The sequence below is a fragment of the Vagococcus sp. 211 genome (assembly GCF_056322705.1).
Window position 1 is genome coordinate 461,372 of the sequence record NZ_CM150475.1, and the last position, 57,671, is coordinate 519,042.

A 57,671-nucleotide genomic window follows, 5' to 3' on the forward strand; every position below is an offset into this window, starting at 1 on the left:
CAGATAAAAAAGATTTGAGTAGCGAATTACCGCCAAACGTACAATTAATTTATGCAAAACCTTTTGTAAGTAAGTTTATAAAATATAAAGAGAAGAAAAAAAAAGATATAAAAAATTTCCAAGATTTAATTATCAAAATATCTATCAAAGTATATGAAAAATGTAAATTAGAAAAATATTTTTATAAATACTATTTTAATAAAAAAATGGATTGTAAATCAGATATATTAATAAATTTTTCTGGCTATCCTGGTATTTGGGATTATTTTAGTGAAAAGTATGACTCTGATGTTAAGTTCTGCTGGATTCATAATGATCCATATGAGTTGGGGATGACAGAATCTTATGTAATAAATCTAAATAATATATATAATAATTTAATTGTTGTGTCAGAGGGGTCAAGAGATAGTATGTTAAGTTTATTAAATAACTCTATGGAAAGTAAAGTAAAAATTATACATAATTTAATAGATGAAGAGAGAATTAAGAAGTTGTCTCAAAAAACTATAGACATAGATGTTTGCGATGAGAAATATAGAATTGTAACAGTAATCAGATTACAAAATGACTCTAAACGGATTGATAGGTTACTATTAACTGCACTAAAACTTAAAAATAATGGTCATATTTTTGAGTGGTTAGTTATTGGAGATGGACCTGATCTGGATTTGATTAAAGGTTGGATTAGTGAATATAAATTAGATGATGTAGTGATATTAGTTGGTAAAAAAGAGAATCCATATAATTATATATACTCATCAGATGTTTTTGTTTTAACATCCGACTATGAAGGGCTTCCAATTGTACTAATGGAAGCCGAATACCTTAAGATACCAATTGTAACAACATGCTTTAATTCTGCGAGAGAAATAATTAATGATGGAAAAAATGGTTTTGTTGTTGATAAGGATGAATTAGCTTTAGCCTCAATAATAGAAAAGTTGATGTTAGGTAAAGTAACATTAGATTTAGGAACAATAGAGACATCTTATCATCGGAATGAAGGAAGTTATAATGAATTACTATCAATAGTTGGGAAGTCATGAAATGAGAAGTAGAAATGTATTATTATCATTAATAAGCTCTATAACATATCAAATCGTATTAATTATTACAAATTTTATCATGCTGCGGTTAATTCTTAAAAACTATGGATCTGAGATCAATGGTTTAACTATGACTATACAACAGTTGATAAATTATTTAAACATAGTTGAAGCTGGGATTGGTTTGACAGCAATAAAAAATTTGTATAGACCACTGTCAGATAATAATTGGGAAAAGATTAACGAAATTTTAAGTGGAGCTAAAACTTTGTATTTTAGATCAGGTAGTATATTTATGATACTAACTTTAATTATCGCTATCATATTCCCATTTATGCTCAAAAGCACGTTAAGGTACAATGATATATTTTTACTTATTATTGTAATGACAGGAGCTAGCCTAATAGAGTTTTTTTTGAACGGGAAAATTAGAGTTTTATTAGCAGGAGATCAAAAAAATTATGTGATTAATTTATTTCAAATTATTGGTATAATTTGTACTTTTTTCTTGAAAATTTATTTAGTATTATTAGGAGCTAATATTATTTTAATCCAGTTAATATCTTCATTATCTGCGTTAATAAGATACTTTTTGTCTCTAATGTATGTAAGGAAGAAGTATAAAAATGCTAGCTGGAGTAAGAACGCAAATACTAATTACAGACTTTTATTTAACGATCGTTGGTCAGTGTTATTGCATCAAATTGCAGGATTAGCAATTTTTAATAGTCCAACAATTATCATATCTATTTTTATTGGTTTGAAAGAAGCTAGTGTATATTCAATATATAATTTAGTTTTTGGATCAATTATAATGATAATTACTATGTTTTCTAAGTCTACAGTTTCTAGTTTTGGTAATTTATTAGTGACTAGTTCAGAAGACAAAATTAGGGAAGTTTTTAATGAATATAAATTTATTTTTTATTCATTTGGATTTTGGTTATATAGTGTTACCTATGTAATGATATTACCATTCATAAAATTATTTACTAAAAATATTAATGACGTTGAATATTATGACACAAAATTAGTTTTATTATTTACAGTTATAGGATTGTTTAACATGGTTAGAGTCCCTCATAATTCGATAATAGAAGCTTCGGGTCATTATAATCAGACTAAAAATAGGGCTCTTTTAGAAGCTATTATTAATCTGTCAGTCTCTTTTGTATTTGTACATTATATTGGTATATATGGTGTTTTAATAGGGTCAGTAGCATCGTTTACGTATAGAAGTACAGATATAATTATATACACTAATAAGAGGATTTTGAAAATGTCTTTTATTTCGGATTTTATTACTATATTAAAATTTTTAACAACATTTATTTTTTCAATAATATTTTCAAAAGTTATTGTGAAGTACTTTATCATTAATAATTGGTTTGAATGGATTTTAGTGTCTTCAATAGTCAGTTTTATTTGTTTAATAATCTATGTAATAAATTTAAGATTTAATTCTGAGACAGTGTACTTGTCTATAAAAAAAAGGTTTCTTAATTTATTGCAATATAGGAAGGAAATTGATTCATGATTAACGTAGTAGGTTTAGGATATATAGGACTACCAACGGCTTTAATGTTGGCAGCAAGTAACAACGAGGTAGTTGGTACGGATTATAATAAAAAATTAGTAGAAACATTGAATGCTGGAAGAACAACCTTTGAAGAAGAAGGATTGGATGAATTATTTAATAAGGCTATAAGTAAAGGGATTAAGTTTAGTAATGATTATATCTCTACAGATAAATATATCATCACTGTTCCAACACCTTATGATAAAGACAATAAAAAAATTGATCCTTCTTATATTATCAGTGCAACTAAAAGTGTATTAGAGGTATGTAAAACAGGAACATTATTGGTTATTGAGTCAACGGTATCACCGGGGACAATAGATAAATACGTGAGACCAGTAATTGAGGATAGCGAGTTCATCTTAGGTGAAACGATACATTTAATTCATGCACCTGAACGTATTTTACCAGGTAATATGATTTATGAATTGGAACATAACTCAAGAACTATTGGTGCTGATGATATTGAAAAGGGAAATGAAATTAAAGCAATCTATGAATCTTTTTGTAAAGCTGATATTGCAGTGACAGATATTAAGACAGCTGAGATGAGTAAAGTTATTGAAAATACCTTTAGAGATATTAATATTGCGTTTGCTAATGAGCTAGCTAAAATTTGTCGATTTGATGATATGGATGTTTATGAAATTATAAAAGTAGCTAATATGCACCCACGTGTTAATATTTTAAACCCTGGTCCTGGTGTTGGAGGTCATTGTATTTCTGTGGATCCTTGGTTCTTAGTAGGCGATTATCCAGAATTAACCAATATAATAACTACCGCAAGACATATCAATGATTCTATGCCAGATTTTGTATTAAATAGAATTTCTGAAATTATGGCTGATAAAAATATTACAGATTTTAGTCGCGTAGGTGTTTACGGATTAACGTATAAACAAGATGTAGACGATGTAAGAGAAAGTCCAACATTGCAATTATTTGAATCGATGAAACGTCATTTGGCACCACCTTTGAAGTCATTTGACCCAATGCTAAAAGACAAAATAGTTGATAATCAAGTGATGGATTTTGATGAGTTTCTTGAAGATTTAGACTTAGTTGTTGTGATGGTTAGTCACTCACATTTGAAGAAAAACGTGAATAAATTAAGTTCCAAAGTTGTCTTTGATACTCAAAATATTGTAGAAAATGCTATTAAACTGTGAGGGTATAAAAATGAAAAAGATTAAAGTTATGTCGGTGTTTGGTACGAGGCCAGAAGCCATAAAGATGGCTCCTTTGGTTTTAGAGTTAGAGAAACAATCAGATGTCTTTGACTCTACGGTAGTTGTAACAGCTCAACATAGAGAGATGTTGGATCAAGTGCTAGAAATCTTTGATATTGTTCCTGATTATGATTTAGATATCATGAAAAAAAATCAAAGTTTAGCAGACATTACTAGTAATGCTTTACAAAAGCTAGACCCTGTAATGAAAGAAGTTAATCCGGATATTGTTTTAGTTCATGGAGATACGACAACGGCTTATGTAGCGAGTTTAGCTGGTTTTTATAACCAAATTAAGGTGGGGCATGTTGAAGCAGGTCTTAGAACGTGGAATATCTATTCTCCATTTCCTGAAGAAGCTAACCGTCAAATGATTGATGTTGTATCAGAATTATATTTTGCTCCAACTAAGATGAGTCAAGAAAATTTATTGGCGGAGAAGAAAAAATCAGAAGCTATTTTTGTGACAGGTAATACGGTCATTGATGCATTAAAAGAAACGGTTAAATCTGACTATCATCATGAGACATTAGATAAAATCGGTTCGGATGAAAAATTTGTTTTGATGACCATGCATAGACGAGAAAATTTAGGGCAACCAATGAGAGATGTATTTAAAGCAGCAAGAGAAGTTGTTGATATGCACTCTGATTTACATTTAATTTATCCTGTTCATTTAAACCCATTAGTGCAAGAAGCCGCGTCTGATGTATTAGGAAATCATGATAGAATTCATCTGATTCAACCATTAGATGTGATTGATTTTCATAACTTTGCTTCACGTAGTTACTTTATTATGAGTGATTCAGGTGGGATACAAGAGGAAGCACCATCATTTAATGTTCCTGTCTTAGTATTGAGAGATACCACAGAACGTCCAGAAGGTGTTGAAGCAGGGACACTAAAATTAGTTGGAACAGATTATGATACTGTAAAAACTGAGATGCTGAATTTATTAAATGACACATCAGTGTATAAAGTAATGTCAGAAGCTAAAAATCCTTATGGTGATGGATTAGCGAGTGAGCGAATTGCTTATGAAATAGCTAATTATTTTGGTGTTTCAACTGAAGAAGTTGTACCATTTATTTAATTTACCATTTCCATTTTTAGTCTGCTTATGATACCTTATACTTATATACTAACGAGGTGAAAAACATGAGAAAAGTGATTACATACGGAACATTTGATTTACTGCATTACGGCCATATCAACTTATTACGTCGTGCCAAAGAGCAAGGGGATTATCTGATTGTTGTTTTATCTTCTGATGAATTTAATTGGGAAGAGAAGCAAAAGAAATGCTATTTCTCTTACGAAAAACGCAAGATGTTACTTGAAGCGATTCGCTATGTGGACTTGGTTATCCCTGAAACAAACTGGGATCAAAAGATGACAGATATCGATGAGTACAAGGTGGATGTGTTCGTCATGGGGGATGACTGGAAAGGTCAGTTTGACTTTGTGAAGGAAACAGGGGCTGAGGTTGTTTATTTAGAGCGTACGCCTGAGATTTCAACCAGCCAAATCAAGCGTGATTTAAATGCGAAGAATCTCGCACAAAAAGCAGAAGAGACGAAGTAATTCGTTTCTTCTGCTTTTCTTTTTGTCTTATTGAGGTCTGGTTGTCTGTTTAAGGGGTGTTACTTGTTTTTCTTGGCATAGGCCTTCCAGGCGGTTAAGTCGCCGTAGAAGTAACTTTTGTCCACAGGAGAGCTAGTGTATTGCCACATGGCATAATGTGGCCAGTAGCGTAGGTTGGGAACTTGTGCGCTGTATTTGGCTACCCATAAGCCGTAGTTGTCTGCGATGACGTAGCGCCAATCGACTTCGTTGGCGTCGCTTTCGTTCATGTAGATTAAGGGTCTGACTCCTGTTTCTTTGTAGATGGTTTCTAGGAAGAGTTTGGCTTTTGCCACGCCTTGTTTGCCGTAGCCTTCGTAATCTAGAACGAGGATGGCTTCTCCGATGTAGCCTTTGATGTTCTGTAAGAAGAAGTGGGCCTGATCCACCACGTCTGATTGGTCTAAGAAATGATAGATGCCGTAAGGTTTGCCTAGTTTTTTGGCTTGTTGGACAAAAGGATCACAGGCTTTGTCCACAAAATAAGTGCCTTCTGTGGCTTTGAAGATGTAGGCATCCGCTGGGACTTGGGTAAGGGATGTTCCGGCTTGGTGATTGGATAGGTCGATAACGTGTAGCATAGGGATGTCCTCCTTTAGATGAGACAAAAGAGAGAGGAAATGGCCCTCTCTTTGTCTAGTGGCTAGAATAAGTCTGTGACCGTTGTTTCTGTGTATTTGGCAGAGTGTGCTTTGACGTATAAGGGTTCGTCTTCTTTGGAGAAGATGTTGATTTCTGTGATTTTTTCCATGACCTCTTTGACTTCTGTGCCTGTTAGGTCTTGGCGGGCTACTTTGGGTTTGATTGAGGCTTTTTTTCCGTTATCGCTTAAGAATGTCATTGTCAATTGTTTCATGGTGTGTTCCTCCTTTTAGTTGTGTAGGGCTTTTTAGTCTAAGATATAGGTATTGCGTTCGATGGTTGTCGCTGTGATAAGGGATTCGTTCTTAGGTGCGATTGTTGCCATTAATTGACTGAAAGTAACAATGTCTTCGTCAGAGGCGTCGTGGTCCATGTTAGCAAGTAATTGCTTACGAGGAGATGCGTCACCTACTGCTGCGTAGCATAGTTCTAATTTTCGGTTTTCAAAGATGGGTTCCATGTTGAGTCACGTCCTTTATTTTATTTGGTAAGTTGCGCGCCTTACACTACTAGTAACGAAATGAGAGGCTATTTTGACAACCTGTTTGTTAACATTTGTTGGTATTTTTTTTGAATCTGTTGTCGCCACCTTGCTACGGCTTGTTTGGAGACGTGGCATCTTGTGGCAATGGTGGTGAGATTGTCTCCATAAGAGAAGGCATAATACAGACAGGCGGTCTCTTGTGGTGTGAGTAAGGGTAAGAGTTCTTCTATTTCTAGTGCCACATCCATCTCTTCGCTAAAATCTGTTGCGACGGGTAATTGGCTAATGAGGGTGTCTTCTTCTGTGTCTGGTATGGCCCGTTCCCTTTGTTTGTATTCTTTTCTCAGTTCATCTGTGATGGTCCAACAGATTTTTTGGAAGACAAAGGGTGGGAAGGTATCCATGTCTTTGTCTTGTGAGGTGAAGTCTCGGTGGGTTTCTAGTAAGACAATCCGGCTAATTTGTAAGTAGTCTTCAAAGAAAGGATGATAAGCTGAGACGTGGCACTTCTTGAGTGCGCCGAGTATCAGTGTGTGATGGGTGGTTATGAGTGTGTCTTCCATTAGGTATGTGCTCCTCTAAGTTGTATTAGCCGGCCAGCTACATAGAGCATACAGAGAAGGGGTGACACTCACCCGTACCAAAGAAGCACTGAGGTGTTCAAATACGACATGTTATGTATTGAAAACGCTTTTAAAATAACGGAAATTGTGATAACCTGTTGTTTATGAAACCTAGGTATATTACTTTACTAATTTGAGGGAGAGATGAATCATGGCATTTATGATAAAACAAACGGAGCAATTCGAAACACTAATAAGAGAACAGGCGTTAACGTTGGAAGCTTTAGCGCTGGCGTGTCTGGATTGCAGTGTTCACAAACGTAATGCCGAGATTACCTCTGACGTGTATTTGGTGATTGATTTGTCCAGATACGACACAGAGCATAAGACGCTCATCCTATCTCGAGGTCACTTGCCTGTTGTCACGGACAAAACAACGCTTGAACTAAAAAAAGCAAGTCTCGCTCCTTACGAAGAAGTCAATAAGATTGCGCAAGACACCTTTACCGATTACTATGGCAATCACAAAAAAGCCCCAAGCTTCAATGCTGATAATCTATTCCTCCCTCTAGAAGGCGACATCAGAAAAACCTCTTCTTATCTTAATTTGGCTATGATCGACACTGTGGGTCAAACCAAACAACATGACCCCATCATCTCTTTTTGTAATGGCTTAGAAGTCATCCTCCCGTTTACTTACCGCTGCATCAAGGACAACTGCGAAAATGCCTTGACCTTCTATCTTCAATACCATGTCACCTTATCTCATAAAACCCCTCTTTCCGTGCATCACATACCAGGCATTGCTAATTGGTCGGGGAAATATGCCCGCCAACACCCAGAAATATTGCAGTTTGTCTTGAAACATCACGACAGTGTTCGCTCGACGCGGATTAGACATAAGACCATTTTGACCATTCGTCTGCGTGGCAGTCACATAGAGATGAGTCAAGAAGAGGTGGATGAGTACATGGATATCATGGTCTAGGTGGATATTTAGAGTTGATTCCTTGAATGTGTTATAGTGAGATAACGTAAAAGAGGGTGAAACCAATGGAAAAAATAAAAAGCATACGAAAATTAAAGAACAATCAATATAATATTACGACAGAGTCTGGGATTAAGTTTAGAGCGTCAGAGGATTCTTTGGTGAAGCATCGCTTACTCAAAGGGCAAGAGGTGACAGAGGCGTTACTAGAGGAAGTGAGACGTGAGTCGGAGCTTCATATTGGTTATCAGCTGGCACTTAATTATTTGAATTACCAGTTGCGCTCTGAAAAAGAAATTAAAGATCATTTGAAGAAAAAAGAGATATCTGAGGAGAGCATTCAGTACACCATGGAGCGTTTAGTGAGCTTAGGTTTGGTGAATGACCGGGTCTATGCGGAGAGTTATGTGCGAACCATGATTAGAACTTCTGACAAAGGGCCTAGCGTAGTGAAACAGCAACTAAAAAAACGAGGCATTGAGGAAGAAGATATTCTGGCCGCCTTGACTTTATACAGTGTGGAAGACCAAGAAGAGCTTGCTTTAAAACAAGCCGAAAAAGCCATTAGAAAGTATCGACAACAAAGCCATCATGAGCAATTGTCTAAGACCAGACAGCTGTTGTTTACGAAAGGCTATTCTTCTGAGGTGATTCAGTTAGTCATGGGTCAACTAGAAGTGGAGAAGGATCAGGAAGAAGAAGAGGACTTATTAGCCAAGCAAGGGGATAAGTTATGGCAACGTCATAGACGCCTAGAGCCCTTCAAGCGCAAACAAAAAATCAAGCAATCCCTGTACCAAAAAGGGTTTAACTTTGATGATATCAATCACTATTTAGAAGAGAAAGAGTTAGAAGAGAATGAGTAAGAGAGACAAAAAAGAAGCCTTAGCTCCCGCTTTACTGGACTGGTATGACAAAGAAAAGCGGTTGTTGCCTTGGCGTGAGAACACAGACCCCTATAGAATTTGGGTCTCTGAGATTATGTTGCAACAAACTCAAGTGGTCACCGTGATTCCCTACTTTCACCGGTTCATGGACTGGTTCCCAACCATTCAAGACTTGGCTGACGCTGAGGAAGATAAGTTACTAAAGGCTTGGGAGGGCTTGGGGTATTATTCCCGTGTACGGAACATGCAGATAGCTGCTCAAGACATTGTGGCTCGTTTTGATGGGCAGATGCCTGGAAATTTGGCGGACATCATGAGTCTAAAAGGAATTGGGCCTTATACAGGTGGAGCGATTGGAAGCATTGCTTTTGAGTTACCTGTGCCTGCGGTGGACGGCAATGTGATGCGTGTCTATAGTAGACTGTACCAAATAACTGACGACATAGGTAAGGCCAAGACGCGGAAAGTCTTTGAAGAGAAAGTCACAGAAACCATCTCAAAACCCCGTCCTGGGGATTACAATCAAGCGTTGATGGATCTCGGTTCTCGTATTTGTACGCCTACCTCACCTGACTGTGCTCAGTGTCCTTTGGCGAAGTATTGCGATAGTTACGAGGCTGGAGACATGACGAGTTACCCTGTGAAAGCCAAAAAAGTGAAAAGCGTTCCTTTGTATTATGTTGGTATGGCCATTCAAAATGCTGAGGGGGCTTATTTGATTGAGAAGCGTCCAGATAAAGGGTTGTTGGCTAAGATGTGGACGTTCCCTATGTTTGAAGTGAGCTCTAAGGAGTACGAGAAGATGAAACAGGAGTGGGTGGCCTATGAGTCAGATAAGGCAGAAGCCAATCTGTTTGCCGTGGCAGAGAGCCCAGAGGTGTTTTCAGAGACGGCCTTTGTTGACCGTTTGTCTGTGGAACAAGAGGCTCCTATTTGGCAAAAACAACCCTTAGGAGAAATCACGCATGTTTTTAGTCACCGAAAATGGCATTTATTGCTTGCTTACGGTAGAGAGGGAGACGCTCGAGTTATGGAGACAGATGAGAACCGTGAATGGGTGCTACCAAAAGACTTCAAAGACTATGTGTTCCCTAAACCGCAACAAAAGATGGTAGAAGTATTACTGAAAGATAATAAGAAATAGTGCTCATAAAAGGTTATTTATGATATAATATTCTTGGATATCGGTGTAATGAAACACCCTAGTAAATAATTGGTTTTAAGAGAACCAAAGAAAGTAGGGTCAGGATGCGTGTACCAAAAGAGGGAGAGTTTATAACAATCCAAAGTTACAAGCATGACGGCAGTTTACATCGTACTTGGCGAGATACTATGGTCTTGAAGACAAGTGAGTGCTCGATTATTGGTATCAATGATCACACCTTAGTCACTGAGTCTGACGGAAGACGATGGGTCACGCGAGAACCAGCTATTGTGTATTTTCATACAAAATACTGGTTCAATATAATTGCTATGATACGGGAAAAAGGGGTTTCCTATTATTGTAACCTGGCATCACCTTTTATTCTTGACGAGGAGGCTCTAAAGTATATTGATTATGATTTGGATATCAAGGTTTTTCCTGATGGGGAGAAACGGTTACTAGACGTGGACGAGTACGAAGACCACCGACAAGCAATGGCATACCCAAATGAGATTGATATTGTATTAAAAGAGCATGTCAAAATATTGGTAGACTGGATCAATAATGGTAAAGGACCTTTTTCTGATGAGTATGTTCAGATTTGGTATGAGCGTTATCGACAATTATCAAGGAACTAAGACTACTGCTGTTGTGTCATCGTATAATAAAAAACACGTTACTCGTTTTATGAGTGACGTGTTTTTTGTTTAGATGGTTTTAAGCATGTCGTAGTGCCAAATACCAGCGTCTAGGTATTCTTCACCAAAGGCTTTGTATCCTAGTTGTTCATAGAAGCCTAAAGCGTGAGTTTGCGCGCCAAGCTTTAGTTCGCTAAAGCCCATCTCTTTGGCTGCGGTTTCCATGTGGGTAATGAGTTGTTGTCCGATATGTTGACCGCGGTAGTCTTTTAAGACGGCGACACGTTGTACGTAGGCACGTTTGTCTGTTTTTGGGAACAGTCGGGCTGTCGCTATCGGTGTCTTTTGTTGGTATACTATGAAGTGAGTACAGGGCTCTTCGTCTAGGACTTCTTCTTCAATGCTTACCTGTTGTTCTTGGACGAAGACCGTCATGCGAATATCAAGTGAGTCCTTGTAAGTATCGCTAGCTAAATCTGTTGTCTGTTGGATAGTAAGGGTCATACTGCTCCTCCTTTAGTCTGATTTTTGTGTAAATAATAAAAAATAAAAGCTATTTTAAATTAAATATATTATACTATAGGTTGAAAAAAATAAAAAATAAAGTCATAGATGAGAGTCAGAAAAAGGAGGAAAACACATGTTTGAGAAGATGCGACAGTCTAAGTTGATGTTTTGGTCTGTGGAGTTACTAGTGATTGCTACGCTGTTTTTGGTAGGAACAAAAATTAATTTCTTATTCAAGCCGATAGGGACGTTGTTTACAACTCTTTTTGCCCCGGTGATTATTTCAGGGTTTTTGTTTTATAGTGTGAACCCTGTGGTAAAGTTCTTGGAGAAAAAAGGGGTCAATAAAACCTTAGCAGTGAGTTTGGTCATGCTGTTATTAGTGGGTGTGATTGTGGTGGCAGTAGTATCAGTTATCCCGACGATGGTAGATCAAATTGCCGTATTAATGAAGAAAGCACCTAGCTTCATGAAGGACTTGGAGAACTGGGCGAATGAGTTATCGAAGCACCCGTCGTTACAAAACATAGATTTCCAGAGTTACTTGGATAAGTGGAATGTGTCCATGGGAGGTTTGGCTAAGTCAACCTTGAATGGATTAGGTTCGGGGATTGGTTCGGTGATGAGTTCTGTTGCTGGGATTGCGATGATTGTGGTTACTGTGCCTTTCATGTTGTTCTATATGTTAAAGGACGGTCACCGTTTCATTCCAGCGATTGAGCGCTATTTCCCTGAGAACCATAAAGAAGAGATGGTGTCAGGTCTTAGTAAAATGAGTCGCACGATTTCTAAATACATTAGTGGTCAGATGATTGAGTGTCTCTTTGTTGCTGTTGGGACTTCTGTTGGGTACATGATTATTGGTGTGGATTATGCCGTGTTGTTCGGTGTGATTGCTGGATTAACTAACATGATTCCTTATATTGGGCCTTATATCGGGTTAGCTCCGGCTGTGATCGTGACGGTCTTTACAGATCCTTGGAAAGCCGTACTTGCTTGTGTGGTGGTACTTATTGTGCAACAAATTGATGGCAACATTGTCTATCCAAACGTGATTGGTAAGAGTCTGGATATCCACCCATTAACGATTATTATTATCTTGTTAGTGGCAGGGAACATTGCAGGGCTTTTAGGGATGATTCTTGGTGTCCCATTCTATGCGGTGTGTAAAACGATCTTCACGCATATTTTTGAGATTGTGCAGTCAAAGAAGAAAAAGGAACAAGGGCAGTTGCCTCCTACACTAGAGGAGACCTCTGAGTAATATATATTGAAAACGACGGTTATTTGTGATAACATAAATGCCGTAATTGTAAAAAAAGAAACATACTATGTTAGGAGAGAACAAGCTTATGAACGCTGACCCCGAGAGTCAGTCTTTACTTATTAATATCATTGTGTTGGTTGTGTTAACGTTATTGAATGCCTTTTTTGCTTCGGCAGAAATTGCTGTGGTATCGGTGAACCGAAATCGGTTAGAAACAAAGGCGGAAGATGGGGACAAAACCTCAGTCAAACTGCTAAATCTTATTGCAGATTCAAGTAACTTTTTATCAACGATTCAAATTGGTATTACATTAGTTAATATTTTAGCCGGTGCGTCTTTGGCCAATTCTTTTGCTAAAAAATTAGCACCATTGTTTGGAGATGTGGCTTGGGCGAAACAAGCGTCCCAGGTGATTATTTTAATTTTATTAACGTACATTTCCATTGTATTTGGGGAATTATACCCGAAACGTATTGCTTTAAACAAACCGGAAGAAGTGGCTAAATTTGTAATGGGACCGATTAAAGTGCTTGGTTTTGTGATGAAACCTTTTGTGTGGTTACTATCTAGTTCCACCAATTTACTTAGTCGATTAACCCCGATGACTTTTGATGATGAGACAGAAAAGATGACTCGTGAAGAGATGGCTTACATGTTAACGAATGAAGGTGTTTTAGATTCTGATGAACTGGAGATGGTTCAGGGGATTTTTGATTTAGATACAACCCTTGCTCGTGAAGTGATGGTGCCTCGTACGGAAGCTTTTATGATAGACATTCATGATTCTGCGATTGAAAACGTGGATAAGGTGTTGTCTAATAATTTCTCTAGAATACCTGTGTATGATGACGATAAAGACCGCATCATTGGGATTCTACATTTAAAAAACTTGTTAAAAGAAGCCAGAGTTAAAGGCTTTGATAACCTTAATTTATTAGAGGTGATTCATGAACCCTTGTTTGTTCCTGAAACCATCTTTATTGATGATTTATTATTAGAATTAAAGAAATCACAAAACCATATGGCGATTTTGTTAGATGAGTATGGTGGTGTGGTTGGTCTAGTAACCTTTGAGGATTTACTGGAAGAAATTGTTGGTGAGATTGATGATGAGTCCGATGAGACCTCGTTGGATGAGTTGTACACCAAAGTTGGTGAGAATGAATACATTATTCAAGCTCGTATGGCCATAGATGATTTTAACGCAAAATTTGGTAAGTCTTTGGATATGAGTGATGTGGACACGATGGCTGGGTATTTGATTACGGCTCTTGGTGTCATTCCTGAAGAGGAAGAAGAGTTATCCATTGATGTGGATAACATGACACTGACGACCTTCAAAGCAGAAGGCACGCGTTTACTTGAAATTAAAGTAACCATTCACCCAGTAGAAGATGAACCAGAAGATGAAAAATATCACCGTTTACGTAATTTAACGGACAGAGATGAAGAAAAGTAGATAAACAGGATAGTTATAATAAAAAAGAGTAGAGAAATCTACTCTTTTTTATTATATATAAATCATTCCTTTTATTAAGAGAGAGTGATGTCTGTATTTATTAAAAATTATCTCGTAAATCATTAGCATATCTTTTCTAATTATGTATAGAATATTAAGATACAAACGAGTATAATTAATAATATTATGATTTAAAATAGGAAAGGAATGTAAGTAGTTGAAACCAAACATTATAAAAAAGGTATACAAAAAAATAAGGAAAAGCCAATATTATTTTCCTACCATGAAACGTTTATATACATTGATGAGAATTATTTTGCCAATAAATCCTAAACTTATAGTCTTTGAAAGTAACGTCGGCAAGAGTATAGGGGATAGCCCTAAAAATATCTACGATCAGTTGCAATTACTAGAGGCAGATTATAAATATGTTTGGATATGTAATAATTCTAATATTGATTTGGGGAAAAATACAAAAGTAGTTAGTCGATTGGGAATAAAATATTATTATTATTTATCTCGATCTAGGTATTGGGTAAATAATCAAAATTTTCCTTCTTATTTGGTCAAACCAAAAGGAACTACTTATCTTCAGACATGGCATGGGACGCCGCTAAAGAGAATGCAAAATGACCTAGATGTAGTCATAGGGAGAAATGCTACTTATTTAGACCGTGTTAATTTTGCTTCATCTCAGTGGGATTACTTAGTATCTCCTAGTAGTTATGCGAGTGAAAAATTCAAAACAGCATTTAATTTTAACAATCAGATGTTAGAAGTAGGGTACCCAAGGAATGATGTTTTTTATAGTGATGATGATTATCAGGAAGCGATAAAAAAAATAACGAGACATCGTTTGGGATTAAAAGATGATCCTAGAAAAATCATATTATATGCACCAACGTTCAGAGATGATTCGTTAAATAATTTTGATTTGACATTAGACTTGGCTCAATTTGTAAATGAGTTATCAGATGACTATGTATTATTGATACGAGGGCATTTGGCTACTAGCCCTAAAATGTCTAACTTAAATGAGTTTAAAAAAGATATCATTGATGTTTCTAACTATCCAGACATTCAAGAATTATTTTTGATATCAGATGCTTGTATTACAGATTATTCTTCTGTGATGTTTGATTTTGCTCATACAAGAAGACCTTTGCTATTTTTTGTCTATGATTTAGATCATTACAAAGATAACTTGAGAGGTTTTTATATTGATTTTATATCAGAGGCACCAGGACCGTTATCTAAAACGACGGAAGAATTGATTCAACATATTAAAGACTTAGGTAATGCGTCATATGATGCTAAGTACCAAGATTTTTATGACAAATATTGTTACTTAGAAGATGGTACATCTGCTAAGAAAGTAGTAGAAGAAGTATTTAGTCTTGTGACACAAGAAGATACAAGAAGACAACCGGATTACGTTACTACTAAAATAGCCAATGACCTTCGTGTTATCATCAACGAAAAGAGTATTGAAATGACAGAGGCTGATCAAGGGTGTTATCTTAAATTTCATGACAATACTGATGTTATCTATCTAGGTAACAGTTTAGAAAAGGTGAAAATAAATGCTCAAAATGGCGTATTTTTTATTTCTGAGACAATATTTCAAGATTGGTTGGAATTGCCAGAGAGCTTTTTGTTATATGATGAGTCAAATAACCCCCTTCAAATTTTTAAATTAACCGGTTCAGGGCTTTGTTTGTTAACGATTCATGACCAACCCTATGTTTTATACAAGAATGAACTTAATCAGCTTGTAATTGAAAAAAGAGAAAACATAAATGCTAAAGGGTATTACTATAATGATAAAATAAAATCTATGACCGTCCATGACTATAAGGTAACGTTGGAGCTCGAGATATCTAGTACCGTAGTACCACTAGCTGATGGTGAGTTAGTAATAACAACAGAAGATGATGCTAGAGTGATGTCCATCCAAGGTGAGGTACTAAAAAAAGAAACAACCAAAAGAGGGATATATAAAGCTACTTACTACTTTGAATTCGATTTGGAAGAGGTGAGCACCAATGCCAAGGAGCGTAGTGTCACCGTTTTTAAATTAAGATTTGAAGGTTCTTTAAACGAAAGAATAAATGTGTCCTTTAGTATCCCAGTAAATTACGTGGAAGAGCCAAAGTCTTTTAAAATAGATAAAGCGGATAATAGGTTAGGATTTATTCAATATTATTGTAAGAAACAACAATTTTATTTTAAAACAGTTACCATAACACGAGAAGATTACATCGCTAATATAGTAACACCTTCTTTTAATAGTAAGAGTTATCTAGCCAACAAAAAAATAGAGGATATGGATAGTCTATCTGAATCAGATCTTTTCTTTTATAAGTTTAATCACTTACATTTAGAGAGAGTTGAATCAGAAGATATTAAGGTGACAACGACCAATGATGGCTTTTTATTAGCAACTAATAGGCTTTTTAAAGAATTATATGTTACAGACGGACGCAAGAAACATCTTCTTAAAAAGAAAGATAATCTGTTCTTTTTATCTATTCGAGATGTCAATCGTATCTTATTGAAAAATGGCTCTTTAAAAATTGTAGATGAAGAGAACAACAGAATAGCTATTGATAATTACCACCATCTCGTTTTTGATGGTCCATCGACCGTTAAGAAAGGGTTAAAAACTTATTATTTATATAAGAGCGTTGATAACTTTTTACGTGTCAGCAAGAATGTGCCGCCATACTATAAAAGTTATTACAGTAACCATACTACAGATGGTATTTTTTCAAACGCTGAGACTTTAAGTATTTACTTGACGATTCGCACAAGTACATTTGCGGTTAGTGAAGTCACAGGTAAAATCAAGCTAAGAGGAGAATCACAATATTGTTTAACAAACAGCAAAGTAGTTAAAATAACTAATTTAGACAATGGTTACTATGAATCTCAAGTTAAATTAGATTTTTCATCTGATGCTATTTACCAAATTGTAAAAACGAAAGAAAGTAAAATATATAGTTATGATATTTTTGATTTTCAGTTTTCCTTTAATTTAGAGGGGCATAACATTGTGTGTCCATTTATCAATATTCTATATGGCGATACGGTAAATGACACAGTGACATTGGATTTAGATTCAGAAAATAAAATGGTGGTTTTCTTGTATCCAACAATTATTGGCCAACGTCTAGCCTCTAAAATTACACTTATTGAAGATGATGTGTATTCATACTATGAATCAATTTTAGAGGGGAATTTTTCTCCTAAATATCAAGATAAGAAACCCTTAGTTTTAGTATCTGAGTATCCCCATAAGGCTCAAGACACAGGACTTGCGTACTTTAAGTATTTAGTTGACCATCATTCAGATGAATTCCGTGTTTTTTATATCATAAGTGAGATATCAAAGGACTTAGATAATTTGAAAGGTTACGAAGAGCATATCGTTTGGTACCGCTCTAAAGAGCATGTCCAATTATTCTTTGAAGCAGATATTATTGCAAGTAGTCATGGTACTAATTATTTGTGTCCCGTGGTAGATACATTTTGTCAAAATGAGCTGCAGAGCAAGTACCGAGTGTTTTTACAACATGGAATTTTAGGCGTGAGGGACATGTCTAATCTCTATGGTAAGAAGAAGGATAGTCCTTTTACTAATCTTTTTGTGACAAGTTCTTATCGCGAAAGAGACTTGGTTGTGCGAGATTTTGGTTATGATGAAGAGGAAGTTGTCGTATCAGGTTTACCTAGATTTGATAGGCTGTTTTCAAATATGGACAACATTGGTACAAAACAAATAAAAAAAATTGTTATCATGCCATCGTGGAGAGAAGGTTTGAATAATAAAGACCCTGAAGATTTTGTGAAGAGTCAATTCTACCATGTTTTCCAGAGCTTGATTAATAATCCGAAGCTAAAAGACTTAGTTGATACACATCATTTTGATATTGGTTTTTATCTCCATACCAATTTCCAAAAATTTTCCGACTGCTTTGAGTCTGATTTTGTTACCATTATTAAAGAAGGCAGTAAGACAGTACAGGATTATTTAATTGAGTCAGATGTATTGATTACGGATTATTCCAGTGTAGGTCTGGATTTTGCTATTATGGAAAAACCAATTATTTACTATCAATTTGATACGTCTATTAAGAATAAGACGGGAGATTTAACGTATAATTTTTTCCCTGGAGAAATCATCCGAACTGAATCAGAATTAATTGCTGAGCTAACTTATTTAATAGAAAACCCTGGTATGAGAGACAATCATAAAAATAAGTTAGATAATCTTTATACTCATAGGGATAATAAAGCCAATGATCGCATTTATGAAGCGATGCGTGTTGGGTATGAGTCATCCTTAATCGATAGCATCGATTAACAGCATTATTTGGATAATAAATAAAGGTTGATTATAGCAATAAAGATTTCTAAGAGAGCCACGTAGCTTTGAATTCTTTATTGCTTTTCTGTTGTTGTAAACTTGATAAACATAGCAGATAAAAGCAGACAACCATAGAGATAGTTAATGTGTGTACTGTGTGGAAAAGGAACCATTTCCTAAACTAGAATAAGCATGATATACTGAGTCTTAGTTTAAGTAGACAAGGTAATATAACAATATAAAAGAATTAAGGAGTTACTTATGGAATTTAATCAACAACAAGAAGTAGATAGACGTCGCACCTTTGCCATTATTTCCCATCCGGATGCTGGTAAAACAACAATCACTGAACAATTATTATTATTTGGTGGAGCTATTCGTAATGCGGGTACCGTAAAGGGTAAAAAAACCGGTAATTACGCTAAGTCAGATTGGATGGAAATTGAGAAACAAAGAGGGATTTCTGTAACAAGTTCTGTGATGCAATTTGATTACGATGATAAACGCATCAATATTCTAGATACACCAGGGCATGAGGATTTCTCTGAAGATACGTATCGTACGTTAATGGCAGTGGATAGCGCGGTCATGGTTATTGACAGTGCCAAAGGGATTGAAGCACAAACGAAGAAATTATTCCAAGTGTGTCGCATGCGCGGGATTCCCATTTTTACTTTCATTAACAAGCTAGACCGTGATGGACGTGAACCTTTAGAATTATTAGAAGAATTAGAAGAAGTATTAGAGATTGAATCGTACCCAATGAACTGGCCAATTGGCATGGGTAAAGGCTTTGAAGGATTGTATGATATTTACAATAACCGTGTGGAGATTTACCGTCCAGATCGTTATGATGGCAATCGTTTCTTACCATTAGACGAAGACCGTGATTTAGTGGATAAATCTCACCCAATCAAACAACTATCTATTTTTGACCAAGTCAAAGATGATGTGGAGTTATTGGTAGAAGCTGGGAATGAATTCTCTGAAGAACGCATTGCTAAGGGAGAATTAACACCGGTCTTCTTTGGTTCAGCTTTAACGAACTTCGGGGTACAAACATTCTTAGAAACCTTCTTACAATTTGCACCAAAACCTTCGACAAACGAAACAAAAGACGGGGAAATTGTGAGTCCTTATAACGATGAGTTCTCTGGTTTTATCTTTAAGATTCAAGCTAACATGAACCCAGCCCACCGTGACCGTATTGCTTTTGTCCGTATTTGTTCAGGTGAATTTAAAAAAGGCATGGACGTTAAGTTAAGCCGAGACGACAAAAAAATTAAATTAAACAATTCGACTCAGTTTATGGCTGATTCTCGTGAAACCGTTGAAACTGCTGTGGCGGGAGATATTATTGGGTTGTATGACACAGGAACCTATCAAATTGGTGACACACTTTATACTGGAAAAGAGAAGGTAGACTTTGAAGCTTTACCATCATTTACACCAGAATTATTCATGCGTGTTACAGCCAAAAACGTGATGAAACAAAAGTCCTTCTACAAAGGCTTGTATCAGTTAGTCCAAGAAGGGGCGATTCAGTTATACAAAACGTATCTAACAGAGGACTTCATTATTGGTGCCGTTGGACAATTACAGTTTGAGGTATTCAAACACCGTATGCAAAACGAGTACCACACAGAAGTTATTATGGAACAAATGGGAACAAAAATTGCTCGCTGGATTGATCCAGAGCAATTGGATGAAAAAATGAGTTCAAGCCGTAACATTTTGGCTAAAGACCGTTTTGACCAACCCCTATTCTTATTTGAAAACCAATTTGCGATGCGTTGGTTTGCAGATAAATACCCTGAGGTTGAACTGAAGACGTTGTTATAATATAATAGGCCTCTTTTTATCGAACATGATAAAAGAGGCTTATTATGCAGTAAGAGTCGTAGAAATTCTTTGTCATTATATTATTAATGGGATTTTTCTGAGAAAAATGAAGGTTCTTAAGATAAGGAAAGAGAAAAGGTGAGTTTCGTGAAGAATGTTATTGGAATAATTGTACCATGTTTCAATGAGCAAGATACAATTGAGAGTTACTTGAGAGAAATGAAAAAGATAGAATATATCTCAACAGATATTGAGTATCATTATCTATTTATTAATGATGGATCATCAGATAATACACTCGATGTATTAAAGAAGTATTCAAACCAATTTGATAATGTGGATTATCTATCATTTTCAAGGAATTTTGGTAAAGAAGCAGCGATGTATGCTGGACTACAACATTGTAAAGGTGATTATATAGCAGTAATGGATGTGGATTTACAAGATCCACCAGAATTGTTACCTCAGATGTATGCCTTGCTTCAAGAAAAAGGAGTAGACTGTGTCGGTACAAGAAGAGTGACAAGAACAGGGGAACCAAAGATACGTTCTTTTTTTGCTGAGGCGTTTTATAAGATTATCAATAAAATGTCAGAGACAGAGATTGTTGCTGGTGCAAGAGATTATCGTTTAATGAGTAGACAAATGGTGGAAGCTATTTTAGAAATGAAAGAGTACAATCGTTTTTCTAAAGGGATTTTTAGTTGGGTTGGTTTTGATACGTATTACTTGGAGTTTGACAATGTTGAAAGAACGGAAGGAGAAACATCGTGGTCATTCTGGGGATTATTTAAGTATTCTATGGATGGTATTATCTCCTTCTCAGAATTCCCTCTGATTATCTCTACTATCATAGGTTTAACCTCGTTTCTCTGTGCTATATTGGCGTTAATATTTATTGTTATCAGAACCTTAGTGTATCAAGATCCTACATCAGGGTGGCCTTCTTTAGTGTGTATTATATTGGCATTAGGAGGTTTACAGCTTTTTTGTATTGGTATCCTTGGACAGTATCTAGGTAAGACATTTTTAGAAGTAAAGCAAAGACCTATTTACTTAATTAAAGAAAAAAGCGAAGGATTGTAGGCACTATGATGAATAAATATAAAGATAATGAAGTGATCCTTTACTTGGTTGTCGGTGTACTTACAACAATAATTAATATCCTCAGTTTTTTCTTATTTGAAACCATATTTCATATATATTATGTTTACTCTAATGTGTTAGCTTGGGCTCTAGCTGTTTTATTTTCGTACTTTGCTAGTAGAAAATATGTTTTTAATCAGGCAAGTAACCAAGATAATCATATCAAAAGTTTTGTTTTGTTTGTTTCAATGAGATTACTTACGTTAGTGTTAGAGATAGCTTTTTTATTTGTATTGATTGATGTGTTTTCTATTAACATACTAGTATCAAAGGTAGCTACTAATGTCATCGTCTTGGTGCTTAATTATTTATTTAGTAAGTATCTGATATTTAAAAATTAGTTGATAGGGGGAAGAGGAGTTAATGAAAGAGAATGTAAGTAAAGGTAGACATTTACTGTCACTTGTATTTATAGTTAGTGCTGCGATTTTTATATTATTACCACAGATATACACGAAATCAATACCACTTGGCTCAGATGTTATTTTCCATTATAATCGTTTTTATGATGTCATGAAGCAAATAGATAATCAAACATTTAATTATTATCAATCACTGTATGGCTTTGAAGGTAGTGGTAGGATAGTGAATGCCTTGTATGGGTATGATCTTGCTTTTTTTCACGGTGTTTTACTGTACGTAACTAAGTCATGGTTGAAGTTCCAGTTGATATCTTCCTTTTTAAGTTTGGTGATAGCAGGGACAAGTTCATACGTTTTAGGAATAAAAAGTGAGTTAAAACCAGTCTATGCTACTATTTTTAGTATCATGTACATGTCATCAGCTAGTGTTATGTATTATGCTTCTATTGAAGGTTTTTCTGGATGGGGCTCTGCGCTTCTTCCATTAATATTTATTCCTGCAGTGAGAGCAGTTACGAATGAAGAGGAGCCTATTAAACCACTGTATTTTGCCTTGGCGGTTAGCGCGTTACTTAATTCACATTTGTTAACAGCTTTAATAGGTGTTATTGCGATTATACCTTTCTTTTTAAAAAGTTTTATACACACTAAAATGAAAGTTCAGTGGATGGTTAATGCAATGTTATCAGTATTATTAACGATTTTGTTTTCTTTAAATACATTGGTTTCATATTTAGAGGTAACGAGAAGTAATCACTTGCTGAGACCTTTTATCCCAACGTTTATGATGAAAGATTCTTTAAGGTTAAATTTAACTACTGAGAATTCAAATAGAAACCTAGGATTAGTGTTTACGTGCTTATTTATGTTTAGTTTGGTTTACATTATAACTAACTGGAAAGAAACAAAGGGATTAGACAAGACGATTGCTCTAACAGGAGGCACTTTTTTATTAGTATCTAGTACCATTTTTCCATGGGATATTATCGTCTATGTTATTCCTGCGTTAACCATACTACAATTTCCATTTAGATTGGCTGTGGTGTCTTACGTACTATTAACTCTTTTATTTATGAGACTCTTGCAGAGTGGTTTAAGTAAAACGCAACTGAATGTAGAGAAGATAGGGATGTCTCTGATGATCACTGTGATGTTCTTGGCATTAACTTCAGCTAATTTGATTATGCTAGATAATGCGTTTAAATGGAAAGATAATCCGTTAGCAACGGGGGGCAATAAGTTATATATCAAGAATGTTGAAGACCCAGCGGTAACGGTTAGAAAAAATTTCAGAAACAAGGATTTATCTTTAGCTTTAGAAACAATCAAAAAAGGAACATCAGATTATTTACCATTAAATAGAGAAGTCACACTTAGAAATAGTGCTGACTTTGAAGCACTGTCACCTTACAAAACGTATAGTGAGCAAATTATAGAAAATCAAAAAGGAATTACTAGAACTATTTTAGATGATGGAACAATAGAGTTGAAATGGACAACTGAAAAGCGTCGCGAGATGTTGCTACCAATTATAGCGTATAAACATAGCGTGGTTACTTTTAATGATCAATTAGTACCATCAGATCAAATAAAAACAAGCCTTATTGGGGCTCTTATGTTGGATTCACCAGAAGGAGAGAATAAATTAGTTGTAGGATATCAACCGATATTTAATATTAAAACAATATTGATAATTAAAATAGGAAGTCTTTTCTTAGCCTTTCTTTGGATTATTGTTTCACGTATTGTTTACTCCCGTAAAAAAAGGGACAAACAATTAGTTAATTCTATATAAAAAACAACCTTTTGTTTATAAACAAAAGGTTGTTTTTTATTTTATCTCTCATAAGAGGATGAAAACTAGAATGAGCCTACTCTTCTTCCACATTAGGTGTTGGTGTAATGGAAATTTCAACAACGCCTTCGGTACGTGTGAAGTTTAAATCTGGATCTGTTGCGTCTCTATCCATTAACTCGCTTAAAACATACTTAACTTCAGCTTCTTTGACCTCACGTGTTTTGTTAACCAAAACAACTTCTATGTGTGCATTAGCAATACTGTGTAATACAAGTGTTTTACCTAGTGAATAAACTTTAACATATATAGCATCTGTGTTCTCTAATTGTCTAGAAACTAATGTAGAATAACTATTGGTAACATCAATCAGTTTCATTTTCCTCACCCATTAAGTAATCAAAAGATTATGCTTTCTTTGATTTCATTATAGCATATATTAGACAAAAAATAGTCTAAAGAGTCAAAATTAGAGAATATAAGGAAGCTTTCCTTTTAATGGCTTTTGTTTATTTAGGAAGATTTATGTTGAAAAGTTTTACATAGCGCTTTCTAACAGATGTTGTATAAATTATGTTATATAATAGTCGTTTACTTTCTTTATGAAAACTTAAAAAAATGACATTTTTAGGTTTTTGTCTGTTGTGTGACAAAAAGAATAGTCATTTTAATACTACTTTTGTTGTAATGATGGTAAAATGAAAGGGTAAGATAGAAGGGTGTGTCAAAACGATGACAGAAGATTTTTTTGCAACGGAGATCGAAAAAGTGTTGAATGATGAACAAGAAAAGCTCATCGTTCAGAAGGAAGATTTTTTCGTTTTTAGAAAGGTTTGGTTAAATCATCCGAAAAAGGATTTTTTGGAAGGAGAAGCTGGACTCAAAGGGATTATTACGTATCGTAAAGTGGATGATACCAAAGCATAGGCGGAATGAAAGAGAATGATAATTTATGTGAAAAAAGTTGTAAGCAAACTTAAAACATGGTATTCTTTATCATTGTAAGGGTCATTATAAACGACGACAAACTTCAGTTCTGTTTTACGTTTTGTATGCCTATCAAATTAACTCACACATAAAGGAGAACGATAATTATGGAAAAAAGAGATTTTCATGTAGTAGCAGAGACAGGGATTCATGCAAGACCAGCAACACTATTGGTTCAAACTGCTAGCAAATTTAGTTCAGATATTAACTTAGAGTATAAAGGTAAATCAGTTAATCTTAAATCAATTATGGGCGTTATGTCTTTAGGTGTTGGTCAAGGAGCTGACGTTGTTATTTCAGCAGAAGGTGCAGACGAAGCGGATGCTATCAACGCGATTGCAGAAACGATGAAAAAAGAAGGTTTGTCTGAATAATGACTAAACAATTGAAAGGTATTGCCGTAAGTGATGGGATTGCAGTTGCAAAAGCATATCTTTTAGTTGAGCCAGATTTATCATTTGAAAAACGTTCAATAGACAATGTTGATCAAGAGGTGGCTCGTCTTTCTGATGCTTTAGAAAAATCAACAGCAGATTTACAAAAAATTCGTGATCGTGCAGCAACAACTTTGGGTGAAGAAGAAGCTCAAGTATTTGATGCACATTTGATGGTATTGTCAGATCCTGAATTGATTGGGGCTGTTGAAAGTAACATTAAAGAAAGTAATGTTAATGCTGAATCAGCATTAAAAGAAGTAACAGATATGTTTATTGGCATGTTTGAAGGCATGGTGGATAACCCATACATGCAAGAACGTGCCGCAGATATTCGTGACGTAACAAAACGTATTATGAGTCACTTATTAGGCGTTAAATTACCTGACTTAACAATGATTAACGAAGAAGTTATCATTATTGCAGAAGATTTAACACCAAGTGATACTGCCCAATTAGATCGTAATTTTGTCCGTGCCTTTGTAACAAACATTGGTGGACGTACGTCTCATTCGGCAATCATGGCTCGTTCTCTAGAAATTCCAGCTGTTGTTGGAACGAAAGAAATCACTGCCTTTGTTTCTGAAGGCGATGTATTAGCTGTAGATGGTAGCACAGGTGAGGTTATTGTGAATCCTAGCGAGGAACAAATCACTGATTTTAATAACAAAGCGACGGCTTTTGCTGAATTAAAAGCGGAGTGGGATAAATTAAAAGATGCTAAAACAGAAACAGCTGATGGTAAACATTTTGAGTTGGCAGGTAACATTGGTACACCAAAAGATTTAGATGGTGTATTAAATCATGGTGGTGAAGCGATTGGTTTATACCGTACAGAGTTCTTGTACATGGATTCACCAGACTTCCCAACTGAACAAGAACAATACGAAGCATACAAAGCTGTTTTAGAAGGAATGGACGGCAAACCTGTGGTAGTTCGTACGATGGATATTGGTGGGGATAAAGAATTACCTTACCTTAAATTACCAGAAGAGATGAACCCATTCTTAGGTTACCGCGCTATCCGTGTTTGTTTAGCTGAAGATGCGATGTTCCGTACACAATTACGTGCTTTATTACGTTCATCTGTACATGGTAACTTACGTATTATGTTCCCGATGATTGCTACATTACAAGAATTCAGAGATGCTAAAGCAATGTTAGATGAAGAAAAAGCAAAATTAGTTGAAGAGGGTGTGGCGGTTTCTGAAGATATCCAAGTGGGTATCATGATTGAAATCCCTGCAGCAGCAGTGATTGCTGACCGCTTTGCTAAGGAAGTTGATTTCTTCAGTATTGGAACAAACGACTTAATTCAATACACAATGGCTTCAGATCGTATGAACGAACGCGTTTCTTACTTATACCAACCATATAACCCAGCGATTTTACGTTTAGTTAAAAACGTGATCGATGCAGCGCATGCTGAGGGCAAATGGGCAGGTATGTGTGGAGAGATGGCTGGGGATCAAACGGCTGTTCCATTATTAGTTGGTTTAGGTTTAGATGAGTTTTCAATGAGTGCGACAAGCATTTTAAGAACACGTAGCTTAATGAAACGTTTAGATTCAACTAAGATGGAAGAACTAGCTAATAAAGCAATTACTGAATGCGATACAGCAGAAGAAGTTGTGGCTTTAGTTAATTCTTACACTAATTAATGATAAGTTAACCACGATTTTTATCTTTTGATAAAAATCGTGGTTTTTTTAGTGTTTTTCATGTTACAATATAAGATAGCTTATTTTTTGACAAGGTCAAATTATGATATACTATTGAGTAAGAAACAAGACGACGTAGACAATGCGAATGCAGACTAATGAGGAGTGGAATTGGTGCTAAAAATAAATATGTTTTCTTCTGCTGATAAGGTAAAAGGCCAAGGCGTGGGGAGTGCTTACTTAGAGTTAATTAAAATGTTAAAGACGTACCATAAAGATACTTTTGATATTAAGATTAATTCTTACACGAAAGCAGATATCTCTCATTACCATACAGTGGATCCCTTCTTTTATGTGTCTACTTTTTTTAAGAAGAGAAGAGGGACGACGATTGGTTACGTCCATTTTTTACCAGAAACGTTAGAAGGCAGTTTGAATCTGTTTAAACCCTTTCAACGGATATTTAATTGGTATTTGCTTAGCTTTTACAGAAGGATGGATCAGCTAGTCGTAGTGAATCCAACCTTTATACCTAAATTAGAAGCGATTGGTGTTCCAAGAGACCGCATTGAATTTATTCCTAATTTTGTGTCTAAAGACGATTTTTATGAAGAAACAAAGGAAACACAAGCGAAGTGGCGTACTGAATATGGGTACAAAAAAGAGGACCTAGTTATTATGGGGGCTGGTCAGATTCAAAAACGCAAAGGTGTGGATGACTTTATACAACTAGCGAAAGATAATCCCGACGTGGCATTTATTTGGGCGGGTGGTTTTTCGTTTGGTAAGATGACAGATGGGTACGAAGAATACCAAGCTGTGTATGATAACCCACCGAAGAATTTGAGGTTTACAGGGATTGTGGACCGCAAAGAGATCATGAGATACTTGAATGTGGCGGATGTGTTCTTTTTACCGTCATACAATGAGTTGTTTCCTATGTGTATTTTAGAGGCGTTTAATTGTGGGACGCCAGTGATGCTTAGAGACTTAGAATTGTATCATTCCATTATTAAAGATCAGTACCTGTCCACAGTAGATATTGAAGGGATGCAGGAACAAATAGAAGACATTCAAAGAAACCCTGAGATACTAGAACGCTACAAAGAAAAATCTCTTGCTTCAGCTAAAGTCTACAGTGAGGAAAGAACTGCAGAGATTTGGTTAGATTACTATACTAAAAGTGCTAAAAATAAAAGGTAGAAAAGTAGGAGGTGAAACGGATTGAAAATTGGTTTTTTTACGGATACTTATTTTCCACAAGTGAGCGGTGTTTCCACATCTATTAGGACTCTGAAACAAGAACTTGAAAAAAGAGGCCATGAGGTGTATATCTTTACGACCACAGATCCTAATGTGAAAGAGTTAGAGCCACATATTATTCGTATGCCAAGCATCCCGTTCATTTCTTTTAAGGAACGTCGTGTAATTGTGAGAGGCGGCGTTTATGCGTATTATATTGCCAAAGAGTTGGAGCTTGATATCATTCATACTCATACTGAGTTTGGGTTAGGATTTCTAGGTAAAATTACAGCAAAATCCCTTGATATCCCCTGTGTTCACACGTATCACACGATGTATGAAGATTACCTTCACTACATTGCGAATGGTAAGTTAGTTAAAACAACTCATGTGAAGCAGTTTTCTAAATTATTTATGGCCAATATGTCTGGTGTGATTTGTCCGAGTCAAAGAGTGGTGGACACGTTGGAACGTTATGGTGTAGAAGAGCCTAAAGAGATTATCCCAACAGGTATTGATATCACCCAGTTCAAACCAACAGATACCACAGTGCTAGAGAAAATTAGGGCAACTTATGGTATTAAGGAAACGGATGTATTTCTGCTATCAGTGAGCCGTATTTCTTATGAAAAAAACATTCATACCTTGTTAAAAGGGATGCCTGACATTGTAGAAGCAATCCCTAATGTTAAGTTCTTAATCGTGGGAGACGGGCCTTATAAAGGTGATTTAGAGGCTCTTGTTGCGGAATTAGCACTAGAAGAATATGTGGTGTTTGCGGGAGAAATTCCTAATCATGAGATCTCTCCTTTTTATCAGGCAGCAGATATTTTTGTGAGTGCGTCGGATTCCGAAACTCAAGGACTCACTTATACAGAAGCCATGGCTTCAAGCACTCAAGTTGTGGCTAAAGGCAATGCTTATTTGGACTCATTGTTTGATGATGTGTCTTTAGGGATGACTTATGAAAAGGATGAGGACTTTGCTGATGCCTTGATTACCTTTGTTGAGACAACCCCTGGTATTAATCAAGAAGTAACACAGCGTAAGTTGTATGGTATTTCCAGTGAAGCTTTCGGTGAGTCAGTGGAATCCTTCTACGAGGACACTTTGCAGTCCTTTGAATGGGAACAATTAAACAAAGAGCAATTAGGCTCAATTAAATTCTTTAAAAAATAGCGAGGTCACGGATGTCAAAAAAAAATATAGTGTATTTATTGATTGCTATTGCTTTAGGAAGTTATGTTATTGGTAAAGAATTAAAAGAGATAAGTCTGGCATCGGTTTATGAGGAGCTGCTTCACATGAACTGGGCTTGGCTTCTTTTTGCTGTTGTCCTGATGTTAGTTCAGTGGGGACTGTCGGCACGGATTACCCAGCTTTTTTTAAAGCGGCGTCATCCTGAATTGCTGTTTCGTGATGTGTATCGTGTGCCTTTGATTGAGCATTTGTTTAATGCCATTACACCGTTTTCCACAGGTGGACAACCGGCTCAGATTATTACGTTAGTAAAAATGAATGTGGATGCAGGTGTTGCGACATCCGCCAGTTTAATGAAATTTGTGGTGTATCAAACCTGGATTGTTTTTAATTTTATTGTGTGTATTATTTTTGGGTACCAGTGGGTATCGGATAATTTTCATAAGTTATCCTATTTGATCTTGTTTAGTTTTGTGATTCATTTTGTGATTGTGTTTGTTTTATTAATGATTATGTACAATTATAGATTCACAGAAACCTTAGCAACGCATGTGTTTAAGGGGTTAGAAAGAGTATCGAAGAATCCGCGTATTACTAAAATAAAAGAGGTAACCTTTGAAAAAATGGCCACTTTTTATGAAGAAAGCCAGCACATGAAGCAACAGAAAAAAGTGATTGCTAAAGCGAGTGTGTTAACGGTACTGCAGTTAATGCTTTATTATTCCGTTCCTTATTTCATTTTGTTGTCCTTAGGCGTAGAAGGCTTGAATTTAGCCCAAATTATGGTGTTTCATGCGTTTATTATTCTCATTATTTCTCTTTTTCCAGTACCAGGTGGGGCAGGCGGGGCTGAATTTAGCTTTAATTTGCTCTTTGGTACGTTTGTGACAACAAAGAGTAAATTGGTGCTAGCGATTCTTTTATGGCGGATTGTCACGTACTATTCAGGTATTATTTTCGGGATGATTGCCTTAGTCATTCCGATGAAAGGAACCAAAGAGAAAAGAGACTAGAGTTTTTCTTTCTTTGTTCACGGAACTTGCTTATAATGTAGGTATCAATCAAGAAGGTGGGATTAGATGAAATCATTAGGATTTATTGGAACAGGCGTTATGGGTGCTTCTGTGGTGAAGCATTTACTAGAAGCAGGTTACCCGGTGGCTGTTTATAATCGAACAAAAAGTAAAACAGATGAATTAATCGCATTAGGTGCCACGTGGCAAGAGACACCCAAAGAGGTAGCTGAGTGCAGTGATATTATTTTTACTATGGTTGGTTACCCGCAAGATGTGAAAGAAACATATTACGGGGACGCAGGTATTTTTAAAGCAGGAGTCTCTGGTAAGATTGTAATTGATATGACGACAAGTACGCCGACGTTGGCTGAAACGATTTATAATACAGCCAAGGACCTAGGTGCGGCGAGTTTAGATGCACCAGTGTCAGGTGGCGATTTAGGTGCCAAAAACGGAACGCTTACCACCATGGTTGGTGGAGATGAGGCAGTCTTTGCTTCTGTGCGTCCTATTTTAGATGTGTTTAGTGGGACTGTTAATTTACAAGGAGGCCCTGGTAAAGGACAACATACTAAGATGGCGAACCAAATCATGATTGCTGGAACGATGACGGGGATGACGGAGTTATTAGTCTACGCCAAAGCTGCTGGCTTAGATCTTGAGACAGTTATCGAGACAGTGGGAGGCGGTAGTGCCCAAAACTGGTCATTAACCAACTACTCTCCGCGAATATTAGCTGAGAATTACAGTCCTGGATTTTTTGTGAAGCACTTTGTTAAAGATTTGAGAATTGCATTAGAAGAATCTGAGAAAATGGGCATAACACTTCCTGCAACAGAAAAAGCCAAAGAACTCTATGAAGAGCTGATTGACAAAGGTTTTGAAAACGACGGGACCCAAGCTCTGATTAAATTATGGTGGGATAAGTAATAAAAGAAAATAATTTTATAAAATTTAGAGAATTTCAATGCATGTTGACATTCTTTCTGTTACAATAAGACAGAAGAAATTTGAAGGAGGCTAGCTCTATGCAAGGTTCAAGATTAGCAGCAATTCTAAAAAGATTGAGTGCAATGATAGAAGCCAATGATACAGAAGTTCAAGTACGACGCTTTGAACGCGAAGGACAAGAGCGATGCATCGTTACTTATGATAGTAATAATGAGATGTTTGAACTAACAGAAACAGGTTCAAGTCAAGTTTACCAATTTGACGACATTGACTTAGTAGCGTTAGAGATTTTTGAATTACTACAAGATTAATGCTCTAAAAAGTGAGAATTTATTCTCGCTTTTTTTGTTACCAAGAAATGGGGGACAGCTATGAACGACGATCTAATACCAATGCCTAATCTCTATGATAACCATGTAAGAATTGGAAAAGAAGCCTCTTCTAAAGGGGAATATGAGATAGCATCGGAGCATTTTGAGGCGGCCTATGATTTAAAAGATACCTTTGAAGCTAATTTTTTATGGTCTGAGTCTCTTTATGCTCTCAAAGACTTTCATAAAAGTTATGAGGTGCTAAGAGAACGAGAATCAGAATATACTGGGTATCCTGAAGCGTTGGATCATTACTTTAATGTCTTATTGAAACAGCACTACCATGTTAAATTAGAAGCCCTTTTAGCCTCTCTTAGTAAGGAAGAGGAACCTTTGTATAGGGAGCGGTACCAACATGTTCTTGATTATCTAGAGGTTATGGAAAAACCTCGCATAGAGGAAAGGATACAGCAAGTATCAGGGATAGTAACCGCTTCTCCTAGAGAACAGGTGCAGCGAGTGAAAGCAGCAGAGAAACTTCCCAAAGTGTATTTAGAAGCCTTATGTGTGGAGTTATTATTGAGCACACAAGTCTTAGGTATGGTTAAAGCCCAACTCATTGATTATTTATCCTCAATGGGGAGTGAGCGAGTTTATGACGTGTGTGATATCACTGATAATATTCGACGCGTTAAACCCAAAGCGTTACTTTCGTTAAACAAGGCAACTCGTTCTAACCCTGTGTATCAACAAGTACTGACAAGAGTGGAGCAAGAAGAACCTAATCTCTACGAAGGGATAAAAGGAGTGATACGTTTACATGTAGGGTGTTTGTATCCTTTTGACAAGGAGCTGATGCAACCAACGGATCAGTGGGTCTCTTCTTATTTAGTGCCTTATGGAATTGGCTCTGAGGGTGGGAACTTTGAGGAGAACATGGATGGAGTCATGAGGATTCAAGGTTTGGTGGATGAAGAAGTCATGGGACTTATGACAAATCCTTAAAAGAGCTAACTAAAATGTTTACAAGTAAGAGGCTTTAGTGTAAGATTACATGGTATGCAATGCAAGAAGTTGCACTAACTAGATTAATTTGGAGGTACATATTATATGTCTACTAAATGGGAAAAAAAAGGCACTAACGATGGTGTATTAACTTTTGAAGTTTCTGAAGATAAAATCGAGCAAGGTCTTAAAGCGGCTTATAGCCGTGTACAAAAAGATTTAAGCGTTCCAGGCTTCCGTAAAGGGAAAGTACCACGTCAAATCTTTAACAAAATGTATGGAGAAGAAGCATTATACGAAGATGCTTTAAACCATGTATTACCTGAGTTATATTCTGCAGCAGTAGAAGAAGCTGGAATTGATCCAGTTGCTCAACCAAACATTGATGTAACAAGCATGGAAAAAGGTCAACCTTGGGTGATCACTGCTGAAGTTACTGTAAAACCTGAAGTTAAATTAGGCGAATACAAAAACTTAACAGTTCCTGCACAAGACCGTAACGTAACGGACGAAGAAGTAGAAGCTACTTTAACTGCTAAACAAGAAGGTTTAGCTGAATTAGTAGTAAAAGAAAACGAAGCATCTGAAAATGGCGATACAGTAGTTATCGACTTTGAAGGATTTAAAGGCGACGTTGCTTTTGAAGGTGGAAAAGGCGAGAACTATTCATTAGAATTAGGTTCAAACTCATTCATCCCAGGTTTCGAAGAGCAATTAGTTGGTAAAAAAGCTGGAGAAAACGTTGACGTAACTGTGACATTCCCAGAAGAATACCAAGCAGAAGACTTAGCTGGACAAGAAGCTGTATTCAAAGTAACTGTTCACGAAGTTAAAGTAAAAGAATTACCAGCTTTAGATGATGAATTAGCTAAAGATATTGATGATGAAGTATCAACATTAGCTGAATTAAAAGAAAAAATCAAAGCTGACTTAGTAGCAACTAAAGAAGCAGCAGCTACTGAAGCTGTTGAAGAAGCAGCGATTGCATTAGCAGTAGAAAATGCTGAAATCGTTGACTTACCAGGCGTTATGGTACATGACGAAGTACACCGTGGCATGAACGAATTCTTAGGAAACATGCAACGTCAAGGTATTTCACCAGAGTTATACTACCAAATGACTGGAACAACAGAAGAAGATTTACATAAACAATTTGAAGGTGAAGCTGAAATCCGCGTGAAAACTAACTTAGTTATCGAAGCGATTGTTGAAGCTGAAGGCTTAGAAGTAACAGAAGCTGACCTTGAAGCAGAAATCAAAGAATTAGCTGAACAATACGGAATGGAAGAAGCTGCTGTACGTGGCGCTTTAACTCCTGATATGTTAGCTCATGATATTAAAATGAAACATGCAGTAGAAGCAATCACTTCATCTGTAAAAGAAGAAGCTTAATTAGAGCTGAATCGTGAAGCGAAGAGGTCACTCTTCGCTTTTTTTGTTCCATCGCATTTTTAATGCATTGTGAATTTAGATATGATAAGATGTAAAGGATGAATTAATCTTATATGTTAATTGGAGACCTATAAGGGTCTGTTTCAACGGGAGGGAAGTACATGTACGATAATACAGGTGAAGAAAATGAAGTCCGCTGTTCGTTTTGTGGGAAATCACAAGATGAGGTAAAAAAATTAGTAGCGGGACCTGGTGTTTATATCTGTAATGAATGTATTGATTTGTGTAAAGAAATCATTGACGAAGAAATTCAAGATGATATGGCATCTGACTTAATCAATGTATTGAAACCACAAGAAATATTAGAAGTCTTAAACGAGTATGTGATTGGCCAAGAGCGTGCTAAAAAGGTACTTGCTGTGGCTGTTTATAACCATTATAAACGTGTACAACGTTTAACTCTGGATGAAGTGAATGCAGAGGGTGAAATCATACCAGATGATAACATTGAACTACAAAAAAGTAATATTTGTTTAATCGGGCCAACAGGTTCAGGTAAAACATTCTTAGCTCAAACCTTAGCTAGAACCTTAAACGTGCCGTTTGCGATTGCAGATGCGACAAGTTTAACAGAAGCTGGTTATGTTGGGGAAGATGTGGAAAACATTTTACTTAAATTATTGCAATCTGCTGATTTCAATGTGGAAAAAGCAGAACATGGGATTATTTATATCGATGAGATTGATAAGATTGCTCGTAAGAGTGAGAACGTATCAATCACTCGTGATGTTTCTGGTGAAGGGGTGCAACAGGCCTTACTTAAAATATTAGAAGGTACTGTGGCAAGTGTTCCGCCACAAGGTGGACGTAAACACCCACAACAAGAATTAATCCAAATTGATACAACAAATATTCTATTCATCGTTGGTGGTGCGTTTGATGGCATTGAAACGATTGTTAAAGAACGTTTAGGTGAAAAAATTATTGGATTTAGTTCGACGAATGTAAACAGAGATGATGAGGCGAGTGTGATGTCTCAAATTATTCCAGAAGATTTACTTAAATTTGGATTAATTCCAGAGTTTATTGGTCGATTACCAGTTATTGCCTCACTAGAGAAGTTAACAGAAGCTGATTTGGTTCGTATTTTAACAGAACCTAAAAATGCTTTAGTGAAACAATACAAGAAATTAATTGATATGGATGATGTGGTTCTAGACTTTACACCAGGCGCATTAAATGCGATTGCTAATCAAGCGATTGAGCGCGATACAGGGGCTCGTGGGTTACGTTCGATCATTGAACATGTGATGATGGATATTATGTATGATATTCCAACACGTGAAGATGTTAAGAAAGTACTTATCACAAAAGAAGCTGTGACAGGGGACGGTCAACCAGAACTGACTCTGACGAAAAAAGAAACAAAAGAAGCAAAAGAAACAAAAGCAACAAAAGAAACGAAAACAGAGAAGTAATCCTAATTAGGGTTGCTTCTTTTTTTTACGCATCTTTTACAGAATCATGAGGCTTAATTTTACAATGACTTGTTACACTTTCTTTGTTAACTAATACGATTAAAGGAGTTTTCAATCATGAAAAAATGGCTACAAACACTAACAATTATGGGTGCTATTGTAACGATGGCGGCATGTGGAAATACGAAAGAAACAACACCTGAAACAAGTGGATCAACGAATAAGCAAGTAACGATTACAGCTGTCGGTTCAACAGCACTACAACCTCTAGTGGAACAAGTCGGCGAAATATATATGACGGATCATCCAAATTACTCGATTAACGTTCAAGGAGGCGGAAGTGGGACAGGCCTAACGCAAGTATCCACAGGAGCTGTTGATATTGGTAACTCAGATGTGTATGCAGAAGAAAAGGATGGCATTGATGCGAGTAACATTGTGGATAACCAGATAGCTGTTGTAGGAGTAGCCCCTGTTGTTAACAAGGAGGTTGGGGTAACAAACCTAACGAGTGATGACTTAAAAGGGATTTTTACCGGAAAAATCACTAACTGGAAAGAGATGGGTGGTAAGGATCAGCCAATAGAATTAATCAATAGAGCCTCAGGAAGTGGGACACGAGCGACTTTCGAGCAATGGGGATTAGAAGGGGAAGAGCCGATAAAAGGACAGGAACAAGACTCATCAGGAACCGTTCGCAAAATTGTTGCTGAAACCCCAGGTGCAATCAGTTACTTAGCCTTTTCTTATATTGATGACAGTCTTCAAGGTCTGTCTATTGATGGAGTAGAGCCAACGGATGCCAATGTTACAGATAATTCATGGAAAATCTGGGCGTATGAGCACATGTATACACAAAAAGAGGTAACAAAAGAAGTACAAACCTTTATTGATTATATCTTAAGTGAAGACGTTCAAAAAAATGTGATCAATGAATTGGGATATATTAGCATAACAGATATGAAAGTAGAAAGAAGCATGACGGGGGAAATCAAGTAGGGTCTTTGTAGGGCTGGTCATTTCTATTATGTTATAATAAAGCCAAGAATAATGGAAAGGGCGTGTTCTTAGTATGAAGAAGATACTGGTTGTCGATGATGAACCGTCAATAACGACGCTATTAAAATATAATTTAGAAAAAGAACATTACGAGGTAACAGTAGCACATGACGGAGAAGCAGCGATTACGCTTGCTTCTTCTAATGCGTTTGATTTCATTCTGTTAGATTTGATGTTGCCTAAGGTTAATGGCTTTGATGTGACTAAGACCTTGCGAAAAAACAAAATAGGGACACCTATCATTATGGTAACAGCGAAAGACGATACCGTGGATAAAATTATCGGACTTGAACTTGGCGCGGATGATTATTTAACAAAGCCCTTTAGTCCAAGAGAGCTTGTGGCTCGTATTAAAGCTGTGGAGCGTCGCATGGAAAAACAAGCGGAACAGGAAGACTTGGAAGATGCGAAAGACACGCTGATTATTGGTGATTTACTGGCCTATCCCAAAGATTACAAAGTGTTAAAAGGAGATCAGCCGTTAAGCTTTACTAAGAAAGAATTTGAATTGTTAATTTATTTTATGGAACGAAAAAACCGAATCATCGGTCGAGATGAGCTAATGATGTCAATCTGGCAAGACGATATGCACCACTTATCCAGAACTGTGGATATACATGTCAGTCATTTAAGAGAAAAAATCGAAGACAATCCAAAGAAGCCCACCTACTTAAAAACAGTAAGAGGATTTGGGTATAAGTTTCAGGAGCCTGAAGCATGAAGGTTGGGACAAGAGATGTAAAGCCTCATGTTCTGGTAGGGTTCATTTTTATGCTGTTTTTACTAGGTGCTACTTATACGACTAATTTTTTCAAACAGGAAGTCATTGCTCGGCAACAACAACAGCTCTTATCAGAAATTAACTTGTTAACCCCGTATTTACTTGATGATAAGGGACTGAACGTGGATGGATTAAAAGTAGAAGAGGGCTTAGAAGAGCAAGATCGCCTGACATTATTAGATAATAGAGGAGAGATTATTTATGATTCTTCTCATGAAAAAAACGCTATAGGCAGTAGGAAAGAACGCCCAGAAATTAAAGCGATTTTAGATGGCACAGAACTTGATTCTTCCAGTGTGAGAGCCAGTGATACGATTGGGGATAAGTACATCTATGTTGCAAAAGCCATCTACATTGGGGATAACTTTGTGGGTATTGTCAGGTTATCACAAAAATACACAGGAATTACCTTGCAGTTAAGGCAATTTCAACGCAATTTGTTTAGTGTATTTTTACTTCTTAGTATTGCGGTGATATCTATGTATGTCTATATCTTAAGGCAAAACAGAAAACCCATTCAATTCATTCTTCCTATTTTAAAACAGGCCATTAAAAACCCTGAAAAAAAATTAGCCGTAGTAGATGCACCAACAGAGTGGCAAGAGTTGTACCATACCGTGTATGAGTTAATGGATGAGAACAAGGCCTTATATAATAAGAGAATGCAAAGTGAAGAGAAGATGCATTTTTTATTTGAGCAATTAGACATTGGTATGTTTATTTTGAATGATGACTTAGAGATTGTCATGACCAATAAAGCCGCTGAAAAGCTGTTTGGTTCAACCAGACAAGGTCCGACCTATAAAGAATGGTTACAACAGGCTAAGATGATACGCTTTATTGAAAAAGCACAGAGAGAGCAGCGGGATATACAAGGGGACATAGTCATTAAACGTGGCGGAGAGCATCATATTAATGTCGCAATTAGATTATTAACGTCAGGTAATAAACAAGAGTATGTGGGCATCTTGTATGATGTGACAGCTATTCGGCAAATGGAATTGGTTCATGAGGATTTTATTAGTAACATTTCTCATGAATTAAAAACCCCTACCACATCCATTATTGGGTTTGCGGAAACCTTGTTAGCAGGGGCTAAGGATGAACCAGAAGTACTTGATGACTTTTTAGGCATCATTGAAAAAGAGGGGCAGCGTCTCCTTGCCTTGATTGAGAACATTATGATGTTACTTAAAACAGAGCAAGACATCCACCTGTTAGATACGCTGAATATTTCTCCGACTCAAGTCATAGAGGAAGAGATAGAGCGTTACCGTTACCGCAGTAATAAAAAGAACATTGATGTTGTGTTTGATAGTTCTGTGACGAAAAAAATCGATTTTCCTGGGAATGCCTTCCAGTTGATTGTCAAAAACTTATTAGAGAATGCGATTGCCTATACGGATACGGATGGAAAAATACTGATGTATCTAAAGGAACAAGAGGATGAGTTAGTCTTTACTATTGAAGATACAGGCGTCGGGATTGCTCTAGAGGATCAAGAGCGTATTTTTGAACGCTTCTACCGAGTGAGTGCGTCTAGACAGCGTTATACGGGAGGGTCTGGCTTAGGATTGTCGATTGTCCAGCATTATACTGAGATTTTGAATGGCACGGTGAAGCTTGTCAGTGACTTGGGAGAAGGGACAACAGTCATTGTTCGCCTACCAATTGAAAAATAAGAGATGAAACAAGTGTTCATTTCTTATTTTTTTTGTTATGATAGATAAGAATTAGAAAAGAAAGTGGCGATAAAAATGAAAGTCCATCATGCAGAAATCGTAATCAGTGCGGTTCAACCGGAACAATATCCAAAAACAAAATTACCAGAGATTGCCTTAGCAGGGCGTTCAAATGTAGGGAAATCTTCTTTTATTAATACCTTGATTGATCGTAAGAGTTTGGCTCGTACGTCAGGTAAACCTGGGAAAACACAGACGTTAAATTTTTATTTAATTGAAGAAGCTTTGCATTTTGTGGATGTGCCAGGATATGGTTATGCGAAAGTATCAAAAGTAGAACGTGCTAAATGGGGACAAATGATTGAAACCTATTTAACCGAACGTGAACAATTACAAGCGGTTGTTTCTTTGATTGATATGAGACATGCCCCAACAGAAGATGATATCAATATGTATAACTTCTTAAAATACTATAATATCCCTGTGATTGTTGTGGCAACCAAATGTGATAAAATCCCTCGTGGTAAATGGAACAAGCACGAATCAATGATTAAGAAGAGTTTGAACTTTGAATCAACGGATGACTTTATTGTCTTTTCTTCTGAAACAAAAGAAGGAAAAGATAAAGCTTGGGCTGCGATTGAAAAATTCTTATAAAAAAAGAAAGCTATGATTAGCTTTCTTTTTTTGTGTCTTCTGTTGGTTTATCTTTCATGGTTACCGTAGCGTCTTCTATGTTAACACTGAAAGAATCTCGTTGGTTAGTGGCTTCTTTTGCCCCTTTTTTGTCTGGGTCAATGGCGAACTCTTCAAATAATTTTTCTAAATCATCTTTTTTCTTATAGGTTAGTCCCATGTTATTCACCTCTTCTTATTAAAATAATAGCATGTTTTGACTTATTGGTCACTAGAAAGTCGTTTTTTGATGTAGCGGTTTGGTTGTTCTTTGTAATCGTCAAAGTCTGTTGTCTTGCCTTCTACCCAGTCTGCTAGGGTTTTACCAATAATAGGACCTGTTGTGAGGCCTGAAGATCCTAGACCACTAGCGACTAAGAGATGTGGTACACCTGTTATTTCACCAAAAAATGGTGAGAAGTCTGAGGTGTAGGCTCTTGTTCCCACTCGGTAATGATCAATAGGTAGATCGGTGATAGTAGGAAGTAAGGCTTGGGCTTCTTCTTTAAGCGTCTCAAGCTGTTTTTTGTCAGGTGTTAGGTCATAGCCCAGATCGTTTTCGTGAGTGGCTCCAATAAGTAGTTGTCCATGACTGAATGGAATCATGTCACACTCTCCAACGGGCATCACAACGGGAAAATCGTCTAACTCTTCTGTGGTACTTAGCCCAATGAGTTGTCCTTTTTGAGGCCGGATATCCACAGAGTAATCGAGAGGCTCTAATAGGGAAGGAAGCCAAGCCCCTGTTGCTAAAATCAACTCATCAAAGGTGTCTGATTGAGAGTCCGTTGTGAGTAACCATTGCCCTGATTCATAGTTAATATGTGTGACTTGTTTCTTTATCACGTTATGAGGAGAATGGGCCAATGGTTTTTGTAAGGTAGCGATTAACTTGCCTCCATCTACTTTGGCTCCTCCAGTAATAAAGAGAGCCGGTTGATCATGATGGATCAGTGGTAATTTTTGTGTCACTTCTTCAGGACTCAAATAAGAGATGGTCCCAATTTCAGGCGCTTCTTCTAGTCGTTCTGTAGCTAAATCATACAGCTTATCCAGTAACTTAGCGTTTTTCTTGTAAAGAATGGTCCCTGTTTGGCGATACACAGTGTGTGTAGGGTAGCCATCCTGTTCTAAATCATGGATTAACTCATGATAGAATTTAGCGCCGTTTCTTGCGAGAAAGTACCACTCTTTGTTTCTACGCTGCGACAGCCAAGGCGAAATAATGCCAGCAGAAGCAGACGTTGCTTGACCAGTGCCTTCATCGAATAATGTCACTGCATCATGGTTATTTTTTGTTAAATAATAAGCAGCGGTAGAGCCAACAATCCCACCGCCAATAATGGCTATTTTTTTTGTCATAGTATCCCTTCTAACTAAAAAAACTAAACCAATACTGATTGGTTTAGTTCTATTGTACGCTTAAATACCGTAAGGCTCAACATGGACATCGATATCAAAGATGTTGTATTCTTTTTTGAGAGTTTCTTCTAATTGATCCACAATATCGTGGCTTTCTTTTACCGTTAATTCAGGGTTCATTTTAACAGTCACATCTAAGAAAACATTGGCTCCAAGGGTTCTTGCTCTTAGTAGAGAGACCTCTTTGATTCCTTCTATTTTGAGAATAGAGGATTTATATCTTTTTAACTTCTCTAAATCAAAGCCGTCAGATAAAGAAAAAGTACTTTCTTTGAAGATATCTAAGGCTGTTTTTAAAATAATAAGGCCAATAACCACAGCTGTTAGTGTGTCTAACCAAGCCAGATTGAAACTGGCAGTAAAGACAGCAATAGCCGTTCCAATACTTGTTAGCATGTCGCTGAAGTTATCTTTTGATACAGCTTGTAACGCGCTACTATTATATTTAGCACCTAAGCGTTTATTAATAAGGTAGACACCAAACATCACCAGGGCAGAAAAAAGACCCACATAAGCGGCAATAGCATCTGGGTGGCTGACGTTTTTGTTAATAAGACTTTGGACGGCTTGGATTAAGACTTGGGCTCCTACAGCAAACATAATTAATGATGTGAGTAAACTAGCTACATTTTCAGCTTTCCAGTGACCGTAACGGTGGTCTTGATCGGCAGGTTTTCGAGATAGTTTTAAACCGATAAGAATGGCAACAGAGGCGATGGTATCAGTAAAGTTATTTAAGCCATCTGCAGATAGGGCTTTTGAATTAGCATATGCCCCAATGCCTAGTTTGAGTGCTGCGAGGATAACATAGGCAATGATACTAATGACGGCACCTTTTTCTGCTTGCTTCAATTCATTCTGTCGTTCTGTCATTGATTATGTCCTCCTATATTCTTTAATGGAACGTAAGTATAGCATCTATGATAGCTTTTAGAATAGATGGAAAATTATTTTTCAGGCTTCCTAAAAATTTTCATAGGGTCATGAAAAAGAAAAGACCTCTATGTATCAGAGGTCTTCAAGTATTAGTTAATTGGAAAAATAGGCACGCCATTAATGTTGTTTACGGTTGTTAAATTAATATGGTCATTGTAAGTTAGATCAGTTCCTTCTATTGAATAGTTTAAGTATAGATCTGGACCATTATAAACCACTTCAAAGAAGTCAATTGTTTCACAGACTTGTCGTTTTGTTTTATTGTAAACAACAATCAACGTTCCGTTATTAACATATTGTTCCGTTCGTAAAAGTTCATTTGTTAAATCCATAATTGATAGTCTTTTTGACATTGTTATCAGCTCCTTATGTTCATTTTAACATAAGGAATTTAGTCAGTGAACTAAAAGCCATCGCATTAAGGATTAACGATATTAGCCGTTGTACCGGTTGTTAAGATATCTAAACAAGAAGAAAGGCAGCCAGATACTAAATTTTCTACGGCTGTTTCAGTATAGAAAGCAATGTGTGGTGTGTAGATAACATCTGGATGATTAATTAATGTTTCTAACACCTCATCTTCTAATGGTTTATCTGACCAATCTTTTGTTACATAAGGCATTTCATTTTCATAGGTATCAAGAGCGCAGGCTGATAGTTGTTGACTATCTAAAGCTCTAAGTAACGCTTGTGTATCGACAATCGCTCCGCGAGCACTGTTAATCAAGATAGCACCAGGTTTCATCTTAGCAAAAGTCTCATCATTGAATAGGTGATGGTTGTCTTTTGTTAGTGGCATATGAATTGAAATAATGTCACATTGACCTAAGAACTCATCAAAAGATTCTACGTAAGTCAAATATTTTCTAGCATTGTCATTTTTGTATAAGTCATATCCCACGACTTCTGCTCCGAAGCCTTTAAAGATTTGTGCAGAGATTTGACCAATACGACCCGTTCCTAAAATCCCGACTCTTTGAGACCGCATTTCTTTTGAAAGAATGGGTTTGTTCCAAGTAAAATCATGTTGTTTCATTCTTGATTGAATTAACTCAGTGTGTCTTAAACAATTAAGAGCACTAGTTACAGCGAATTCACTTATTGCATTAGGTGAGTAAGCAGGAACGTTAGTAATGATGATTCCTTGTTTGCTTGCTTCATCTAAATCGTACATATCCACACCAGCAGAGCGCTGTGATATTTGTTTGAAGCCGTCTTGTTTTAGACGAGCGTACATTTCTTTAGGAATCCCCATCGTCTGTTGTAAACTAATACCATCAAAGCCACTTAATAGGTGATATGTGTCATTATTTAGTACATCATTTGTAATGGTTAAGTCTACATTATTTTCTTTTGCCCATTCTTCAGCAAAAAAAGCTTCATCTTCTCTTGAACCCATCATGATAATTTTTTTCATAGTTATCGCCCCTTGTTATTATTTTAACTAACTTTATTATAAAGGGTTAAGGTAGATAATACTAATAAAGGAAAGCTATAAGGGTATAGATTTTGTTTATCAGTGTTATTTTATATTGAATGAAAGTAAATCTTTGATAACAAAAAAACAGGTCTAGGAGGGTATCCTAAGACCTGTTTTTTTCCTGTTATAAGATTTTACTTAAGAAACTTTGTGTTCTCTCATTCTGAGGGTTATCAAAGATTTGTTCTGGGCTTCCTTGTTCTTGAATGTAACCACCATCCATGAAGATGACACGGTCGGCGACTTCTTTGGCAAAGCCCATCTCATGAGTGACGACTACCATGGTCATGCCTTTTTTAGCTAAACCTTTCATAACGGCTAGCACTTCCCCAACCATCTCTGGATCAAGGGCCGATGTGGGTTCATCAAATAACATGACATCAGGATCCATAGCAAGAGCACGAGCGATAGCCACACGTTGTTGTTGCCCTCCGGATAAAGAGGCTGGGTATTGTTGTGCTTTGTCTTTTAGTCCGACTTGGTCAAGTAAGTCTAACGCTTTTTTTTCTGCAGCTGCTTGCTCTTCCTTTTTGACTTTAACGGGACTAATGGTTAGATTTTGTAGCACAGATTTATGAGGGAATAGGTTGAAATTTTGGAAAACCATGCCCATTTTTTGACGCAATACGTCAATGTTTGTTTGTTTATCAAGTAAGTTTTTTCCTTCAAATTCGATGCTGCCACTTGTGGGTTGTTCTAACAAGTTTAAGCAACGTAAAAAGGTACTTTTACCACTTCCAGAAGGGCCAATGATAACGACCACTTCTCCTGAATGGATGTCTAAATCAATGCCTTTTAAGACCTCATTGTCATCGAAGGCTTTTTTTAAGTTGGATACTTTAATCATTCGTACTCATTCTCCTTTCAGCAACACCTAATACTCTTGATAAGGTAAAGGTTAACACAAAGTAAATCATTGATACAATGACAATTGGTAAGAAGGGTTTGAAACTAGCGCCCTGTACAATACCAGCTTGGAACATTAACTCTGATACACCAATAACAGAGACCACAGATGATTCTTTGATAACTGTCACAAATTCATTACCAAGGGCTGGTAAGATGTTTTTGACTGCTTGTGGCATAACAATGTGACGCATGGCTTGACCTTCACTCATACCAAGTGAACGTGCCGCTTCTGTTTGCCCTTTGTTAACAGCGTTGATACCCGCACGGAATATCTCAGCCACATAGGCTCCACTGTTAAGAGATAAGGCTAAACAACTTGCTGCTAATGCGCTCATGTCAAAACCAAGCACAGCTGTTCCGAAGAAGACTAAGAAGATTTGAACCAATAAAGGCGTTCCTCTAACGTATTCGATGTAAACAATAGCAATCCATTTGAATAATTTATTTTTTGATAATTTCATTAAGGCTAACACAGCACCTAGTAGACTACCCATTAACACCCCAATAAAAGCTAAAAGAACAGTAAATCCAGCACCTTTAAGGTAGAATGGCGCGTATTTTTTAAAGAAAGAGTCTTCTCTAAACATGTTTTCAGAAGCGTTTTGTTTGTACTCATCCAATAAGTTGTTATCGTGAATCTCTTGAATAGATGTATTAACCGCTGCTTCAAATGCAGGAGAATCTTTAGGAAAGGCTACGGCTGTATGATTTCCTGTTTCTTCAAATTCAATATCAGCTAAAGCCAATGTCGGATCTTGAATAACATAAGCTTCTGCTACAGGTCCTTCCATCACAGCAGCTTCGATTTTTTTGTTTTGTAGTTGCAAGATAATGTCAGGAATTCTTTGAAGCAAGACAGTATCCGCATGAAGTTGGTCGTTTGCTAATTCTTCTTGTAGGGATTGCTTTTGTGCTCCTACTTTTTCATTTTGTAATGAATCAATGCCTTTGTATTTATCTTGATCCGCTTTACGTACAACGACTTGTTGTTTCGCTTTCATGTAAGGATCTGAGAAAGACACTTCTTTTAGACGTTCAGGTGTCGGTGACATTCCTGAAATAATCATGTCGATTTTGCCTGTTTTTAAGGCACCGATTAAGGCATCAAAGCCGTATTCATCGACTTTCAGTTCAACCCCCATATCGTCTGCAATTTTTTGAGCGATATCAATATCAAGACCGACGATTTCGTCTTTTCCATCAATATTAGCGTGGAACTCATAAGGGGCATAGTCAGCGGAAGTTCCTACTGTTAATGTTCCTTTTTCTTTGATTTTATCCATCATTGCGTCTGAATCATCAGCTGCTAAGCTAGTGATAGGAGCAAGGATTGTTGTTAAACAAAGAGTTAAGATAATAAGTATTTTTTTTGAGAATGATGTCATGTTTTGCACTCCTTTTAGTTGTTTCATTGAATTATACGCTCAGAATAATAAATATGCAAGCTTTTTTGAATAAATAACTGTAAATTAGTTATATTCATGTATATTTATGATGATATACATAATAATATTCATTATTAGTGATAGAAAAGTAAAAAGGCTGTTGAATCCAGATGGCAGAGGAAAAAGAAAGATAAGATAGTAAGCTTTTATTATCTTGGTCCTTATCAGGCTGTTTTTTTAACCTCCTATATAAGATAATTATTAGTAAATTATTAGAAAAAGATGATAAAAAGATTGCTTTTATCTCATAAAGTAGGTAGAATAATGAATTATAAAGTTTAAAGGGGAGAAGTATATGAAAACAAAACGTTGGTTGCAATCTCTATTACTCGTAAGTACAGTGGTTTTAATTGGTGCTTGTTCAAATGATAAAACACAAGAAGCAGACAAAGGAAAAGACTCTGGTGCTAAATCAGAACAAGTAGCGAAATTTGGTATTCCTCAAGAAGTCTCTTCGATTGATCCAGCTATTGCTACAGACAAAGTAAGTTTTGGTGTACTGAACCAAATTTATGAAGGTATTTATCGTGTGGACAAAGACAATAAAGCCGTTCCAGCTGGTGCTGTCGATATGGCAAAAGTAAGTGATGACGGTTTAGTTTATGAAGTTGAATTACGGGACGATGCTAAGTGGAGTAATGGTGATGCTGTAACAGCTCATGATTATGTTTATGGTTGGCAACGTGTTGTTAATCCAGATACAGGTGCTGAATATGGGTACTTATTTGAAAGTGTTAAAAATGGTGCTGAGATTTTAGAAGGCAAGAAAGATCCTAAAGAACTAGGTATCGAAGCGATTGATGATACGCATTTGAAAATCACATTAGATACACCCGTTCCTTATTTCAATTCATTGCTAGCTTTCCCATCATTTTTCCCAGTGAATCAAAAAGCGGTGGAAGAATTTGGTAAGGATTTTGCTTCATCAAGTGAGCATGCGGTGTATAACGGTGCCTTTGTGTTAGATGAATTTGATGGACCAGGTTCTGATATTGAGTGGAAATACCTTAAAAACCCTGATTATTGGGACAAAGACAATGTAAAAATTGATGAAGTGCAAGCTCTTGTTGTGAAGGAAGCATCTACTGCGGCTAACCTTTTTGAAGATGGTCAGTTGGATGATGTGATTGTAACGGGTGAATTGGCACAACAATATAAAGAACATGAGAACTTTGTCGGTGAAAACGATGGCCGTACCATCTATGTGGAAATGAACCGTAAAGACAAAGAAAGCCCATTTAATAACTTGAATCTACGTAAAGCATTCTCTTACGCTATTGATAGTGAGTCAGTTGTTAATAATGTATTAGGCGATGGTTCTAAAATCGCAACAGGACTAGTACCAGGACAACTAGCAACGAATCCGGATACGGGAGAAGATTTTGCTGAGGAATCAAAAGATTACAAAGAGTACGATCCAGAGAAAGCAAAAGAATTTTACGAAGCAGCCTTAAAAGAATTGAAAGTTGATAAAGTAACTTTTGATATTTTAACGGATGATAATGACTCAACGAAAAAAATTGCTGAGTACATTCAAGGGGCCTTTAAAGACACATTAGGCATTGAGACAACGGTAACGGCTGTCACTAAACCTATCCGTTTACAACGTACTAGTGCTGGAGACTTTGAAATGGTATTAGGTGGTTGGGGTGCTGACTACAATGATGTGAGTTCATTCTTAGACTTATTTGTCACAGATGGTAGCTACAATAAAGGAAAATACTCAAGTGAAAAATACGATGATTTGATTAAACAATCTAAGTTTGACAATGCAACGAAACCAACAGAAAGATGGCAAAACTTCCTAGATGCTGAAGAAGTATTATTAGGAGAAGATTACGCCTTGATTCCTGTGTACCAAGTTGTAGAGGGTCACTTAAGAAATCCTGGAATGAAGAATTATATCGCTCATAGTGCAGGAGCTTCTTATGATTATAAATTCTTAGAGATGACTGAATAATGCCTTTTTCCCCTCTGTCCTTTTTTGTTAGGATGGAGGGTTTTTTATACTAAATGAAAAAAAGATTAAAAAAAGATGATAAAATAACTTGACGAATATTAGTATTAATGATAATATTCTCATTAATCAAATAACACGTCAAAACGAAATGTATTGAAAAGGAAAGTAATTTTTCGCGATATTTTTAGAGAGTCTCGGTTGGTGAAAAGAGATAATGGAGCGCTAAATGAAAATGGCCTTTGAACAGATAGGTTGAATGGTTTTAAACCTATACAGGAGTGCCTGTTACAGCACAAAGGTATGTTAGTACCGGATGACTCAGTGCACTTAAAAGGTGGTATAGCGAAGCCAAAGTCTTCGTCCTTTATTAAAGGGACGGAGACTTTTTTTGATACATGACGGAATGACAGAAAGAGGAGTAGTATGAAAAAAATAAAATGGGTTGTAGGGTTCGCAGCACTGGCACTGGTATTAACATCATGTGGACAAGGAGAAACAACAAGTACAAGCACAGAAAAAGAGGAAACGGCTAAGGTGAGTCAATCTATCACTATCAGTTCACCTGCTCCCATTTCTACTTTAGATACCACACAAACAACAGATAAAAACACCTTTACTACGGTGCAGCACTTATTTGAAGGGTTGATGAGATTTGATGAAGAGTCACAACCGATACCTGGAACAGCGGAGAGTGTTACAGTAAGTGAAGATGGTTTGGTCTATGATTTTAAAATAAGAGAGGACGCGAAGTGGAGTAATGGAGAAGCTTTAACAGCAAAAGACTTTGATTATTCATGGAAACGTCTAGTTAACCCAGAAACACAAGGACCCAATGCTTATTTGTTGGATAGTGTGACAAATAGTCAGGCCATTCGAGAAGGTCAAAAGGACATTGAGGAAATAGGGTTAGAGGTAACAGAAGACAATCACTTTATTGTCACATTGGATCACGCACAACCGTCCTTTTTATCCGTGGTGTCGATTGGTTGGCTAGCACCTCAGTTAGAATCTTTTGTTAAGGAGCAAGGAAAAGAATTTGCGACTAATAGCGATACTCTAGTTTATAACGGTCCTTTTGTTTTAGCTGATTGGGACGGGACAAGTGATAACTGGACATTGAAGAAAAATGACGCTTACTATGACGCGAAGGAGGTAGTCTTAGAAGAGGTTGCTGTGCAAACCTTAAAAGAAGAAGTCACAGGCATCAACTTATATGAGAGCAAGGAATTAGACTTGGTTCGTATCAGTGGCCAATACGTGGCACAGTACAAAGAAGACCCAGGTTATGTGACGTTTAATGATGTGGCTAATAGCTTTCTTGATTTCAATCAAGAAAAAGGTTCTCCTTTAGCCAACCTTGATTTACGCCGAGCGATTGCTTTAGCCATTGATAAGGAGTCTTTGGCGGACAATGTGTTAAACGATGGAGCAAAAGCCTTAAACGGGCTAGTTCCAAGAAACTTATACAAACATCCTGAGACAGGGGAAGATTTTAGAGCTTATTCAGGAGACTATCTGACGCATGATTTAAAGAAAGCCAAAGAAAGTTTCAAAAAAGCACAAGAAGCGTTAGGTGACACTATCACACTCTCTTTATTAGCAGCGGATACAGAGCAAGGTAAAAAAGTCGCAGAGTACATTCAAAGCCAATTAGAAGAAAACTTAGAGGGGTTAAGTATCAGTGTGAATCAACAACCTTCTAATAACGTCAACCAAGCCCGTCGTGATAAAAACTACGAATTATCTTTATCAGGTTGGATTGCAGGAAGTAGTGAGCTAGATTCTTACTTTAATTTATATGCTAGTCAATCGGCTTATAACTATGGTAACTTTAATAATAAAGAGTATGACACACTAGTGTTGGATGCTAAGACGAAAGAGGCTAATAATCCGGATGAGGTTTTTAACAAATACCAAGAAGCGGAAAGAATTGTATTAGAAGAAAACGTTGCCCAAGTTCCTGTGTACCAAGGAGCGTCTAATTACTTAGTCAACGAGCAGATTGAGGGGATTGAATACCCGTTATATGGTGGCTATTTTAACCTGAGAAATGCGGAATTAAAACAATAGGAGATGACAAAATGAGTCAAATGTTAGAACGATTTATAACCTATGCTAAATTAAACACCCGGTCAGATGAAAAAAGTCTTACGATTCCGACAACGCCAGGGCAAGTCGTATTTGCTAAGCTTCTTCAAAAGGAATTAGAACGATTAAATTTGAGTCAGATTCATTATAATGAAGGAAACGGTTTTTTAACGGCTGTGTTACCTAAAAATACAGAAGAGAATTTTCCACCCATTGGTTTTATTGCTCATCTGGATACGGCTGATTATGCGGCTGAGACTATTGATCCACAGGTGTTTCCAGATTATGACGGGGAAGATGTTTGCTTAAACAAAGCACTAGATATTCATATGACCGTATCAGAGTTCCCGAATTTAAAAGATTATGTGGGCCAAACTTTGATTACAACAGATGGTACAACCTTACTGGGAGCAGATGATAAGGCAGGGATTGTTGAAATTTTGGAAGCCATTGACTACTTTTTAGCTCATCCAGACGAAGCTCATGGGGATATCTGGATTGCCTTTGGTCCCGATGAAGAGATTGGTCAGGGAGCAGATCATTTTGATGCCCCTGCTTTTCCGGTTGATTATGCTTATACCATTGATAGTGGTCGTATTGGGCATTTTGAATACGAAACCTTCAATGCGGCTCAAGCAACCCTTAGTATTCAGGGCACAAGTGTCCATCCTGGTACAGCTTATGGCATGATGGTAAATGCTCTAAAAGTAGCCAGACACATTGACGAGCGTTTGCCAGAAGAAGAGGTACCCGAGAGAACTCGGGAATATGAAGGGTTTTATTTACTACATAATCTGACAGGCAGCATCGATTATGCAGAGATGGTGTACATTATCAGAGACCATGACAAAGAGATATTTGAGGCGAGAAAAGAGCGATTGGTGTCGATTGTAGAAGAGGTTAACGGACTGTATGACCGAGAGCGTGTCACGATTGAACTAAAAGATCAGTACTATAATATGAAGGACATTATCGAGAAAGACATGCGTTCTGTTGATGTGGCAGTGAAGGCTATGAAAGCTCTAAACATTGAGCCAATTATTACCCCCTTTAGAGGTGGAACAGACGGGTCGAAGATTTCATATATGGGCATTCCAACGCCTAATATTTTTACAGGTGGAGAGAATTTCCATGGTCAGTATGAATTTATTACCTTAGAAGCCATGGAGACCGCAGCAGCAACGATTGTTGAGATTGTGAAACAAAGCAAAGAATAAAAAGCAGAGGCGAATCGAAAGATTTGCCTCTTTTTTTGCTGATATTAGATTAAAATTTTTTAATATTGTGAAAAAAATATCATATTATAGTTGCAAGATATCGAGATTAGGTATAGGATTTATATATGATTGTTACTAAATGCACAAATTATTTAGGAGGATGTTAGATGAAGAAGAAATGGATGAAATCAATTGCAACAAGCTTATCAGTCTTGTTTTTATTGTCAGCCTGTGGAGGGAACACGGGTAAAGTGAGTGAATCGTCTGAAAGTGAGACAGAGGCAACAACAAGTGATGTGGCAACAGGTGCGTCACAACAAGAATACACGGATCCAAAAGAATTAAAAGAGGCCTATGATGTTATTATTGTAGGAGCTGGTGGTGCAGGAATGTCTGCGGCTATCCAAGCCAAAGAAGAAGGTAAAAATCCGGTCATCTTTGAGAAAATGCCTGTGGCTGGTGGGAATACAATGAAAGCATCTAGTGGAATGAACGCATCTGAAACGAAATTCCAAAAAGAAGAAGGCATTGAAGATTCTAATGATAAATTCTTTGAAGAAACCTTAAAGGGTGGTCATGATACCAACGATAAAGACTTATTACGCTACTATGTTGATCATTCAGCGTCAGCGATTGATTGGTTAGACGATATGGATATTCGTTTGAACAACTTAACCATCTTAGGTGGTATGAGTGAAAAGAGAACTCACCGTCCAGAAGATGGCTCAGCTGTCGGGGAATACTTAGTGTATGGTTTACTTCGAAACGTTCACGAACGTGAGATTCCTGTTTTTGTTAACTCAGATGTAACAGAAATTCAGGAAAAAGATGGCGCTGTGAGCGGGGTTAAAGTAACCGTTGCTGGAGAAGAAAAAGAGGTAGCATCAAAAGCAGTCGTTGTGACAACAGGTGGTTATGGTGCTAACCCTGAAATGCTTGAAAAAGAAAAACCTGAATTAAAAGGTTATGTAACAACGAACCAAGAAGGTAGTACAGGGGATGGCATTAAAATGATTGAAGCGCTTGGTGGTCAAGCAGTGGATATGAACCAAATCCAAATTCATCCAACGGTTCAACAAGACAATGGCATGTTAATTGGTGAAGCGGTACGTGGTGAAGGTGGTATCTTAGTATCACAAGAAGGCAAACGTTTTGTGAATGAATTAGATACACGTGATAATGTATCAGCAGCCATTGATGGCTTAGAAGAAAAATCAGCGTACCTTGTGTTTGATGAAGGCGTAAAAGAGAGAGTTAAAGCAATTAACTTCTACGAAACCCAAGGATTTGTTAAAAAATCAGATACTATTGAAGGATTAGCAAAAGAATTGGACATGGACGAAGCAACGTTAGTAGAAACAATGGCAACTTGGAACACAGCAGTTAAAGATAAAAAAGACGAAGCATTTAACCGTGAAACAGGAATGGATAACGGTTTAGAAAAAGCATCATTCTATGCGATTAAAATTGCACCAGGTATTCACTATACAATGGGTGGTATTAAAATTAATGCCAACACAGAAGTAGTGGACAAAGAAGGCAAAGCTATTCCTGGTTTGTATGCAGCTGGTGAAGTGACAGGTGGATTACATGGAAATAACCGTATTGGTGGTAACTCAGTTGGAGACATCATTGTCTTTGGTCGCCATGCAGGGGAAGAATCAGCAAAATTTGTCAAATAAAAAGTGTCAGTATGTCTCAAAGGGGTTAGATGATAGAGTCTAGCTCCTTTGAGTTTTTTTATTGCAAGTCCCATGAACTATGGTAAGATAAATGAACATGGAGGAGATCAATGTGGAAAAAGAAGAGTATGTCACCGTTGTTGCTATGGAAGAATGTTCAGAGATGCAACAAGCTTTAGCTAAAGGCATAAGGTTTGGTTTTTTGGATCATCACCCAGATAGGCCAGATATGACCAATGCAGATGAGGTGCTTATTGAGTACTATCAACTCGTGGCAGTCATGGAAGAGCTTGAGGCATTAAAGGTATTACCTAAAATAACAGAGGAAGAAATTCATGATATAAAGTGTAACAAACGACAAAAAATGGAACGATTCATGAGCTATTCAAGAGAAAAAGGGCATTTGAAAGAAAGTTAAAGCAGAGGAGGTCTAGTGTATGGCAGATATGAACGATGTGGCAAAACTAGCAGGAGTCTCTCGTGGCACCGTATCTAATTATGTGAATGGTGTAAAGGTCAAAGAAAGTACGCGAGTTAAAGTAGAAGCTGCGATTAAGGAATTAGATTATGTTCCTAATTTAGCGGGGCGATTATTAAAGACCCAGCAAAGCGATCTAGTTGTATTGATTGTTCCGACTATTTGGAATCCCTTCTTTTCTGAGCTGGCATTTTATTTGGAAAGAGGCTTAAAAAAATCGGGATTAAAATTAATTCTTTGCAACTCAGAAGACGACTACCAGCAGGAAATAGAATACATTCAAATGGCTAAAGAACAAAAAGTGAGAGGCATTATTACGGTTTCTTATAGCGATATTGAGCCTTATGTTACCTCAGATTTACCCATTGTTTCCATTGAACGTTATTTTGATGAAACGGTCCCTTTTGTCACCAGTGATAATTTTATAGGCGGGGAACTTGCGGCGAAGGAATTAAGTGACCGAGGTGCGACTAAACTTCTAATGCTAATGAGAGATATCGACAACAACTTGGGATTAACCGAGAGAGTTAACGGCTTCAAAAGTTACTGTCATCAACACCAGATTGAATTTGATGTATTGATTGATACAGGGGATGGTCTCCACTTTAAAGAAAGATTAAAACAGCGAGTGACGGATTTGTATCAAGATGGCATTCCTTACGATGGTATTTTTGCTGCCACAGATCGATACGCTCAGTATTGTTGGAGTACTCTTCAAGGTTTAGGAATTAAGGTTCCTGAAGAGGTTCAAATTATTGGTTTTGATGGAACGAAAGCGTCTTACCATGCTGAATTATTAGTTTCCTCTATTCGTCAGCCAGTGGATAAAATCGCTGAGATAGGGATTCAAGAATTATTACAGTTAGAAAAAAGGCCACGAGGGAAACAAAACAAACACATCTTACGGCCAACTTTTGAAGCGGCCTACACAACCAAATAAATTGTTCTTGCAATTTCTAAACGTTCTGTTTATAATAAAAGTACATAAACGAACGTTTTATTTTTTTACTATATAATTGGAACGTTCCAAAAAGAAGAGGTGACCACATTGGATTATAAAAGAATTGCTCAAGAAGTCATTGTTGCCATAGGTGGCAAAGAGAACATTGAAAATGCTGCGCATTGTGTGACGCGACTAAGACTAATATTAAAAGATTCAGATGCTTATGATAAAGAAGAATTAGAAGGAATTGAAGGGGCTAAAGGGGTCTTTTTTAACAGTGGCCAATTGCAAATTATTTTTGGACCTGGGACTGTAGAGAAGGTGTTTCAAGCTTTCCAAGAGGAAGCAGGGATTGCCGAATCTTCTTTGCAAGACGTGAAGCAAGAGGGAACAAAAAAACAAAACAAGCTACAACAATCCTTTAAAATCTTTTCAGATATTTTTGTTCCCATCATACCAGCCTTTGTAGGAGCGGCGATGATTCTAGGTTTACGAGCTCTGTTAACCACACAGTTTGGTTTTTTAGGTGGTTCTATGGCGGACAATTGGTTATGGGCAACGGATTTAGCTAGATTTTTTGAAGTCATTGCCACTACTTTCGCTTATTTACCTGTTCTTGTGATGTATTCAGCGACGAAGCGATTTGGAGGTAACCCAGTTTTAGGTCTGGTTGTGGGGTTTGCGATGGTAACGCCTCAATTAATGGACCGAAATGTCTTTTTATCTGGAAATTATGAAAGTCTATCTTACTGGACGGCACTTGGTTTTAATATTCCTGAAGTCGCTTTTCAAGGTGGGGTGTTCCCCGCTATTTTAACGGCGTGGTTTTTAGCTAAGGTGGAAACCTTTGTTAAAAAAACAGCGCCTCAAACGTTGAGTTTTATTTTAGTGCCAACAGTCACGATTATGGTGTCTTCTTTATCTCTATTTCTAGTTTTTGGTCCCTTAGGTAATGCCATAGGTGATGGTTTGGGATGGGTGATTGATTTGCTTTATAACAAAGGCGGGGTGTTTGGGGCTTTTGTCTTTGCGGCACTTCTTCAACCTCTTACTGTTACAGGGACACAACATGCGATTCAAGGAATTGAAGCACAATTAGTGGCGACAACGGGCTATAATTACATTCAACCTTTATGGTCTGTCTCGATTATTGCACAAGGGGGAGCAGCAATAGGGATGTTTTTATTGGCTAAGAAAAACTCGAAGCGTCGTGAAGTGGCGATGTCTAGTTTTATTCCAACTCTTGTAGGTATTTCAGAACCAGCGATCTTTGCGGTAAATATGAGAGATTCTATGATTCCGTTCTTTGCGGCTTCCTTTTCGGCTGGTATCGGTGGGGCGTTTATGAAAGTATTTGATGTTAAAGCAAATGGCTTTGCGTTGACGGTATTACCGGGCTTAACGATTTCTAATCCGCCCACATTAGTGTTTTATGTTATTGGTAATTTGTTAGCCTTTGTCTTGCCTATTATTATTTTGTTTGCATGGAATCATACGAAAGGTGTCCCAGGTGCTGAAATAGGTAAAGGGGCGACCTTATCATAGGAAGCAACAGATTGGGGGATAATGATGGAAACAATTGAAAAATACACGCACTATGATACGCGTTATGACAGCTACTTAGGAGCGTTAGAAAAAAGAGTGAAAAAGAGTTTGTACTTACCAAAGCATCATCTTTATCCTAAAACAGGACTGATGAATGACCCGAATGGGCTGAGTTATTTTAATGGGGAATATCATGTGTTTTATCAGTGGTACCCTTTTGGAGCGAGTCATGGCATGAAGCACTGGGGACATGCTGCTTCCTCTGATTTGGTTGATTTTTCTGATCAAGGTTACGGACTTATTCCGGATCAGGAGTACGAAAAAAATGGGGCTTATTCGGGAAATGCTATAGAACATGAAGGTCAATTGTATCTCTTTTATACAGCCAACTATAAAACAGATACTGGTAAAAAAGCGAAGCAAGCTCTTGCTATTATGGATCAAAAGGGGAACATCGTTAAACACCATAAGAACCCAATCATTGATGGGGCTCCAGAAGGGTTTAGTCAAGAATTGCGAGATCCGTTTGTCTTTAAACGTCACGATCATTTTTATATGTTGTTAGGTGGGGGTAGCTTTACTGATGGTGTGGGAACAGGTTTTGGAGATGTTGGAGAGCTGTTGCTGTATCAAAGTGATGATTTACTTGATTGGGCGTATTTAGGTCCGATTGAAGTGGCTATACCAAGAGGGTATATGTTGGAATGTCCAAGTATGGTAAGAATTGGGGAGAAAGATGTTTTATTCCTGTCTCCTATGGGGTATGAACGAGAGGAGCTTCGTTATCATAACCGATTTGCCTCTATTTATTTAGTCGGTAATCTAGACCTTTCAAAGAGGGTATTTCATATTGACGAAATGGATGAATTAGACGCAGGTTTTGATTATTATGCGCCACAATCCTTCCTAGGAGAAAAACAAGAACCGTTGACAATGGGCTGGTTTGGTTGTGGCGAACAAGTGTATCCTATTGATGACGAAGGGTGGAAACACGGGTTAACCATGCCTCAAAAAATGACGCTAAAAGAGAATCGCTTGTACCGCTATCCTGTACAAAGCCTCCTTGAACGTTATAAGAAAGATAAGATAACAATGGGTAAACGCATTGATGTATCGGATCGGACTTTTTTACTTGAAACAAGGTTAGACGAGAGTACCTTGCTACGTTTTGGGAGGGAAGAGGATTATTGGTCCCTATGCTACAATCAAACTTTAGGACAGATAACTATTGACCGAAGTTCTTTGAAGCAGCCAATTGATAGGGAGCAAGGAGAGCAGCGCCATTTATTGTTAAAAGATAAAACACTCTCACCTGTCTTGTCCTTGTTTGTAGATAATAGTTTTGTGGAACTTTATGTTAATCAGGGAGAACAAGTTATGAGCTTTAGAGTATTCTTAGAAAATGGTACGAACCAGATAGTTAGCGATACAGAGATAACGACACATATTAGTTACTTTAGTTAAATAAAAAGAATTAAAAGAAGGCAAAGTAACCTTAATCGGTATTTTGTCTTTATTTTTTTATGTTCAAATAGATACACTCGTGATACACTATAGATACAGAAAAACTAGTGTATTCTTTTGAGGAGGAACAGATGAAACGCATTGAAGAAGTATATAAGTTAGTGAAGACTATTTCAGAAGGTTTAGACGAAGAAGATTTAACCGTAGAGTCAGGTGTTACCACAAAAGAAGTCGCTGAAAGACTAGGTATTCAACGCAGCAATGCGAGCAAAGATTTAAATGAGTTGGTTAGAGAAGGTGTGATTGATAAACTACCTGGGAGACCTGTGAGATATATTTGTAAATCAGTGTTTCGACACAAACCCTTATCTAAGTATGTGGAAAGTTACCGCGAACAAACAGACACTAGGGATCCTAAAAGAAAAACAGGAACGATGTTATCGGATGTTGGCTTAATGAATGAGGACATCTTTAATCAAGTCATTGGTACCACGGCTAGTATGAAAAACTCTGTTGAACAAGCCAAGGCCTCTATTTTATACCCACCACGAGGGCTGAATTGTTTAATCATTGGTCCCACAGGATCTGGTAAAACGTATTTTGCACATACCATGTTTCAGTTTGCCAAACAGCACCATGTGGTTGAACCAGATAAAGA

53 protein-coding genes and 1 other annotated feature (2 of these 54 running past the window's edge) are annotated in these 57,671 nt (G+C 36.9%); of the genes, 40 read left to right on the plus strand and 13 right to left on the minus strand.

What is annotated here, in order from left to right; translation table 11 throughout:
* The 5 genes from ACVWM0_RS02320 to tagD all read left to right on the plus strand — a co-directional run.
* Nucleotides 1-1,046, plus strand: partial view of a glycosyltransferase gene (locus ACVWM0_RS02320; RefSeq protein ID WP_476473041.1) — the 3' portion only. It extends 115 nt beyond the left edge of the window; the window shows 1,046 of its 1,161 coding nt (coding positions 116-1,161); the start codon falls outside the window, past its left edge; the stop codon is at nt 1,044-1,046.
* A 1-nt stretch (nt 1,047) separates the two neighbouring features.
* Nucleotides 1,048-2,583 carry a lipopolysaccharide biosynthesis protein gene (locus ACVWM0_RS02325; RefSeq protein ID WP_476473042.1) on the plus strand — a complete coding sequence of 512 codons (1,536 nt, stop codon included), beginning with the start codon at nt 1,048-1,050 and terminating at the stop codon, nt 2,581-2,583.
* Entirely contained in the window at nt 2,580-3,794 is a 1,215-nt protein-coding gene (locus tag ACVWM0_RS02330) for a nucleotide sugar dehydrogenase (protein WP_476473043.1), read from the plus strand. Before ACVWM0_RS02325 ends, ACVWM0_RS02330 begins: the two co-directional genes overlap by 4 nt.
* Nucleotides 3,795-3,804: 10 nt before the next feature.
* Nucleotides 3,805-4,947, plus strand: a complete 1,143-nt coding sequence (gene wecB, locus ACVWM0_RS02335; RefSeq protein WP_476473044.1) for a non-hydrolyzing UDP-N-acetylglucosamine 2-epimerase — start codon at nt 3,805-3,807, stop codon at nt 4,945-4,947.
* A 65-nt stretch (nt 4,948-5,012) separates the two neighbouring features.
* Nucleotides 5,013-5,438, plus strand: a complete 426-nt coding sequence (gene tagD, locus ACVWM0_RS02340) for a glycerol-3-phosphate cytidylyltransferase (RefSeq protein ID WP_476473045.1) — start codon at nt 5,013-5,015, stop codon at nt 5,436-5,438.
* A gap of 59 nt (nt 5,439-5,497) precedes the next feature.
* Here the strand turns inward: tagD and ACVWM0_RS02345 are convergent, their stop codons facing one another.
* From ACVWM0_RS02345 to ACVWM0_RS02360, 4 genes are all read right to left on the minus strand, one after another.
* Nucleotides 5,498-6,058, minus strand: coding sequence for a GH25 family lysozyme (locus ACVWM0_RS02345; RefSeq protein WP_476473046.1), 561 nt, complete (start codon nt 6,056-6,058; stop codon nt 5,498-5,500).
* Between the two features lie 62 nt (nt 6,059-6,120).
* Nucleotides 6,121-6,333, minus strand: coding sequence for a DUF2922 domain-containing protein (locus ACVWM0_RS02350; RefSeq protein WP_476473047.1), 213 nt, complete (start codon nt 6,331-6,333; stop codon nt 6,121-6,123).
* A gap of 33 nt (nt 6,334-6,366) precedes the next feature.
* Nucleotides 6,367-6,579: a hypothetical protein gene (locus ACVWM0_RS02355; protein ID WP_476473048.1), complete on the minus strand. Its 213-nt coding sequence runs from the start codon at nt 6,577-6,579 to the stop codon at nt 6,367-6,369.
* Between the two features lie 68 nt (nt 6,580-6,647).
* A complete protein-coding gene (locus ACVWM0_RS02360) occupies nt 6,648-7,166 on the minus strand; it encodes a sigma-70 RNA polymerase sigma factor region 4 domain-containing protein (protein WP_476473049.1) in 519 nt (172 codons plus the stop codon).
* A 361-nt stretch (nt 7,167-7,527) separates the two neighbouring features.
* Between ACVWM0_RS02360 and ACVWM0_RS02365 the strand changes: the two genes are divergently transcribed.
* From ACVWM0_RS02365 to ntdP, 4 genes are all read left to right on the plus strand, one after another.
* The gene (locus tag ACVWM0_RS02365; RefSeq protein ID WP_476473050.1) at nt 7,528-8,154 is read left to right on the plus strand and encodes a hypothetical protein; all 627 of its coding nucleotides are present in this window, start codon (nt 7,528-7,530) and stop codon (nt 8,152-8,154) included.
* A gap of 65 nt (nt 8,155-8,219) precedes the next feature.
* The gene (gene recX / locus ACVWM0_RS02370; RefSeq protein WP_476473051.1) at nt 8,220-9,020 is read left to right on the plus strand and encodes a recombination regulator RecX; all 801 of its coding nucleotides are present in this window, start codon (nt 8,220-8,222) and stop codon (nt 9,018-9,020) included.
* Complete coding sequence (mutY, locus tag ACVWM0_RS02375; RefSeq protein ID WP_476473052.1) at nt 9,013-10,185, plus strand: A/G-specific adenine glycosylase; 1,173 nt, start codon at nt 9,013-9,015, stop codon at nt 10,183-10,185. The genes recX and mutY overlap by 8 nt, the downstream gene beginning before the upstream one ends.
* Before the next feature lie 104 nt (nt 10,186-10,289).
* On the plus strand, nt 10,290-10,823 hold the full coding sequence (ntdP, locus tag ACVWM0_RS02380; protein ID WP_476473053.1) for a nucleoside tri-diphosphate phosphatase: 534 nt from the start codon (nt 10,290-10,292) through the stop codon (nt 10,821-10,823).
* Between the two features lie 69 nt (nt 10,824-10,892).
* On the opposite strand, the gene ACVWM0_RS02385 is transcribed toward ntdP, so the two are convergent.
* Nucleotides 10,893-11,327 carry a GNAT family N-acetyltransferase gene (locus tag ACVWM0_RS02385; RefSeq protein ID WP_476473054.1) on the minus strand — a complete coding sequence of 145 codons (435 nt, stop codon included), beginning with the start codon at nt 11,325-11,327 and terminating at the stop codon, nt 10,893-10,895.
* 136 nt (nt 11,328-11,463) lie between these two features.
* On the opposite strand from ACVWM0_RS02385, the gene ACVWM0_RS02390 reads away from it, so the two are divergent.
* From ACVWM0_RS02390 to ACVWM0_RS02420, 7 genes are all read left to right on the plus strand, one after another.
* Nucleotides 11,464-12,594 carry an AI-2E family transporter gene (locus ACVWM0_RS02390; protein ID WP_476473055.1) on the plus strand — a complete coding sequence of 377 codons (1,131 nt, stop codon included), beginning with the start codon at nt 11,464-11,466 and terminating at the stop codon, nt 12,592-12,594.
* A gap of 88 nt (nt 12,595-12,682) precedes the next feature.
* Nucleotides 12,683-14,056, plus strand: coding sequence for a hemolysin family protein (locus ACVWM0_RS02395; protein WP_476473056.1), 1,374 nt, complete (start codon nt 12,683-12,685; stop codon nt 14,054-14,056).
* Nucleotides 14,057-14,360: 304 nt separating this feature from the next.
* The gene (locus tag ACVWM0_RS02400; protein ID WP_476473642.1) at nt 14,361-18,422 is read left to right on the plus strand and encodes a CDP-glycerol glycerophosphotransferase family protein; all 4,062 of its coding nucleotides are present in this window, start codon (nt 14,361-14,363) and stop codon (nt 18,420-18,422) included.
* 264 nt (nt 18,423-18,686) lie between these two features.
* On the plus strand, nt 18,687-20,267 hold the full coding sequence (locus tag ACVWM0_RS02405; RefSeq protein WP_476473057.1) for a peptide chain release factor 3: 1,581 nt from the start codon (nt 18,687-18,689) through the stop codon (nt 20,265-20,267).
* A 147-nt stretch (nt 20,268-20,414) separates the two neighbouring features.
* A complete protein-coding gene (locus ACVWM0_RS02410) occupies nt 20,415-21,353 on the plus strand; it encodes a glycosyltransferase family 2 protein (protein ID WP_476473058.1) in 939 nt (312 codons plus the stop codon).
* A gap of 8 nt (nt 21,354-21,361) precedes the next feature.
* Nucleotides 21,362-21,754 (plus strand): GtrA family protein, encoded by a 393-nt coding sequence (locus ACVWM0_RS02415; RefSeq protein ID WP_476473643.1) that lies wholly within the window; start codon nt 21,362-21,364, stop codon nt 21,752-21,754.
* A 22-nt stretch (nt 21,755-21,776) separates the two neighbouring features.
* Nucleotides 21,777-23,570 (plus strand): hypothetical protein, encoded by a 1,794-nt coding sequence (locus tag ACVWM0_RS02420; RefSeq protein ID WP_476473059.1) that lies wholly within the window; start codon nt 21,777-21,779, stop codon nt 23,568-23,570.
* A 76-nt stretch (nt 23,571-23,646) separates the two neighbouring features.
* On the opposite strand, the gene ACVWM0_RS02425 is transcribed toward ACVWM0_RS02420, so the two are convergent.
* The gene (locus tag ACVWM0_RS02425) at nt 23,647-23,949 is read right to left on the minus strand and encodes a DUF1827 family protein (protein WP_476473060.1); all 303 of its coding nucleotides are present in this window, start codon (nt 23,947-23,949) and stop codon (nt 23,647-23,649) included.
* Nucleotides 23,950-24,302: 353 nt separating this feature from the next.
* Here ACVWM0_RS02425 and ACVWM0_RS02430 point away from each other — a divergent pair, with 353 nt between their 5' ends.
* From ACVWM0_RS02430 to yihA, 15 genes are all read left to right on the plus strand, one after another.
* Nucleotides 24,303-24,497: a hypothetical protein gene (locus ACVWM0_RS02430; protein ID WP_476473061.1), complete on the plus strand. Its 195-nt coding sequence runs from the start codon at nt 24,303-24,305 to the stop codon at nt 24,495-24,497.
* A gap of 167 nt (nt 24,498-24,664) precedes the next feature.
* Nucleotides 24,665-24,931, plus strand: a complete 267-nt coding sequence (locus ACVWM0_RS02435) for a phosphocarrier protein HPr (RefSeq protein WP_476473062.1) — start codon at nt 24,665-24,667, stop codon at nt 24,929-24,931.
* A complete protein-coding gene (gene ptsP / locus ACVWM0_RS02440) occupies nt 24,931-26,652 on the plus strand; it encodes a phosphoenolpyruvate--protein phosphotransferase (protein WP_476473063.1) in 1,722 nt (573 codons plus the stop codon). The genes ACVWM0_RS02435 and ptsP overlap by 1 nt, the downstream gene beginning before the upstream one ends.
* A gap of 174 nt (nt 26,653-26,826) precedes the next feature.
* On the plus strand, nt 26,827-27,855 hold the full coding sequence (locus tag ACVWM0_RS02445) for a glycosyltransferase family 4 protein (protein ID WP_476473064.1): 1,029 nt from the start codon (nt 26,827-26,829) through the stop codon (nt 27,853-27,855).
* A 21-nt stretch (nt 27,856-27,876) separates the two neighbouring features.
* Nucleotides 27,877-29,073: a glycosyltransferase family 4 protein gene (locus ACVWM0_RS02450; RefSeq protein ID WP_476473065.1), complete on the plus strand. Its 1,197-nt coding sequence runs from the start codon at nt 27,877-27,879 to the stop codon at nt 29,071-29,073.
* Nucleotides 29,074-29,084: 11 nt separating this feature from the next.
* Nucleotides 29,085-30,107, plus strand: a complete 1,023-nt coding sequence (locus ACVWM0_RS02455) for a lysylphosphatidylglycerol synthase transmembrane domain-containing protein (protein WP_476473066.1) — start codon at nt 29,085-29,087, stop codon at nt 30,105-30,107.
* Nucleotides 30,108-30,173: 66 nt separating this feature from the next.
* Nucleotides 30,174-31,040 carry an NAD(P)-dependent oxidoreductase gene (locus ACVWM0_RS02460; protein WP_476473067.1) on the plus strand — a complete coding sequence of 289 codons (867 nt, stop codon included), beginning with the start codon at nt 30,174-30,176 and terminating at the stop codon, nt 31,038-31,040.
* 98 nt (nt 31,041-31,138) lie between these two features.
* Nucleotides 31,139-31,372 carry a YkuJ family protein gene (locus tag ACVWM0_RS02465; RefSeq protein WP_476473068.1) on the plus strand — a complete coding sequence of 78 codons (234 nt, stop codon included), beginning with the start codon at nt 31,139-31,141 and terminating at the stop codon, nt 31,370-31,372.
* 60 nt (nt 31,373-31,432) lie between these two features.
* On the plus strand, nt 31,433-32,377 hold the full coding sequence (locus tag ACVWM0_RS02470; RefSeq protein WP_476473069.1) for a hypothetical protein: 945 nt from the start codon (nt 31,433-31,435) through the stop codon (nt 32,375-32,377).
* A gap of 105 nt (nt 32,378-32,482) precedes the next feature.
* Nucleotides 32,483-33,769 (plus strand): trigger factor, encoded by a 1,287-nt coding sequence (tig, locus tag ACVWM0_RS02475; RefSeq protein WP_476473070.1) that lies wholly within the window; start codon nt 32,483-32,485, stop codon nt 33,767-33,769.
* A 161-nt stretch (nt 33,770-33,930) separates the two neighbouring features.
* Entirely contained in the window at nt 33,931-35,247 is a 1,317-nt protein-coding gene (gene clpX, locus ACVWM0_RS02480) for an ATP-dependent Clp protease ATP-binding subunit ClpX (protein WP_476473071.1), read from the plus strand.
* A gap of 117 nt (nt 35,248-35,364) precedes the next feature.
* A complete protein-coding gene (locus ACVWM0_RS02485) occupies nt 35,365-36,246 on the plus strand; it encodes a phosphate ABC transporter substrate-binding protein PstS family protein (protein WP_476473072.1) in 882 nt (293 codons plus the stop codon).
* A 73-nt stretch (nt 36,247-36,319) separates the two neighbouring features.
* Nucleotides 36,320-37,027, plus strand: coding sequence for a response regulator transcription factor (locus ACVWM0_RS02490; RefSeq protein WP_476473073.1), 708 nt, complete (start codon nt 36,320-36,322; stop codon nt 37,025-37,027).
* Nucleotides 37,024-38,769, plus strand: coding sequence for a sensor histidine kinase (locus tag ACVWM0_RS02495; protein WP_476473074.1), 1,746 nt, complete (start codon nt 37,024-37,026; stop codon nt 38,767-38,769). Before ACVWM0_RS02490 ends, ACVWM0_RS02495 begins: the two co-directional genes overlap by 4 nt.
* A 75-nt stretch (nt 38,770-38,844) precedes the next feature.
* Entirely contained in the window at nt 38,845-39,426 is a 582-nt protein-coding gene (gene yihA / locus ACVWM0_RS02500; RefSeq protein WP_476473075.1) for a ribosome biogenesis GTP-binding protein YihA/YsxC, read from the plus strand.
* 16 nt (nt 39,427-39,442) lie between these two features.
* Here the strand turns inward: yihA and ACVWM0_RS02505 are convergent, their stop codons facing one another.
* From ACVWM0_RS02505 to ACVWM0_RS02535, 7 genes are all read right to left on the minus strand, one after another.
* Entirely contained in the window at nt 39,443-39,625 is a 183-nt protein-coding gene (locus tag ACVWM0_RS02505) for an SPJ_0845 family protein (protein WP_476473076.1), read from the minus strand.
* 41 nt (nt 39,626-39,666) lie between these two features.
* Nucleotides 39,667-40,806: an NAD(P)/FAD-dependent oxidoreductase gene (locus ACVWM0_RS02510; protein ID WP_476473077.1), complete on the minus strand. Its 1,140-nt coding sequence runs from the start codon at nt 40,804-40,806 to the stop codon at nt 39,667-39,669.
* Between the two features lie 60 nt (nt 40,807-40,866).
* Nucleotides 40,867-41,739 (minus strand): cation diffusion facilitator family transporter, encoded by an 873-nt coding sequence (locus ACVWM0_RS02515; protein WP_476473078.1) that lies wholly within the window; start codon nt 41,737-41,739, stop codon nt 40,867-40,869.
* Nucleotides 41,740-41,891: 152 nt separating this feature from the next.
* Complete coding sequence (locus ACVWM0_RS02520) at nt 41,892-42,155, minus strand: hypothetical protein (RefSeq protein ID WP_476473079.1); 264 nt, start codon at nt 42,153-42,155, stop codon at nt 41,892-41,894.
* A 65-nt stretch (nt 42,156-42,220) separates the two neighbouring features.
* Nucleotides 42,221-43,219, minus strand: a complete 999-nt coding sequence (locus ACVWM0_RS02525) for a D-2-hydroxyacid dehydrogenase (protein ID WP_476473080.1) — start codon at nt 43,217-43,219, stop codon at nt 42,221-42,223.
* A 187-nt stretch (nt 43,220-43,406) separates the two neighbouring features.
* Complete coding sequence (locus tag ACVWM0_RS02530; protein WP_476473081.1) at nt 43,407-44,129, minus strand: amino acid ABC transporter ATP-binding protein; 723 nt, start codon at nt 44,127-44,129, stop codon at nt 43,407-43,409.
* Nucleotides 44,122-45,576 (minus strand): ABC transporter substrate-binding protein/permease, encoded by a 1,455-nt coding sequence (locus ACVWM0_RS02535; protein WP_476473082.1) that lies wholly within the window; start codon nt 45,574-45,576, stop codon nt 44,122-44,124. Before ACVWM0_RS02535 ends, ACVWM0_RS02530 begins: the two co-directional genes overlap by 8 nt.
* A gap of 355 nt (nt 45,577-45,931) precedes the next feature.
* Between ACVWM0_RS02535 and ACVWM0_RS02540 the strand changes: the two genes are divergently transcribed.
* The 9 genes from ACVWM0_RS02540 to ACVWM0_RS02580 all read left to right on the plus strand — a co-directional run.
* Entirely contained in the window at nt 45,932-47,596 is a 1,665-nt protein-coding gene (locus tag ACVWM0_RS02540) for a peptide ABC transporter substrate-binding protein (RefSeq protein ID WP_476473083.1), read from the plus strand.
* A 144-nt stretch (nt 47,597-47,740) separates the two neighbouring features.
* Nucleotides 47,741-47,964, plus strand: a binding site (T-box leader).
* A 55-nt stretch (nt 47,965-48,019) separates the two neighbouring features.
* The gene (locus ACVWM0_RS02545; RefSeq protein WP_476473084.1) at nt 48,020-49,666 is read left to right on the plus strand and encodes a peptide ABC transporter substrate-binding protein; all 1,647 of its coding nucleotides are present in this window, start codon (nt 48,020-48,022) and stop codon (nt 49,664-49,666) included.
* A gap of 11 nt (nt 49,667-49,677) precedes the next feature.
* On the plus strand, nt 49,678-50,901 hold the full coding sequence (pepT, locus tag ACVWM0_RS02550; protein ID WP_476473085.1) for a peptidase T: 1,224 nt from the start codon (nt 49,678-49,680) through the stop codon (nt 50,899-50,901).
* A 167-nt stretch (nt 50,902-51,068) separates the two neighbouring features.
* Nucleotides 51,069-52,583 (plus strand): flavocytochrome c, encoded by a 1,515-nt coding sequence (locus ACVWM0_RS02555; protein ID WP_476473086.1) that lies wholly within the window; start codon nt 51,069-51,071, stop codon nt 52,581-52,583.
* A gap of 112 nt (nt 52,584-52,695) precedes the next feature.
* Nucleotides 52,696-53,001, plus strand: coding sequence for a hypothetical protein (locus ACVWM0_RS02560; protein WP_476473087.1), 306 nt, complete (start codon nt 52,696-52,698; stop codon nt 52,999-53,001).
* Between the two features lie 19 nt (nt 53,002-53,020).
* On the plus strand, nt 53,021-54,001 hold the full coding sequence (locus ACVWM0_RS02565) for a LacI family DNA-binding transcriptional regulator (RefSeq protein WP_476473088.1): 981 nt from the start codon (nt 53,021-53,023) through the stop codon (nt 53,999-54,001).
* 108 nt (nt 54,002-54,109) lie between these two features.
* Nucleotides 54,110-55,549: a PTS transporter subunit EIIC gene (locus ACVWM0_RS02570; protein ID WP_476473089.1), complete on the plus strand. Its 1,440-nt coding sequence runs from the start codon at nt 54,110-54,112 to the stop codon at nt 55,547-55,549.
* Between the two features lie 21 nt (nt 55,550-55,570).
* The gene (locus ACVWM0_RS02575) at nt 55,571-57,013 is read left to right on the plus strand and encodes a glycoside hydrolase family 32 protein (RefSeq protein WP_476473090.1); all 1,443 of its coding nucleotides are present in this window, start codon (nt 55,571-55,573) and stop codon (nt 57,011-57,013) included.
* A 131-nt stretch (nt 57,014-57,144) separates the two neighbouring features.
* On the plus strand, nt 57,145-57,671 hold the start of the coding sequence (locus tag ACVWM0_RS02580; protein ID WP_476473091.1) for a sigma-54-dependent transcriptional regulator. 2,308 nt of this gene lie beyond the right edge of the window; only the first 527 of its 2,835 coding nucleotides appear in the window; it begins with the start codon at nt 57,145-57,147; the stop codon falls past the right edge of the window.

Excerpts from the sequence above, each read along its gene's own strand:
- ACVWM0_RS02535 (WP_476473082.1), bottom strand. The coding sequence starts at position 45,576 with ATGACATCATTCTCAAAAAAAATACTTATTATCTTAACTCTTTGTTTA.
- ACVWM0_RS02520 (WP_476473079.1), bottom strand. The coding sequence starts at position 42,155 with ATGTCAAAAAGACTATCAATTATGGATTTAACAAATGAACTTTTACGA.
- clpX (WP_476473071.1), top strand. The coding sequence starts at position 33,931 with ATGTACGATAATACAGGTGAAGAAAATGAAGTCCGCTGTTCGTTTTGT.
- ACVWM0_RS02495 (WP_476473074.1), top strand. The coding sequence starts at position 37,024 with ATGAAGGTTGGGACAAGAGATGTAAAGCCTCATGTTCTGGTAGGGTTC.
- ACVWM0_RS02460 (WP_476473067.1), top strand. The coding sequence starts at position 30,174 with ATGAAATCATTAGGATTTATTGGAACAGGCGTTATGGGTGCTTCTGTG.
- ACVWM0_RS02415 (WP_476473643.1), top strand. The coding sequence starts at position 21,362 with ATGAATAAATATAAAGATAATGAAGTGATCCTTTACTTGGTTGTCGGT.
- ACVWM0_RS02565 (WP_476473088.1), top strand. The coding sequence starts at position 53,021 with ATGGCAGATATGAACGATGTGGCAAAACTAGCAGGAGTCTCTCGTGGC.
- ACVWM0_RS02515 (WP_476473078.1), bottom strand. The coding sequence starts at position 41,739 with ATGACAGAACGACAGAATGAATTGAAGCAAGCAGAAAAAGGTGCCGTC.
- wecB (WP_476473044.1), top strand. The coding sequence starts at position 3,805 with ATGAAAAAGATTAAAGTTATGTCGGTGTTTGGTACGAGGCCAGAAGCC.
- ACVWM0_RS02455 (WP_476473066.1), top strand. The coding sequence starts at position 29,085 with ATGTCAAAAAAAAATATAGTGTATTTATTGATTGCTATTGCTTTAGGA.
- ACVWM0_RS02530 (WP_476473081.1), bottom strand. The coding sequence starts at position 44,129 with ATGATTAAAGTATCCAACTTAAAAAAAGCCTTCGATGACAATGAGGTC.
- ACVWM0_RS02465 (WP_476473068.1), top strand. The coding sequence starts at position 31,139 with ATGCAAGGTTCAAGATTAGCAGCAATTCTAAAAAGATTGAGTGCAATG.
- ACVWM0_RS02540 (WP_476473083.1), top strand. The coding sequence starts at position 45,932 with ATGAAAACAAAACGTTGGTTGCAATCTCTATTACTCGTAAGTACAGTG.
- ACVWM0_RS02545 (WP_476473084.1), top strand. The coding sequence starts at position 48,020 with ATGAAAAAAATAAAATGGGTTGTAGGGTTCGCAGCACTGGCACTGGTA.
- ACVWM0_RS02385 (WP_476473054.1), bottom strand. The coding sequence starts at position 11,327 with ATGACCCTTACTATCCAACAGACAACAGATTTAGCTAGCGATACTTAC.
- ACVWM0_RS02490 (WP_476473073.1), top strand. The coding sequence starts at position 36,320 with ATGAAGAAGATACTGGTTGTCGATGATGAACCGTCAATAACGACGCTA.
- ACVWM0_RS02555 (WP_476473086.1), top strand. The coding sequence starts at position 51,069 with ATGAAGAAGAAATGGATGAAATCAATTGCAACAAGCTTATCAGTCTTG.
- ACVWM0_RS02400 (WP_476473642.1), top strand. The coding sequence starts at position 14,361 with ATGAGAATTATTTTGCCAATAAATCCTAAACTTATAGTCTTTGAAAGT.
- ACVWM0_RS02430 (WP_476473061.1), top strand. The coding sequence starts at position 24,303 with ATGACAGAAGATTTTTTTGCAACGGAGATCGAAAAAGTGTTGAATGAT.
- ACVWM0_RS02425 (WP_476473060.1), bottom strand. The coding sequence starts at position 23,949 with ATGAAACTGATTGATGTTACCAATAGTTATTCTACATTAGTTTCTAGA.
- ACVWM0_RS02575 (WP_476473090.1), top strand. The coding sequence starts at position 55,571 with ATGATGGAAACAATTGAAAAATACACGCACTATGATACGCGTTATGAC.
- tig (WP_476473070.1), top strand. The coding sequence starts at position 32,483 with ATGTCTACTAAATGGGAAAAAAAAGGCACTAACGATGGTGTATTAACT.
- mutY (WP_476473052.1), top strand. The coding sequence starts at position 9,013 with ATGAGTAAGAGAGACAAAAAAGAAGCCTTAGCTCCCGCTTTACTGGAC.
- yihA (WP_476473075.1), top strand. The coding sequence starts at position 38,845 with ATGAAAGTCCATCATGCAGAAATCGTAATCAGTGCGGTTCAACCGGAA.
- ACVWM0_RS02355 (WP_476473048.1), bottom strand. The coding sequence starts at position 6,579 with ATGGAACCCATCTTTGAAAACCGAAAATTAGAACTATGCTACGCAGCA.
- ACVWM0_RS02470 (WP_476473069.1), top strand. The coding sequence starts at position 31,433 with ATGAACGACGATCTAATACCAATGCCTAATCTCTATGATAACCATGTA.
- recX (WP_476473051.1), top strand. The coding sequence starts at position 8,220 with ATGGAAAAAATAAAAAGCATACGAAAATTAAAGAACAATCAATATAAT.
- ntdP (WP_476473053.1), top strand. The coding sequence starts at position 10,290 with ATGCGTGTACCAAAAGAGGGAGAGTTTATAACAATCCAAAGTTACAAG.
- pepT (WP_476473085.1), top strand. The coding sequence starts at position 49,678 with ATGAGTCAAATGTTAGAACGATTTATAACCTATGCTAAATTAAACACC.
- ACVWM0_RS02325 (WP_476473042.1), top strand. The coding sequence starts at position 1,048 with ATGAGAAGTAGAAATGTATTATTATCATTAATAAGCTCTATAACATAT.
- ACVWM0_RS02405 (WP_476473057.1), top strand. The coding sequence starts at position 18,687 with ATGGAATTTAATCAACAACAAGAAGTAGATAGACGTCGCACCTTTGCC.
- ACVWM0_RS02330 (WP_476473043.1), top strand. The coding sequence starts at position 2,580 with ATGATTAACGTAGTAGGTTTAGGATATATAGGACTACCAACGGCTTTA.
- ACVWM0_RS02360 (WP_476473049.1), bottom strand. The coding sequence starts at position 7,166 with ATGGAAGACACACTCATAACCACCCATCACACACTGATACTCGGCGCA.
- ACVWM0_RS02350 (WP_476473047.1), bottom strand. The coding sequence starts at position 6,333 with ATGAAACAATTGACAATGACATTCTTAAGCGATAACGGAAAAAAAGCC.
- ACVWM0_RS02485 (WP_476473072.1), top strand. The coding sequence starts at position 35,365 with ATGAAAAAATGGCTACAAACACTAACAATTATGGGTGCTATTGTAACG.
- ACVWM0_RS02345 (WP_476473046.1), bottom strand. The coding sequence starts at position 6,058 with ATGCTACACGTTATCGACCTATCCAATCACCAAGCCGGAACATCCCTT.
- ACVWM0_RS02525 (WP_476473080.1), bottom strand. The coding sequence starts at position 43,219 with ATGAAAAAAATTATCATGATGGGTTCAAGAGAAGATGAAGCTTTTTTT.
- ptsP (WP_476473063.1), top strand. The coding sequence starts at position 24,931 with ATGACTAAACAATTGAAAGGTATTGCCGTAAGTGATGGGATTGCAGTT.
- ACVWM0_RS02510 (WP_476473077.1), bottom strand. The coding sequence starts at position 40,806 with ATGACAAAAAAAATAGCCATTATTGGCGGTGGGATTGTTGGCTCTACC.
- ACVWM0_RS02395 (WP_476473056.1), top strand. The coding sequence starts at position 12,683 with ATGAACGCTGACCCCGAGAGTCAGTCTTTACTTATTAATATCATTGTG.
- ACVWM0_RS02390 (WP_476473055.1), top strand. The coding sequence starts at position 11,464 with ATGTTTGAGAAGATGCGACAGTCTAAGTTGATGTTTTGGTCTGTGGAG.
- ACVWM0_RS02505 (WP_476473076.1), bottom strand. The coding sequence starts at position 39,625 with ATGGGACTAACCTATAAGAAAAAAGATGATTTAGAAAAATTATTTGAA.
- ACVWM0_RS02420 (WP_476473059.1), top strand. The coding sequence starts at position 21,777 with ATGAAAGAGAATGTAAGTAAAGGTAGACATTTACTGTCACTTGTATTT.
- tagD (WP_476473045.1), top strand. The coding sequence starts at position 5,013 with ATGAGAAAAGTGATTACATACGGAACATTTGATTTACTGCATTACGGC.
- ACVWM0_RS02435 (WP_476473062.1), top strand. The coding sequence starts at position 24,665 with ATGGAAAAAAGAGATTTTCATGTAGTAGCAGAGACAGGGATTCATGCA.